The organism is Olivibacter jilunii (assembly GCF_900607235.1).
GTDB classification, from domain to species: Bacteria; Bacteroidota; Bacteroidia; order Sphingobacteriales; family Sphingobacteriaceae; genus Olivibacter; species Olivibacter oleidegradans.
Genome location: NZ_LR027849.1, coordinates 1 through 57671 on the forward strand (window position 1 = coordinate 1; position 57671 = coordinate 57671).

At 40.1% G+C, this 57671-nt stretch carries 64 protein-coding genes (1 of these 64 running past the window's edge); 36 read left to right on the forward strand and 28 right to left on the reverse strand.

Annotated elements, in window-relative coordinates; all coding sequences use genetic code 11:
• Positions 1-700 (forward strand): RpnC/YadD family protein (locus E0E36_RS27675; protein ID WP_165446928.1); only part of this gene is annotated, 700 nt, incomplete at its 5' end.
• A gap of 128 nt (positions 701-828) precedes the next feature.
• On the opposite strand, the gene E0E36_RS06020 is transcribed toward E0E36_RS27675, so the two are convergent.
• On the reverse strand, positions 829-1674 hold the full coding sequence (locus E0E36_RS06020) for a helix-turn-helix transcriptional regulator (RefSeq protein WP_130855162.1): 846 nt from the start codon (positions 1672-1674) through the stop codon (positions 829-831).
• A gap of 30 nt (positions 1675-1704) precedes the next feature.
• Between E0E36_RS06020 and E0E36_RS06025 the strand changes: the two genes are divergently transcribed.
• Complete coding sequence (locus E0E36_RS06025) at positions 1705-1995, forward strand: hypothetical protein (protein ID WP_207303729.1); 291 nt, start codon at positions 1705-1707, stop codon at positions 1993-1995.
• Between the two features lie 77 nt (positions 1996-2072).
• On the opposite strand, the gene E0E36_RS06030 is transcribed toward E0E36_RS06025, so the two are convergent.
• From E0E36_RS06030 to E0E36_RS06040, 4 genes are all read right to left on the reverse strand, one after another.
• Positions 2073-2639 carry a Crp/Fnr family transcriptional regulator gene (locus tag E0E36_RS06030; RefSeq protein ID WP_013667662.1) on the reverse strand — a complete coding sequence of 189 codons (567 nt, stop codon included), beginning with the start codon at positions 2637-2639 and terminating at the stop codon, positions 2073-2075.
• Between the two features lie 254 nt (positions 2640-2893).
• A complete protein-coding gene (locus tag E0E36_RS06035) occupies positions 2894-3580 on the reverse strand; it encodes an ATPase (protein ID WP_207303730.1) in 687 nt (228 codons plus the stop codon).
• Between the two features lie 38 nt (positions 3581-3618).
• Entirely contained in the window at positions 3619-3837 is a 219-nt protein-coding gene (locus E0E36_RS27905; protein WP_207303731.1) for a hypothetical protein, read from the reverse strand.
• Positions 3838-4064: 227 nt separating this feature from the next.
• Positions 4065-4451, reverse strand: a complete 387-nt coding sequence (locus E0E36_RS06040) for a winged helix-turn-helix transcriptional regulator (RefSeq protein WP_013667659.1) — start codon at positions 4449-4451, stop codon at positions 4065-4067.
• Positions 4452-4525: 74 nt separating this feature from the next.
• On the opposite strand from E0E36_RS06040, the gene E0E36_RS06045 reads away from it, so the two are divergent.
• Positions 4526-5422, forward strand: a complete 897-nt coding sequence (locus E0E36_RS06045; RefSeq protein WP_130855163.1) for an NmrA/HSCARG family protein — start codon at positions 4526-4528, stop codon at positions 5420-5422.
• 438 nt (positions 5423-5860) lie between these two features.
• On the opposite strand, the gene E0E36_RS06050 is transcribed toward E0E36_RS06045, so the two are convergent.
• Positions 5861-6217, reverse strand: coding sequence for a winged helix-turn-helix transcriptional regulator (locus E0E36_RS06050; protein ID WP_130855164.1), 357 nt, complete (start codon positions 6215-6217; stop codon positions 5861-5863).
• A 100-nt stretch (positions 6218-6317) separates the two neighbouring features.
• Here E0E36_RS06050 and E0E36_RS06055 point away from each other — a divergent pair, with 100 nt between their 5' ends.
• The 14 genes from E0E36_RS06055 (at position 6318) to E0E36_RS06115 (ending at position 18132) form a co-directional block, all read left to right on the forward strand.
• Positions 6318-7280, forward strand: coding sequence for an aldo/keto reductase (locus E0E36_RS06055; RefSeq protein ID WP_130855165.1), 963 nt, complete (start codon positions 6318-6320; stop codon positions 7278-7280).
• 343 nt (positions 7281-7623) lie between these two features.
• Positions 7624-8412, forward strand: a complete 789-nt coding sequence (locus tag E0E36_RS06060; protein ID WP_130855166.1) for a nucleotidyltransferase domain-containing protein — start codon at positions 7624-7626, stop codon at positions 8410-8412.
• Entirely contained in the window at positions 8384-9118 is a 735-nt protein-coding gene (locus tag E0E36_RS06065; protein WP_130855167.1) for a helix-turn-helix domain-containing protein, read from the forward strand. The genes E0E36_RS06060 and E0E36_RS06065 overlap by 29 nt, the downstream gene beginning before the upstream one ends.
• A gap of 211 nt (positions 9119-9329) precedes the next feature.
• Positions 9330-10259 (forward strand): helix-turn-helix domain-containing protein, encoded by a 930-nt coding sequence (locus tag E0E36_RS06070; protein ID WP_130855168.1) that lies wholly within the window; start codon positions 9330-9332, stop codon positions 10257-10259.
• Positions 10260-10350: 91 nt separating this feature from the next.
• A complete protein-coding gene (locus E0E36_RS06075) occupies positions 10351-11127 on the forward strand; it encodes an SDR family oxidoreductase (RefSeq protein ID WP_130855169.1) in 777 nt (258 codons plus the stop codon).
• Between the two features lie 41 nt (positions 11128-11168).
• Positions 11169-12491 carry an MFS transporter gene (locus tag E0E36_RS06080; protein ID WP_130855170.1) on the forward strand — a complete coding sequence of 441 codons (1323 nt, stop codon included), beginning with the start codon at positions 11169-11171 and terminating at the stop codon, positions 12489-12491.
• 114 nt (positions 12492-12605) lie between these two features.
• Positions 12606-13124 carry a hypothetical protein gene (locus tag E0E36_RS06085; RefSeq protein WP_130855171.1) on the forward strand — a complete coding sequence of 173 codons (519 nt, stop codon included), beginning with the start codon at positions 12606-12608 and terminating at the stop codon, positions 13122-13124.
• A 28-nt stretch (positions 13125-13152) separates the two neighbouring features.
• Positions 13153-14196, forward strand: a complete 1044-nt coding sequence (locus E0E36_RS06090; RefSeq protein ID WP_130855172.1) for a DUF6268 family outer membrane beta-barrel protein — start codon at positions 13153-13155, stop codon at positions 14194-14196.
• Positions 14197-14328: 132 nt separating this feature from the next.
• Positions 14329-15111 (forward strand): SDR family oxidoreductase, encoded by a 783-nt coding sequence (locus tag E0E36_RS06095; protein WP_130855173.1) that lies wholly within the window; start codon positions 14329-14331, stop codon positions 15109-15111.
• A 10-nt stretch (positions 15112-15121) separates the two neighbouring features.
• Positions 15122-15556: a DUF2147 domain-containing protein gene (locus E0E36_RS06100; RefSeq protein ID WP_130855174.1), complete on the forward strand. Its 435-nt coding sequence runs from the start codon at positions 15122-15124 to the stop codon at positions 15554-15556.
• Between the two features lie 18 nt (positions 15557-15574).
• The gene (locus tag E0E36_RS27680) at positions 15575-15772 is read left to right on the forward strand and encodes a hypothetical protein (protein ID WP_149105923.1); all 198 of its coding nucleotides are present in this window, start codon (positions 15575-15577) and stop codon (positions 15770-15772) included.
• Positions 15773-15775: 3 nt separating this feature from the next.
• Positions 15776-16132 carry a hypothetical protein gene (locus E0E36_RS06105; RefSeq protein ID WP_130855175.1) on the forward strand — a complete coding sequence of 119 codons (357 nt, stop codon included), beginning with the start codon at positions 15776-15778 and terminating at the stop codon, positions 16130-16132.
• 7 nt (positions 16133-16139) lie between these two features.
• A complete protein-coding gene (locus tag E0E36_RS06110) occupies positions 16140-17048 on the forward strand; it encodes a helix-turn-helix domain-containing protein (RefSeq protein WP_130855176.1) in 909 nt (302 codons plus the stop codon).
• A 337-nt stretch (positions 17049-17385) separates the two neighbouring features.
• Entirely contained in the window at positions 17386-18132 is a 747-nt protein-coding gene (locus E0E36_RS06115; RefSeq protein WP_130855177.1) for an SDR family oxidoreductase, read from the forward strand.
• Between the two features lie 153 nt (positions 18133-18285).
• Here E0E36_RS06115 and E0E36_RS06120 read toward each other — a convergent pair whose 3' ends face one another.
• Positions 18286-19761: an aminotransferase-like domain-containing protein gene (locus tag E0E36_RS06120; protein ID WP_130855178.1), complete on the reverse strand. Its 1476-nt coding sequence runs from the start codon at positions 19759-19761 to the stop codon at positions 18286-18288.
• A gap of 463 nt (positions 19762-20224) precedes the next feature.
• On the opposite strand from E0E36_RS06120, the gene E0E36_RS06125 reads away from it, so the two are divergent.
• Positions 20225-20440, forward strand: a complete 216-nt coding sequence (locus tag E0E36_RS06125; protein WP_130855179.1) for a hypothetical protein — start codon at positions 20225-20227, stop codon at positions 20438-20440.
• Positions 20434-20805 (forward strand): type II toxin-antitoxin system VapC family toxin, encoded by a 372-nt coding sequence (locus E0E36_RS06130; RefSeq protein ID WP_130855180.1) that lies wholly within the window; start codon positions 20434-20436, stop codon positions 20803-20805. Before E0E36_RS06125 ends, E0E36_RS06130 begins: the two co-directional genes overlap by 7 nt.
• A gap of 121 nt (positions 20806-20926) precedes the next feature.
• Here E0E36_RS06130 and E0E36_RS06135 read toward each other — a convergent pair whose 3' ends face one another.
• Positions 20927-22333: a TlpA family protein disulfide reductase gene (locus E0E36_RS06135; RefSeq protein WP_130855181.1), complete on the reverse strand. Its 1407-nt coding sequence runs from the start codon at positions 22331-22333 to the stop codon at positions 20927-20929.
• Positions 22334-23037: 704 nt separating this feature from the next.
• On the opposite strand from E0E36_RS06135, the gene E0E36_RS06145 reads away from it, so the two are divergent.
• From E0E36_RS06145 to E0E36_RS06160, 4 genes are all read left to right on the forward strand, one after another.
• A complete protein-coding gene (locus E0E36_RS06145) occupies positions 23038-23247 on the forward strand; it encodes a helix-turn-helix domain-containing protein (RefSeq protein WP_130855182.1) in 210 nt (69 codons plus the stop codon).
• 135 nt (positions 23248-23382) lie between these two features.
• A complete protein-coding gene (locus E0E36_RS06150; RefSeq protein WP_130855183.1) occupies positions 23383-23607 on the forward strand; it encodes a hypothetical protein in 225 nt (74 codons plus the stop codon).
• Positions 23608-23752: 145 nt separating this feature from the next.
• Positions 23753-24337, forward strand: a complete 585-nt coding sequence (locus E0E36_RS06155) for a hypothetical protein (protein ID WP_130855184.1) — start codon at positions 23753-23755, stop codon at positions 24335-24337.
• Between the two features lie 148 nt (positions 24338-24485).
• Complete coding sequence (locus E0E36_RS06160) at positions 24486-25412, forward strand: RpnC/YadD family protein (protein ID WP_130855185.1); 927 nt, start codon at positions 24486-24488, stop codon at positions 25410-25412.
• 282 nt (positions 25413-25694) lie between these two features.
• On the opposite strand, the gene E0E36_RS06165 is transcribed toward E0E36_RS06160, so the two are convergent.
• The 9 genes from E0E36_RS06165 to E0E36_RS06200 all read right to left on the reverse strand — a co-directional run bounded on the left by E0E36_RS06165 (position 25695) and on the right by E0E36_RS06200 (position 31465).
• Positions 25695-26606 (reverse strand): helix-turn-helix domain-containing protein, encoded by a 912-nt coding sequence (locus tag E0E36_RS06165; RefSeq protein WP_130855186.1) that lies wholly within the window; start codon positions 26604-26606, stop codon positions 25695-25697.
• A gap of 17 nt (positions 26607-26623) precedes the next feature.
• Positions 26624-27418 (reverse strand): SDR family NAD(P)-dependent oxidoreductase, encoded by a 795-nt coding sequence (locus E0E36_RS06170; protein WP_130855187.1) that lies wholly within the window; start codon positions 27416-27418, stop codon positions 26624-26626.
• Between the two features lie 827 nt (positions 27419-28245).
• Entirely contained in the window at positions 28246-28674 is a 429-nt protein-coding gene (locus E0E36_RS06175) for a hypothetical protein (protein ID WP_130855188.1), read from the reverse strand.
• Positions 28675-28682: 8 nt separating this feature from the next.
• Positions 28683-29099: a helix-turn-helix domain-containing protein gene (locus tag E0E36_RS06180; protein WP_130855189.1), complete on the reverse strand. Its 417-nt coding sequence runs from the start codon at positions 29097-29099 to the stop codon at positions 28683-28685.
• Position 29100: 1 nt separating this feature from the next.
• A complete protein-coding gene (locus tag E0E36_RS06185) occupies positions 29101-29373 on the reverse strand; it encodes a hypothetical protein (RefSeq protein ID WP_130855190.1) in 273 nt (90 codons plus the stop codon).
• A 47-nt stretch (positions 29374-29420) separates the two neighbouring features.
• Positions 29421-30053: a hypothetical protein gene (locus E0E36_RS06190; protein ID WP_130855191.1), complete on the reverse strand. Its 633-nt coding sequence runs from the start codon at positions 30051-30053 to the stop codon at positions 29421-29423.
• Between the two features lie 3 nt (positions 30054-30056).
• Positions 30057-30227 (reverse strand): hypothetical protein, encoded by a 171-nt coding sequence (locus tag E0E36_RS27685; protein ID WP_165446930.1) that lies wholly within the window; start codon positions 30225-30227, stop codon positions 30057-30059.
• Between the two features lie 319 nt (positions 30228-30546).
• Positions 30547-30906: a hypothetical protein gene (locus E0E36_RS06195; protein WP_130855192.1), complete on the reverse strand. Its 360-nt coding sequence runs from the start codon at positions 30904-30906 to the stop codon at positions 30547-30549.
• A 1-nt stretch (position 30907) separates the two neighbouring features.
• The gene (locus tag E0E36_RS06200) at positions 30908-31465 is read right to left on the reverse strand and encodes an ADP-ribosyltransferase (protein WP_130855193.1); all 558 of its coding nucleotides are present in this window, start codon (positions 31463-31465) and stop codon (positions 30908-30910) included.
• 1094 nt (positions 31466-32559) lie between these two features.
• On the opposite strand from E0E36_RS06200, the gene E0E36_RS06205 reads away from it, so the two are divergent.
• From E0E36_RS06205 to E0E36_RS06250, 10 genes are all read left to right on the forward strand, one after another.
• The gene (locus E0E36_RS06205) at positions 32560-32937 is read left to right on the forward strand and encodes a DUF805 domain-containing protein (protein ID WP_130855194.1); all 378 of its coding nucleotides are present in this window, start codon (positions 32560-32562) and stop codon (positions 32935-32937) included.
• Between the two features lie 183 nt (positions 32938-33120).
• Positions 33121-34185: a type I restriction endonuclease gene (locus E0E36_RS06210; RefSeq protein ID WP_130855195.1), complete on the forward strand. Its 1065-nt coding sequence runs from the start codon at positions 33121-33123 to the stop codon at positions 34183-34185.
• A 200-nt stretch (positions 34186-34385) separates the two neighbouring features.
• On the forward strand, positions 34386-36218 hold the full coding sequence (locus E0E36_RS06215; protein WP_130855196.1) for a KAP family P-loop NTPase fold protein: 1833 nt from the start codon (positions 34386-34388) through the stop codon (positions 36216-36218).
• A 51-nt stretch (positions 36219-36269) separates the two neighbouring features.
• A complete protein-coding gene (qatB, locus tag E0E36_RS06220) occupies positions 36270-37127 on the forward strand; it encodes a Qat anti-phage system associated protein QatB (protein ID WP_130855197.1) in 858 nt (285 codons plus the stop codon).
• On the forward strand, positions 37124-38464 hold the full coding sequence (qatC, locus tag E0E36_RS06225; protein WP_130855198.1) for a Qat anti-phage system QueC-like protein QatC: 1341 nt from the start codon (positions 37124-37126) through the stop codon (positions 38462-38464). Before qatB ends, qatC begins: the two co-directional genes overlap by 4 nt.
• Positions 38465-38467: 3 nt before the next feature.
• Positions 38468-39205 carry a Qat anti-phage system TatD family nuclease QatD gene (gene qatD, locus E0E36_RS06230; protein WP_130855199.1) on the forward strand — a complete coding sequence of 246 codons (738 nt, stop codon included), beginning with the start codon at positions 38468-38470 and terminating at the stop codon, positions 39203-39205.
• Positions 39206-39395: 190 nt separating this feature from the next.
• A complete protein-coding gene (locus E0E36_RS06235; RefSeq protein ID WP_130855200.1) occupies positions 39396-39842 on the forward strand; it encodes a hypothetical protein in 447 nt (148 codons plus the stop codon).
• Between the two features lie 149 nt (positions 39843-39991).
• Positions 39992-40468 (forward strand): hypothetical protein, encoded by a 477-nt coding sequence (locus E0E36_RS06240; protein WP_130855201.1) that lies wholly within the window; start codon positions 39992-39994, stop codon positions 40466-40468.
• Positions 40465-41166: a hypothetical protein gene (locus tag E0E36_RS06245; protein ID WP_130855202.1), complete on the forward strand. Its 702-nt coding sequence runs from the start codon at positions 40465-40467 to the stop codon at positions 41164-41166. The genes E0E36_RS06240 and E0E36_RS06245 overlap by 4 nt, the downstream gene beginning before the upstream one ends.
• A 58-nt stretch (positions 41167-41224) precedes the next feature.
• Positions 41225-42688, forward strand: a complete 1464-nt coding sequence (locus E0E36_RS06250) for a hypothetical protein (protein ID WP_130855203.1) — start codon at positions 41225-41227, stop codon at positions 42686-42688.
• A gap of 81 nt (positions 42689-42769) precedes the next feature.
• Here E0E36_RS06250 and E0E36_RS06255 read toward each other — a convergent pair whose 3' ends face one another.
• On the reverse strand, positions 42770-43054 hold the full coding sequence (locus tag E0E36_RS06255; protein WP_130855204.1) for a helix-turn-helix domain-containing protein: 285 nt from the start codon (positions 43052-43054) through the stop codon (positions 42770-42772).
• 56 nt (positions 43055-43110) lie between these two features.
• Positions 43111-43521: a helix-turn-helix domain-containing protein gene (locus tag E0E36_RS06260; protein ID WP_130855205.1), complete on the reverse strand. Its 411-nt coding sequence runs from the start codon at positions 43519-43521 to the stop codon at positions 43111-43113.
• Positions 43522-44020: 499 nt separating this feature from the next.
• On the opposite strand from E0E36_RS06260, the gene E0E36_RS06265 reads away from it, so the two are divergent.
• Genes E0E36_RS06265 through E0E36_RS06275 form a run of 3 tightly spaced genes read left to right on the forward strand, consistent with a single transcriptional unit; the run spans position 44021 to position 50348 of the window.
• Positions 44021-47488 carry a SusC/RagA family TonB-linked outer membrane protein gene (locus tag E0E36_RS06265; RefSeq protein WP_130855206.1) on the forward strand — a complete coding sequence of 1156 codons (3468 nt, stop codon included), beginning with the start codon at positions 44021-44023 and terminating at the stop codon, positions 47486-47488.
• An 11-nt stretch (positions 47489-47499) separates the two neighbouring features.
• Positions 47500-48882: a RagB/SusD family nutrient uptake outer membrane protein gene (locus E0E36_RS06270; RefSeq protein ID WP_130855207.1), complete on the forward strand. Its 1383-nt coding sequence runs from the start codon at positions 47500-47502 to the stop codon at positions 48880-48882.
• A 14-nt stretch (positions 48883-48896) separates the two neighbouring features.
• The gene (locus tag E0E36_RS06275) at positions 48897-50348 is read left to right on the forward strand and encodes a TlpA family protein disulfide reductase (protein WP_130855208.1); all 1452 of its coding nucleotides are present in this window, start codon (positions 48897-48899) and stop codon (positions 50346-50348) included.
• A 16-nt stretch (positions 50349-50364) separates the two neighbouring features.
• On the opposite strand, the gene E0E36_RS06280 is transcribed toward E0E36_RS06275, so the two are convergent.
• The 9 genes from E0E36_RS06280 to E0E36_RS06320 form a co-directional block, all read right to left on the reverse strand.
• Entirely contained in the window at positions 50365-50676 is a 312-nt protein-coding gene (locus tag E0E36_RS06280; protein ID WP_130855209.1) for a hypothetical protein, read from the reverse strand.
• On the reverse strand, positions 50673-51128 hold the full coding sequence (locus E0E36_RS06285) for a MauE/DoxX family redox-associated membrane protein (protein ID WP_165446931.1): 456 nt from the start codon (positions 51126-51128) through the stop codon (positions 50673-50675). The genes E0E36_RS06280 and E0E36_RS06285 overlap by 4 nt, the downstream gene beginning before the upstream one ends.
• A 95-nt stretch (positions 51129-51223) precedes the next feature.
• A complete protein-coding gene (locus tag E0E36_RS06290; RefSeq protein ID WP_130855211.1) occupies positions 51224-51466 on the reverse strand; it encodes a hypothetical protein in 243 nt (80 codons plus the stop codon).
• Positions 51467-51870: 404 nt separating this feature from the next.
• On the reverse strand, positions 51871-52464 hold the full coding sequence (locus E0E36_RS06295; RefSeq protein WP_130855212.1) for a Crp/Fnr family transcriptional regulator: 594 nt from the start codon (positions 52462-52464) through the stop codon (positions 51871-51873).
• 238 nt (positions 52465-52702) lie between these two features.
• Complete coding sequence (locus tag E0E36_RS06300) at positions 52703-53614, reverse strand: helix-turn-helix transcriptional regulator (protein ID WP_130855213.1); 912 nt, start codon at positions 53612-53614, stop codon at positions 52703-52705.
• 500 nt (positions 53615-54114) lie between these two features.
• Complete coding sequence (locus E0E36_RS06305; protein ID WP_130855214.1) at positions 54115-54567, reverse strand: hypothetical protein; 453 nt, start codon at positions 54565-54567, stop codon at positions 54115-54117.
• Positions 54568-54717: 150 nt separating this feature from the next.
• Positions 54718-55485, reverse strand: coding sequence for a TonB family protein (locus E0E36_RS06310; RefSeq protein ID WP_130855215.1), 768 nt, complete (start codon positions 55483-55485; stop codon positions 54718-54720).
• Positions 55486-55885: 400 nt separating this feature from the next.
• The gene (locus tag E0E36_RS06315) at positions 55886-57118 is read right to left on the reverse strand and encodes a glycoside hydrolase family 88 protein (RefSeq protein WP_130855216.1); all 1233 of its coding nucleotides are present in this window, start codon (positions 57116-57118) and stop codon (positions 55886-55888) included.
• A 36-nt stretch (positions 57119-57154) separates the two neighbouring features.
• Positions 57155-57671 carry the 3' end of an L-lactate permease gene (locus tag E0E36_RS06320; protein ID WP_130855217.1) on the reverse strand. It continues 1037 nt past the right edge of the window, so 517 of the gene's 1554 nt are visible here — the last part of the coding sequence; the start codon falls outside the window, past its right edge; the stop codon is at positions 57155-57157.

Consider the following 57671-nt stretch of genomic DNA (forward strand, 5'->3'; position numbering starts at 1 on the left):
GAAGGAGGAATGGATACTGATTCATGTAGAAGTACAAGGAAGGTATCAAAAGGATTTCCCCAGGCGTATGTTCACTTACTATTACAGGATATTGGACAAATACAACCGACGTATCAGTGCCTATGCCGTCTTTACGGACGGATACAAGATGAAGCGACCTGATAGATACGAAACCAGCTATCAAGGAACCAGTTTAACTTATCGCTTTAATACATACCAGCTGGCGCTGCAGAATGAAGAAGAATTATTGGAAAGTGGTAATCCGTTTGCAATCGCAGTATTGGTAGGAAGGGCAGCATTTATAGGAAGCAAGTACGGAGATAGTCAAGAAAGCGAGGCAGAGCTGATGAGCTTTAAGCTACAATTGCTACGCAAGCTGACTGAAAGAAGGATTAAAAGAAAGAAAATCAGGGCACTGATGAACTTTTTAAGGTATTATGTACGTTTTGAAAATGATGATAATAATGTTAAATTTGAACAAGAAATACAAACGGTTACAGGAAGGAGCGAAGCTATGGGCATAGAAGAATTACTGTTGGATAGAGCTACTAGGCAAGGTGAACAAAAAAAGAGCAAAGAGTTTGTAGAGAATCTATTGCTCGAATTCGGTTTTACCGATGAGCAAGCGGCCAAAGCCGCAAAAGTTTCTATTGAATTCGTTCAAAAAATCCGCGCCAAACTAGATAAGAAAAAGAAATAGACTAAGACATCTATTTATCATACATATTTAAGCCATGCATTAAACAACGTGCATGGCTTTTCTGTTTAAAATACTGTTGGCAGTTCAAACGAGGCTCCCGTGCTAAGAACAGTCTCATGGAATGAAATCTAACTATTTTTCAGTTCGCTTGGCAATACACCGAATTTACGCTTAAACGCCACGGTAAAATGCTGAGGGTGATTATATCCTACCTGATCGGCCACCTCGCTAACATAAAGGCCTTCTTCCAGCAGTAGCTGCTTAGCCCTTTCCATTTGCAAATCTCTCACATAACCGAATACCGTGGTGCCGAACAACTCTTTAAAACCGCGTTTCAGTTTGGTTTGATTAATACCGACAATTTTGGCTAAATCAATAATGGAGCAAGGCCTTCGGTAGTTCCGCTCGATGTAATGCTTTGCTTCATGCAGGCAGTCAATATCCGCAGGTTTTAACGTTGATACTGCACTTTCTGTTTTCATTAGCGTCTGAATCTGTAGCAACAAAAGCTCACGGGCTTTCGTCTCTAGGTACAATTGTTGCAGCGGCCCGGTAAAAACCTTACTGTCCATAGCGCCAAGACAACTGTACATATCAGGGATTATAGGAGAAGCAGGAGCGTTTCTATATTCTTCCTTACCAAAGCGGCTAAATAACTTGTCTGCAAGCAGCTCATCTTCTTCAACGAGCCCGTCTAAAAAGCTCTTCCGAAAAGCCATTTCAAAGAAGTTATATTGCTGGTTTTTACCTATATATCCGGATTCCGATTGATCCCTGTCTTGATAGTATAGCCGATAGGTGTTTAGAGAAGGTGCCCAGGGATTCTGCTTTGAGGTATTTAAGGTATCTCCTAGCACAAAATGGGTGACATAAAATGAAGTGTCGAAGTGGATGACAAAGCTGATATCCTCGTTGGCTGCCTGCCTGCCACGTATTAAATGAAAATCATTTAAAGAGATGTCAGATAATTCCATCGATAGCGAATTATCTTCATACGAAAGCCTATGTTCCAATATGCGCGTATTGTGTTAATAGATGAGGCCGCATCAGCCCTTGACCCGGAAAACGAACAGGCTATCAGCGACGCCATTGCTAATATTTCCAGCGACCAAAACCGGACCATCATCATCATTGCCCATCGCCCTGCCACTATTCAGGCGGCCAACCATATCGTTGTACTGGAAAACGGCAGTGTCATAGAGCAGGGAAGCCCTCATGATCTGCTGCTGCAAAACGGCTATTATGCCAAATTCAGGCAGCAGCACAAGCAGCGTAGGGAATGGAAAGTGGAGTAATTATATGACGGCATCATGTTAATCACAAAACCTGAGCATTAAACAGTCATGCTATTTACCAATAGTAAAAAGTTATATTACCGGATATTTTTCCGTATTCGGCTAAGAGATTGTTGAGTTACTCCTAAATAGGAGGCAATATAAGCCAGTGGAATACGATTGATGAGCGATGGGTAATTTTCCATAAATTCTAAATATCTTGTGGTAGCATCTTGCGATATTACGGGGCCTTTTCTGGATTTTTGGTACATACATAGTTGCACCATTTTATTCTTAATGTTATCCCAACCAACGATAATATGGGAGAGTTCTTCCCAATCTTTTTTTGAAAATACAATTAGGTTACAATCTGTAATGGCTTGTAGATACTCAGAAGATGAAGTGTTTGCCTCCAAGTTAACATAATCACATACCAAGCTGTTTTCACTAATAAAACAACGTGTAATTTCATCACCCTTATTATTGTAATAACAGCCACGAATAACACCTTCAACTACAAAGCCGACCTCCTTTGGCACTTTTCCCGCTTCAGAGAAATAATCCTCTTTTTTTAATTCGCGTGGTTGCGCTTTACTTACGACCAGATCGATTTGCTGTTTATTAAGGTTGCCAAATCGCAGCATATATTCAATCATTTCTTCCATTAAGGCAAGTTAAACATAATATCACTTTACTTATTTACCATTTGATAAAAACTGTAATATGCCAATATGCTGGTTGAAATTAAACAAGAAGAAGAAATAGGCTAAATACATCTATTTATCGTACATATTTGAGCTATGCATTAAACAACGCTCATGGCTTTCTGTTTAATAATACTATTTGCCGTCCGAACGACGACTTCCCGGCAATAGCAAGCTGGCTTTAAGCTCCAGCCATACATAGATTTTGCCCCGCGCTATTTAACTTTATTTACGATATACTCTATAAACCAGTTTGGAAGTTTCTCTTCTTCCACAAGAATAGTTAGTTGTCCATCTTTTACTTCAGCGACTAGAAGCATGGTTTGCCCGGAATTGTCAAATAGATACGCCTTTTGTACTAATAGAACTGCTGGTAGAAGATTTTCTAAAGTTCGCGTATATCGTGTGATAATTTTATCTTTCGGAACAGCATGCCCTCCTTTTTCTACCCTGTTTTGTACGCGAGAAATATTAAGCTGACTATCATCAAGACATATAAAGTAAAGATAAGTTTTATACCCCAAATCTTTGGCATTTTGAATTTCATCCAATTTTGAAATATGACTCATCACCGTTTCAAAAGAATAGGAAATCCCTTTTTCCAGTAAGTGTTTACGAATGAAAGAGGTTATAAGTGAAGCTTCATAACTATGTGTATCCCGTGACCTATCAACGATTACGTTTTCTTTAATCCGAATATCAATTTTATGTCCCTCAGCCGCAGATTTTTCCAGAAGCGATTGCGTATTGGGCTTCCGAAAAAAAGAATGCAAATCCTTTTCCGTAAGGCTTAATCCAAAATTTTCTAAATTAACAAAGCCTGTCGAACTGATTTCTTTTTCGATAGCGTCTGAATTTACGAAATAGCCTGTATCAAATTGCTGGTTGATATCTTCGAACAAGGTAGATTTGCCAGATCCATTCGGGCCCGCAAAAACCCTTAGCCTTTTGGCTTTAGGCATAACGTCGCTCCTTTTTTGAGTTTTATATTACTAGGTGATTTTTTGATTTTTTTAATTGTCCTAACAGATCCGTCAGCGGACTTTTCGATCAAAGTGCCCTTCATGATTACTTGAACTGGGATCTCTAATGCTTTGGAAATCCTCGCAGCGCGTGACGATGCTTTCTTTGCCGCTTTGCTGACTGCGTTTCTTTCCATTATACTGGACAACCTATTTGACGATTTTGCTACATTACCCATTCTATTACCGCTTTGCTCAAATTTAATAAAAAAGAACTATATTTTAAACACAGCCGTTATATCACTGGGTTGACCTTATGGAATGAGCGCAAAGATGATTTAGGTTTGTCACAGCCGAAAAATTATGTGAAGAAGCGAAGTAGAGGGTATTGATCTTACATCACCCCGTTCAACAAAAAATACCATCAAGATTTACTTTTTAAGATGGCCTCAATTACCTCTTTTCTGTTTGAGAGTCCAAACTCGATCAAACTATTCAGAACCGGCCAAATCATCTGCGCATGGGAAGTGAGTTGATAATACGCAATATCTTGCGTAGGCGTGTATTCGACAACTTTCTGAACAAGTTGGTGTTCCTCCAGAATTGTCAATTCCTTACTTAGGACTTTTGGGGAAATACCCTTTGAAACTTCAAAAAAATCCTTAAACCGTAATCGCTCATGATAATAAATATTAAGAAGTAAACAGAACCTCCATTTACCTCCAAATAATTCTAACGTGTCTCGCAATGCCAAAAATCTTTTATTCAACATTTCTTCATCGTCGATACAGGGCTTTATCTTTTTTTCCATAGCGCTTTCCTTGAGGAAACTAAACGCAAATATAACGATATCGCGAACTACCTTTGTCCGATATAATACAGAAAATGAAAAAGATTTTTGTTACAGGTGCTACCGGAAATCAAGGAAGCGCCACCGTTTTAGAGTTATTAGATCATGGTTTCGACGTGACTGCTTTAACCCGAAATCCAAATAGTCCGGAAGCACAGCATTTAAAAAACAAAGGTGCTCATTTATTACAAGGAGATCTGGAAAACATTGATGCTTTACGCCCAACGTTGCAAACCATAGACGGACTATATCTTGTGCTGCCACCGGTTTGGATATCCAGCAAAGAGACTGATGAACAGGAAGCAGCGATGGGAATTCAGATCTTAGAGGTAGCCAAAGAATGCGGAGTCAATTTCGTTGTATATTCTTCGGTCATGGCATCAGATAAACAAGCAACCTTCCGTCCAAAATTCAAATTCAGTATTGAACAATACTTATGGGCCAGCGGGTTAAAGGGTGTGGTTCTCAGGCCAGCATCGTTTATGGAAAATCTTTTGCTGCCAAGTTTCGGTTTAGGAGAGGGGAAATTTATAAATCCCTTACCTGAAGATCGTGCGATCCCTTATGTTGCCACTAAGGATATAGGAACCTTTGCCAGAATTGTATTTCAAAACCCAAAACAATTCGAAGGGAAAACGATTGATTTAGGGAGCGACCTGTACATGCCGAAGCAAATTTTACAGCTGCTGGAAAGTAAATTAAACCAATCCATCGAGTTTATACAAGTCCCTCAAGAGCTATTATATCAACAAAGCAAAACATTCGCGCAACTGGTTGAAATGATCGAAAAGGAAGGCTACGATCCAATAGATTATTCGCTTATTAATCAATGGATGCCAAGCTTGACGACTTTTGATCAATGGATGGATGAGGTTGGCACAAAAAACATCAGGGCGTTACAACATAAAACATCCAACATCTCAAAACAGTGATATGCCTTCTGCTCCCCCATAAGACCTTTCGCTAGACAGCTTGATACATAAAAGTCTTTATTTTTTGATATTGATTGTATAATAAAAGATCATCCATTTTCTAATAACTCGCTAATGAATTGTAGTTGATCCAAATATAGAATCTTTGATAAAGGTACTGGTTGCCAATTTTAGCTTCGGAGGTGTTTAGTTGTAAGGAATCCCGTCCGTCGGCTACCTAATAAGCTATTTTGGCAACTCTTTTAAGGTGGTGCACCATCAACTATGCTGATCTAATCTTTGGTAAGCATTTCTGTACCTGTTTTATTAAGGGAAATAAAATCAGGAATATACTGTCCGAATTCATAGCATCATGTTAACCGGGAACCATTTTTGGAATAATGAACTTACCTTACTTTAGGTTGTTTTTTGCGGAGAGAAAAAAAACGTAACCCTTCATTACACTCCTTCGGATAAAATCCGCTCTTCTAAAATTTCTCTGTTTTCTTCTCCCCATCGGGCAGTTGATTCAATAACAGGAATAAGTGATTTGCCTAGTTCCGTCAATTCGTATTCCACTTTAAAGGGTTTGGTGTTATAATCTTTCTTTAAAATTAAACCATGTGCTACCAATTGATTCAGCTGTACATCCAACACTCTTCTGGAAGCTTTGGATAGGGTTCTGTGAATTTCTCCCGGTCGTTTGATGCCGTGGTAAATGCTCCAAAGAAGACTTATTTTCCATTTTCCGCTCATCACTTCCATAAAAAGATGCAGGCCACAATCCAGCATCACCGGTATTTTCTTTTGATACATAAGGCCAATTGCTAAACGATTCGGATACGGACAAATTTATCCGTTATTGCACACAAAATTACCTTCAGATACTTTTGTATAATAAAAGTAAACAAAAAAAATGAAGTACAAATTATTCGGCACACGCACCGGTCTGTATGCAAGTGAAATTATTCTAGGCGGAGCCGGTTTGGGCATCCGCAGCGGTTATGGATCAACTCCGGAGGAAGCACACGGTATCCTAACAAGCTATGCTAAGGCAGGCGGTAACTTTATCGACACTTCCGATAGATACCAGTTGGGCGAATCGGAAGAAATCATCGGGAGATTTCTGAAAGGCCAACGCCAGAATTTTATTATTTCCACAAAATATACGCAAAGTAGCAGTCCGAATCCTGGTATCAGCAATTTCGGAAATCATCGTAAAGCGATGCGTCAGGCTGTGGATGCAAGCCTCAAAAGATTGCAAACCGATTATATCGACATTTATATGCCGCATTATGACGATGGTTGTACCCCTTGGGAGGAAATTGCCCGCGGATTGGAAGATTTAGTACAATGCGGCAAGGTGCTTTATATGGGGCTAACCAATTTCCCTGCCTGGAAAACTGCTGCGATTGCCTCCTCGATTCCATTGAACGCCATCCAGATTGAATACAATTTGGTACAACGAACAGCAGATCGGGAATTTCTGGCAATGGCCAAAGAGTTTGGATTAGGAACCATGCTTTATTCTCCGCTTGCCGGCGGTTTATTAACCGGTAAATACAGGAACGGTGCAACCGGGCGCTTAGCCAAAATAGCTGATGAAGCGCAACGGGAGGATGATATTACGAAGGAGATCCTTAACTACCTGGAGTTAGTGGCCAAAGAACATGATGCAAAGCCGGGGCAGGTCGCTTTTGCCTGGGCGTTATCCACTGGTCATTTTCCATTGGCGGGTGCCCGTAATATTAATCATTTGGAAGACAACTTAAAAGCAGCAGAGATAGAATTAAACCCTGAAGAACTTTCCCGATTGGATGAATTAAGCAAAATCGTGTTAGGCTATCCGCACGACTTGCTAGTAAAAGTAAGAGGGTAGGCTTATTCAGTAAGGGAACCTGTTGTGTACTCGACGCAGAAGATAATAGAGCATAATTTACGGAAAAATTCCAATTATGGCTATTACTTTGGAAGATTAGCTTAGCCTCGGGAAAAGCAAAAAAGAGAGCAGCCTCATTTGCTGTGGAAGTCGAATTTATAAAGGTATTTTGAAGGGATGGGAAAGGTGGTGTTGATTGACGTTGAAAGACACACTTGGCATTCAAACAATAATTACGGAAGAATTTATTTTGTAAATTTGAAACTAATGCTAACAACTATTTTAAATTCGCATTACGTGTATTTATCAGTTACAGGTAACCTGAAGAAATGACAGTGATACAATGATACAACGAGAATTTGCTGACAAAGCTAAAGAGATTTTAGAGCCGGACGACAACGTGATTGGTTTGGCTGTTGCCGGTTCGTGGCTGACCAATGAAATAGATGAATTTTCTGACCTCGACCTAATTCTGGTAACGAAACAAAAAATTTCCAACGACAGCAATCGTATGCTCGACTATGCAAAAAGATTAGGGGATTTTTTGTCGGGATTTACGGGTGAGCACGTTGGAGAACCGAGATTATTGATTTGTCTTTATGACAATCCTCTTTTGCACGTAGATATAAAATTTTTAACACTTGACGAATTTCAAGTCCGTATTGAAACTCCAACTTTGCTAATCGACAAAGATAGACAACTTGAAAGAGCAATTCACTGTACCGAAGCGAAGTTTCCTTACCCGGACTATCAATGGATTGAAGATCGTTTTTGGACTTGGATCCATTACGCATTGCTAAAAATAGGGCGGGGAGAATATTTTGAAGCATATGACTTTATGGGATTTTTACGCATGGTTGTTTTTGGACCATTGCTCCATATCAAAAATGACAATTTACCCCGTGGTGTTAGAAAAGTAGAAACAGAACTGGAATCCGCAGATTTAGAAAAGTTAAAACGCACGATTCCAACCTATGATCGGCAATCCTTATTAGCTAGTTTGAGAAACGGAGTATCCTTATACAGACAATTAAGGACGGAACTTTTTGACAGCAAAGTGAGATTACAAAACGACACAGACAAAAAAGTGATGAATTATTTTGATGAAATACAAAAAAATAAAACCCTATAAAGAATTAGCGCGCTTCATTCATTTTTATTGGGAACTGAAGGGAGCTGAAAATGAAAAGCAATGGGAACGGGTTTTTCCCGATGGCTGTGCGGGCATTATACTGAATTTAGGAAATAAATGCCTGACAGATAACGGGGCGCTTTCGATGGAATTTGGAAAGACGTACGTAGTGGGTGCCATGAATTCTTTTAAAGATAGCTTTATTGATAACGATACGCATTTAATTGGTGTGTGCCTAAAACCGGCAACTTTTGCGAATTTCTATCGTCATGCTTCGCAAGACGAATTGACAAATAACACGGTCGAATTAGAAAAATCCAATTCATTTCGTGTTGATAAAGCATTTGAAAATCCATTCAATTATTTTGACCATTTTTATTCCGAAAGAATAAAAACCAAAACCAATCCATTACATGCTGTTATTGACCATATACATTCATCAAACGGAACAGCTAACATTTACGATCTGGCGAAAAGAAATTTTACAACCGTAAGACAACTGGAGCGAAATTTTAAAAAGCTCATCGGACTATCACCAAAAGAATATTCGAACATTATTCGTTTTCAGCATGCTTTGTCTTTAATCAAAGATTCGAAGCAAAACCGCAGCTTGTTCGATATTGCATTTGAATGCGGTTATTATGATCATTCACATCTTAGCAATGACATCAAACGAAATACGGGACTTTCACCATCATTACTTTAATTTGTCGCATTTTTACAAAGTGCCAGTCGTAGTGTAAAAGTAATTTGCGGAAATTATTTTTATCTGAATTTTATGCTGTCCTAAATTTCGTAAACCTACACCGTTATCCGCTTTTGATGGCACCACAATTTTGAATTTCAAGCGCAGTTTTAAAGAATGTTTGTTAAGGTGGAATAGAATGGTTATGTTTGATTATTGCAAATCGATCAATATGGAAATCACTACGCTTGAAGGTTTTTATAAGACAGCTTCAGATAATTTAAACAAAGACATCAGCCAGTTATTACCCCAGGGGCTTACAAAGGAAGTTGGCCATTTCAATGTATTTGATGTCAGTGAATTGGCAAAACTGATCAAAGTAAAGCCTAATATGACTTACAACAGGCGCGCCTACTATAAGATCAACCTAATTGATGGACGCAACCGGGCGGAATATGCTGATAAAGTAATTGATATCGAAACGCAGGCACTGATGTTTACCACGCCGAAGGTCCCTTATAACTGGATCGCCAAAGACATGGATCAGCGTGGCTACTTTTGCCTTTTCAGCGCGGATTTTCTTGCACAGTCCAAAAGTGGTGTTGTACTTGATGAACTGCCTATATTTAAGCCGGGGGGGTATCCCTGCTTCCATATCAATGAACAGGAAAAGGAAGAGATCAAAGCGATTTTCAGAAAGATGCATAAGGAGATCAATTCCGATTATGCGTATAAATATGACCTGATACGCAACTATTTAATGGAGCTGATCCATTACGGTCAAAAGTTGCAGCCTGCTACTGATCTTTACCAGGAGCATAACGCCTCGTCCCGTGTATCCTCATTGTTCGCCGAACTTTTGGAGCGGCAGTTTCCCATCGCCTCGCCATTTCAGGGACTTAAACTGCGTACGCCTAAAGACTATGCCGATCAGCTGTCTATCCATGTTAACTATCTGAACCGTGTACTGAAACAGCAGACCGGCCAGACAACAAAAAGCCTGATCAGTAACCGGATCATTCAGGAAGCTAAGATATTGCTCAGGCAAACGGAATGGAATGTGTCCGAGATCGCGTTTAGTTTAGGATTTGAAGAGGTCGCACATTTTTCTAACTTTTTCAAAAAGCAGACGGACTGCTCTCCTCTGACTTTCAGAAACTAGAGAAAGGTTTCGTTTTTGCAAACATTGTTTTGATTCTTGCAAAGTCCTCCTGATCCGTTCTTGCCAACTTTGTTCTATTAAATTAAAGAACATGGAATTAAGCAAGAACACAATTCTGATCACGGGAGGAACAAGTGGCTTTGGTTTTGAGTTTGCCTCCAGACTCCTTCAACTCGGCAATAGGGTGATCATCACCGGCAGGAACGAACAAAAACTGGAAGAGACAAAAAAGATTCTTCCTGGCATCCACACTATAAAAAGTGATGTTAGCAAGGTCGAGGATATCAGCTGTCTGTACAAAGAGGTAACAGAAAAGTTTCCCGAGCTGAACATGCTGATCAATAATGCCGGGGAGATGCGAAAGATTGCCCTGTATGAAGATCACGACCTGTATGATATTACCCGCGAAATAGAGATCAACCTGATGGGCCCCATTCGTATGGCCCAGGAGTTTCTGCCCCACCTTAAAAAACAACAGACCGCTGCCATCCTGAATGTCACCTCCGGTATCGCACTTGGTGCATTCCCGATTGCCCCTGTCTATAGCGCCAGTAAATCAGGATTACGATCCTTCACGCAATGTCTGCGGGTACAGGTTAAATCTACCAGCATCAAGGTATTCGAACTCATCGCCCCCGGCTCTACAACACCCCTGAATGAAAAGTTCAGGAATGGCGGCGAAGTTGATACCAAAATGTTAGTCTCACCCGAAAAAATTGTAGACGAAGCTATTAAAGGGATGATCAACAATACCTACGAGATCTTTCCCGGCAGTGCCAAGATCATGCGTATCCTGAGCAGGCTTGCCCCCAAATTCATGCTTTCGCAAGCCACTAAGATGGGCGAGAAAGCCATGTCCGGCAAATAATTTCCCTCAAAAAAATTCTACTCACAATCAAAATCATGGTTATGAACGATCAATTGACTTCAACACCTCCGCTGAGCCGCTGGCGCAGAACGGCTTTCATTGTTACCTTATTTTTGGTCAGCGCATTCAGCCAGATCGACCGTATATTACCCTTTATCCTTGCAGAGTCCATTAAAAAAGAATTGCACCTCAGTGATACGCAGTTAGGGCTGATCAATGGGATAGCCTTTGCAGCGATCTATTCTGTGGCCTCCCTGCCGCTTGCACGGTTGGCTGATCGTGGGGCATCCAGGCAGGTTTTGCTCTGGTGTGTATTGATCTGGAGCATTATGACGGGATTGGGTGGTTTGTCGGCAGGTTTCCTGACAATGGCGCTTTCGCGCTTTGGCGTAGCCCTTGGAGAAGCCGGAGGAACGCCCGCCAGTCATGCACTGATTGCGGGTAACATCCCAGAGCATCGGCGTGGTCGCGCGCTCGGCATTTTTTCGATGGGCATCCCTTTGGGTACAATGATAGGGTTTGGTGTCGGCGGCTGGGCAAGTGATCATATAGGCTGGCGTTTTGCTCTTTTTGTTGCGGGAGGTGTCGGATTACTATTGGTTATCCTGGTGTTGACGTTTACAGGGAAGACGGTCATTACTTCGAAGCAGCCCGGCAGTGCTACCGGCAATATCTGGTCCGCCGGCCGCGAGCTGCTGTCGAAACCTGCGTTCCTGTGGATGTTCATTGGCGCGAACTTTTTAGGTTTTGCCGCTGCACCATTTTATGCCTTCACTGCACCGTTCCTGATACGGACACACGGCATGACAGCCAGCGAGGTGGGGCTATCCTTCGGCTTGTTACAAGGGCTGATGGGCATCATCGGCACCGTAGGTGGTGGACGGTTATTTGATAGCGCTTTAAACCGCGAGGCAAGCCGTTTATTGCATCCGCCAGCTATTGTTTTCAGCATCGCCGCAATTGCAACGATTGCAGGGCTCCTGGCGCCTGAAGGCTGGATGTCCATTGCGCTTTTTGTACCTGCTATGCTAGCCTTTGCGTTTCTGCTTCCATTTGCTTTTGGCGCAGGTCATCTTATAGCAGGGGCAGGGAAGCAGGCACTGTCTTCCAGTCTGCTTATGATCGCTTCCGGGTTATTAGGTCCGGCACTATCGCCGCTGCTCGTGGGCATGATCAGTGATGCGGTCGGTGCGGCTTATGAGGTAAACGGTTTGCGCTGGGGAATGATGATCGTTCCTGTTGCCAGTTTACTAAGCAGCATTGCCCTATTCATCGCCAGCAGAAAGATCAGAGAACACTTCGCCGTACCACCCAGACAAAATGTCCCTGCAGACATGGGCAACCAACTTTCACTTATTAAATAACATATTCACTGACTATCATGCAAACCTGTGCGTTTGCCATAACGGCTGGTAAAGCTGTGTAAATAGGTATTGTCTGGACCTAGGGCTGGCATACTTGGTAATATTTTCGAAAAAATGAAAAGTGATCAGTTTTATGCCGAATGGTGGCCATCGGGTCGAAGCGGGAGGGACAGGCTGCTTCCAAACGAAAACACGTTTTACATCTATCTAAAAATAAGTGCCACCTTAACGGGGCGTCCGGCCCTTGTCTTCTGCAGGTCAAGCGATCTTGAATGGGAAGATCAGGATATGGGTTGTATCACATCGTTTGAAAAGGCATTTTTTGATAAAGGTGTTTGGTGCAATTTCGAGGCCATCGATCTTTTTAAAGAGCGCAATCCCATAAGCATCGAATTGGATGAGGAAGAAGTGCTGACACTTGCGCCGATCTTTGATAAGATATGCGGTAGCATGGAATCCAACTATCTCTACAAGTCCGACCTGGTGCGGACTTACGTTTTCCAGATCATCCATATTGCGATCAAAATTCACCTTCAAAGGACAAATATCGTCAGATCGCCTGTACGCTACGTACGCCTGACTACCTGCGGCATAGACATGTTCGTCAGGATCAGGCTCCGCCATAAAAAATAATAGTTCCATACAATTAATCTTAGCAATTATGTTTAATCACAATTTTTTAATTTCTAGCGCGCGTCATTCAATAGGAGCAGCTTTCGGCTATATCCAGGCGCTAACAGTAATCACGTGTATTGCAATGCTGCCCCTCGCCGGTAAGGCGCAGAGCCAGGATAGTCTTGCCAAAAAAGTCGCTGAATATGAAGCGGATAAGTTTGCCGAACGCAGGCCGTTTAGCATAGACTACAAACAATACGGCAATTACAACTCCTCGTCTACCCTAAGAGGACAGGATCTTCCGGATGGCGAGTTTACCAAATGGTCACAACTGAGTGCTAGTGCCAATATTAATCTTTTGCAAAACCGCCGATGGTTGGTACAGGCCAATGGTTTTTACCGATATGTCTCTGCTGAGTACAACTTCCCGACATCCACAACGGCTACATCACAAACGGTCAGCAGAGATCTTCATTATCATACAGAGGGGCTGAACGTTGTCTATTTCTCGAAACTCTTTGGAAAGACCGTCATCTATAGCGGCAGTGTCAATGTTGATTGGAGTGAACGTTCGCTGGAAAGGGTTCGCGGGCTGTTTACCGGCGCTATTGTTCTGAAAGCGAACAATAGAACGAAGATCAATGTCGGAATTTTATACACTACCGATCCTGGTACATTTATCCGTGTGATTCCAACATTCCTTTTAGAGCATAAGTTCAATGAGCGCCTGATGGCAGATGTTTTTCTGCCACGGTATGCCTACCTGCGAAAAAAAGTGTTTAGCAATGGCAGGCTTTCCGCAGGTTGGGAACTCGACCCGCAAACCACTTTCTTTCTGAACGATCTTGACGAAAACGGCACAACCTATCAGTATCGCCAGGTTGACGTGAACACGGGACTGCTTTATGAGCACATTTTACCGGGAAGCATCACTCTTTCGTTGCGGGCCGGTGTCCGTATAAATCCATACGCACGCACGTTTGAAAAAGACCGTTCGTTCACCGATTACACTTGGGAAGGCAGAGCTGACGCGGCGCCTTACGCCAACATCGGATTTTCTTTTAACCCCTTTTCGAAGCGAAAGAAGTAAGTTTTTAGACAATTTCGTTCCCGCTGAAATTACGCTATCAAGCAAATGGTGTTTTTACTACAACCTCGCGACTTTTGGATACATCTGCTCATCGATATTGGCTGAACTTTGCATCAACAACAGTGAGAAAATATGGACTTAAAGAATAGCACCATCCTGATCACAGGAGGAACCAGCGGTATAGGTTTGGAACTTGTCAGGCAACTTACCCGGCAGGGATCAACCATCATCGTTACAGGTCGTAAACAAGAAGCTTTAAATGATACCAAAAGGCGTTTCCCAAAAATACACGTCTTTCAGAGCGATGTAAGCGATCCGCTGGATATTGAGCGCCTTTACGAGGAGGTGACGCAACAATATCCTGATCTGAATATCATAATCAACAATGCAGGTGAAATGCGGTTGCTTGACGTTCAGGATGCCGGCAAAGACTTGGAAAACGTCACCCGTGAGATCGATATTAATCTCACGGGACCGATACGGATGGTTCATCAGTTCTTACCGCACCTGATCAAAAAGCCTGCTGCGGCAATTGTGAACGTCTCTTCTGCCATTGCTTTTATGCCTTATTCTACCGCTCCGGTTTATAGCGCTTCAAAAGCCGGAATTCATGCGTACACGCAAGCCCTACGCCTTCAATTGAACAAAACCAGTGTCAAGGTATTCGAACTGGTTCCTCCGGGGGTGAATACTAATCTTCAGCATGATTGGGTGCTGCCACCGAACCCAAGCCAAATGATGGATGTGGATAAACTGGTCAGTGTAGCCATCAAAGGACTTCTGAACGATACACCTGAGATCAAGCCATTTCTGGTGAATGTGATAAAATTTCTAAGCAGACTGGTGCCTAACCAACTGATGCAGTTAGGACACAGGGAATTTAAAAAATTTAAAAAACTGAATAATCAACAATAAATAATCAGCTATGAGAAAATCAATTTTAGCCGTGTTCGCACTGCTGTTATCAATAACCTCTTTCGCACAGAAATTACCTGCTGACCGGATCACAGGGGTGTGGCAATGTGATGATTACAAGATCGAGGTATTCAAAGCGGGCAACACCTATTCCGCCAAACTTTTATGGTCGAAAGAGATGTTCGAAGCAGATGGCAAAACATCAAAGAAGGACGTTAAAAATCCGAATGAAAAACTCCGGAGCAGGTCTGTGCAAGGTTTGACGCATATCACCGGCCTTGTCTATAAGGACGGCGAATACGTGGATGGTACCTTGTATAGCGTACAGGATGGCAACACGTATGGTCTCAAAGGTAAACTGAAAGGCCCTAATGACCTGGAAACCCGGGGTTACAAAGGTGTCCCATTGATGGGCAAATCATTTAAATGGAAAAGAGTTCAGTAAACTATAAAAACAACGCTCATGAAAGATAATAAAGACAGGCTGTCGAGGTTTTGGTTTGTCGCTTCCAATGCCCTTCCCCCTATAGGATTTTTCCTTTATTTCAGACACAGAAAGGCACATCCAAATAAGGCTAGAAAAGCTTTAACAAGTGCAATGATCGGTGTGCCGATAGCGATAATCGGAGGTTACATCATGAACACTTTTGTCCTCAACTAAACTATGATAAGAATCATTATTTCCGCAGCACTGCTGTTCATTTCGGTAACGCTTAGTTTTAAACATGCCTGGGATACCGTATACTACAAAAGCAATCCGGAATCCGTTAAGATGATGGAAAGCTTAGGAATTAGCGAAACGTTCATTCCATATCTTGCTTGTGCAGCCATAGCGGTTGGCGTACTTTTACTCATCCCACGCACTTTTTTTCTGGGCAATATGCTAAATGCGGCCCTGATTGTTATGATTATGGGGTTGGCGCTACGAGCAGGAAATTACCGCATCGCGTTGATAGAAATCCCGTTTTTAGTTATGCCATTAATTATGATATGGCTGAAGTATCCGTTCAAATTTAAGTAAATGTAGTATGACAAACAGGAAACCCTACCGAATCAGTTCCATAACGGAGATACACCGTTTAATGGGACTACCGAAACCCCATCATCCGCTGATCAGCATCGTGGATCTGAAAGGCCTGAAAAATGACACAGGAATAGAGGCGGTCGTTTTCGACTTGTATGTGATATCTATGAAAAGAGGTTGCGACGGTTTACATTACGGGCAACAGAAATACGATTTCGACGAAGGCCTTATGGCCTTTATGGCGCCCGGCCAGATCCTGCGTGGTGAAGCGAGCGGTGTGCCGCCTGATCTGGAAGGTTGGATGCTTTTCGTACACCCCGACTTTCTTTGGAACACATCACTTGCTGTCAAGATCAAGCGTTTTGATTACTTTGGCTATGCTACCAGTGAAGCGCTTTTCCTTTCTGATAAGGAGGAAATAGTGATCAATGACCTGGTCAAAAATATTAAAACTGAATATCATTCCAATATGGATAGATTCAGCCAAGATATTATTATCTCCAACCTGGAGACGTTGCTGCAGTACGCCGAGCGTTTTTACCAACGTCAGTTCATCACCCGAAAGATCACTAACCATCACGTCTTAAATCGGGTGGAAGAGATCTTAACAAGCTATTTTAAGAACGAAGTGCTGCTTTCTAAAGGGCTGCCAAGCGTGCAATACTTTGCTGAAGCTTTGAACCTATCGGCTAAGTATTTAAGTAGCCTGTTGAAACAACTGACCGGTCAGACGATGCAACAGATCATCCATGAGAAGCTGATCGAAAAGGCCAAAGAGAAATTATCTACGACGCAGATGTCTGTAAGTGAGATCGCCTACCAACTCGGGTTTGAGCATCCTCAGTCTTTCAATAAATTATTTAAAAGCAAGACTAAGCAAAGCCCATTGGATTTCAGGCAATCCTTCAACTGAAATGCACAGGTAATTCGGGCCAGTATGCAACAGTAAAATTCTGCCTGGACTTGTAACCAAATGACTGTAGCCGGTTCGTCGGAAGCATTAGGTCGGGTCTTTTTCTATACATTAATCACTTCGATAACACTACTTTTCCTAACTGGCCGTAGTATCCAGTGATATTTTCGTTATTCTATTTAGTTGAATGCAAAAGCTGGACTGTCGCAAATCCGAATATTGGATGGTCATCTCTATCTGTTTTATATCGTATTTTGTAAATAAACAAGGCAGTAGCTTCGCATTTATAATCGGCGTCTGTTTTTGTTTGATTAAGTTTTATTTAAATAAATGAATCATGAAAATCTTAGTAATCGGAGGAACCGGCCTTGTGGGCAAAGGAGTAAGTAAAAAATTGGAAAGTATGGGGAATGAGGTAATTGTTGGAGCGCCCTCATCCGGCATCAATATCCTGACGGGGGAAGGACTGGCAAAAGCCTTGATGGGAACTGAAATCGTAATCGATCTTTCTAATTCTCAATCGCCAGATGATCAAATCGCTTTGGATTTTTTTCGTACCGCCGCTGAACATCTAATTAAAGCTGAAAAGCTTGCAGCTATTAAGCACCACCTAGTACTTTCTATTGTCGGAACAGATCGCGCACAACATATAGGGTATCTGCAAGCAAAAAAGTATCAGGAAGATGCCGTAATCGAATCAGGCATACCCTATACTATCATCCGTTCAACACAATTTCATGAGCATGTAAGCACCATCATCGCTGTTCAGGGCGAAGGCCGGAACGTCCATGTTTCAACAATTGACTATCAACCGATCGCATTGCAGGATGTTGTAGATTATGTGGTAATGTTCGCTTTGGAACAGCCTAAAAATAAGATCGTTGAAATAGCAGGGCCTGACCGCGGATTGATGAACAACTTCGTGGAAAACTATTTGAAGGTGAAAGGTGAAGATAAAGTTGTGGTAGCTAACGAGGATGACAAATACATGTTCCATAGCATGCCAAAGTCAGGATTAGTTCCTGCCGGCGATTTCTATCCAGGTAAGATAAGGTTCGATGATTGGACAAGAAAGTCATCATAATACATTGAGGACCTTTACAAAATCTATCGGATTATATTATTGAAATCTTTCTGTTATTGTTGTGACATTCCGGCTTTCAGCGGAAATGAGGCTCCACTTTAAGCATAGAGCTAAGCCTTCCATTAGATTGCCTTAATATAATTGCAGGGATGTTTATCGGGATCGTTTTAGTGCATTTGCGAAAGATTGCATTTCACTCATATTCAGCGAGGCAAAGCCAAACCTTATTCCATTGACGTCATGCTTATATTTATAGATGCTGCCATCGTTCATGTATATACCTTGGGTAGCAAGCCTTTCTGAGAGTTGGGGTATGGAGTATTCAGGATCAAATAAAGTCCAAACTGCCATACCCCCATTAGGAGTACTGAAATTGGCAATATCTCCCAAAGAAGAATTTAATAGTTCGCAGAACTCATCCCGCCTTCTTTTGTATAGTTTTACAGATCTTCTCAAATGTCTTTGCATTTCGCCGATGTTGAAAAGATGAGCAACAGATTCTTCGAATAATACATCACCACGAATATCTAGAACTTGTTTTAGCTTCGATGCTTGCCATATAAAATCTTCACTGCCAACTAAATATCCCAGCCTGATAGTTGGAGCCAATGTTTTAGAAATTGAGCCAATGTAAAGAACGTAGCCATCGTGTTCAGCACTGGCTAAAGGTAATATAGGGGCGCTTGCGTAGTGAAAATCATAGTCATAATCATCTTCGATTACAGGAAGACGATAGCGGCGAATAATGTCTAAAAGTTTGACTCGCCTTTCGGCACTGAGCGTAACCGTTGTGGGGTGGTGGTGGTGCGGAATGATGTAAAGCAGACTCGGTGTTGATTGCTTGCAGATATTTTCAATTGCATCGACATCAATACCATCCTGATCAACCTTAACTTTTATAAGCTTAGCGCCTAGCTGTTCAAAAAGCCTATCTGCCAAGACGTAATTAAGGTCGCCTACAACAACGGTACTACCAGGCTGGAGTATCATACTGGCCGCGACAGCTATTGCCAATTGTGCACCATGAGTAATCAGCACTTGCTCAGGGATAATATCGAGGGCTCTGGTCTTCGACAAAAAAAGAGCAAGCTCAGTTCTTAACGATATACTACCCTTTGAACCGTCAGCTAATAACCTATCATGAACATTCGTTTTTCTTGATAAAAATTTGTACCGATCAACGATCAGGTCTACCGGTGCAATTCTGGCATCAGGATAACCATCATTAATCATTAGCTGGTAAGGTTTTAGCTGCCTGATTATTGGTTTTCGAATAGCCACCTGTCGATAAAAGATCTCTTGGTCCTTTGATTGAAATTTCGCTGAGGTGCCCATGTCGAACGACTTGGGGCTCATTACCGGTAACTGCTGCGCAATGAAGTTGCCTTTCCGCCCTATCGCTTCAAGCCAACCCTGAGCCTGCAGTTCTTCATAGGCAGCAACTACCGTTGTACGGTTTAATGTTAGCATTGACGCCATATCCCGACTTGCCGGTAATTGATACCCCGGTTTTAGTTTTCCATTCTTTATCAGTTCCACCAAACTATTTGCAACCTGTCTGAAAATAGGTATTGCGGACTGTCTGTCAACAGCGATGAGGGTACTAAAAGGTAATGTTTGAACTGCCATATTTAAAGGTGTGTGCTCGACGCACAAAATAATGGAACATAATTTACGGAAAAATTTTGTTTCTATCTAAAAGTATCATGATTTAAGGCATAATCAACTACATTAGGGGTAATCAAAACCAATAGGTCTGCAGCATGTCTAAATCCAAACAAGTTCGTATAGTCACTAACAGATGTAATCTTTACGTCAATAGATAAAACGTGCGTAATTTTTTTGTGTTTCTACCTTCGAACAATTGAAGCGTAGTAATTACTCATTATATGGCAGTATTTAGTATTGAAGTTCCTTAATGATCTTCTGTGCTATTATTTGCAGGACTCTCTTTTTATTAATTGTTTTCTCTATAGTATTGATATGTAGCGCATGGGCAAGATACCTGGTTTTGTCAGCTTATCATTTTGATATAGGAAAGCATGCGTATTAACGATTTCTTCAAATCTCATGTTTTTAGTAAATTTGTAATATGGAGAAGTTGACTATCAATATACCGGAAAATAAAACTGCTTTAGTAAAGCAGATTCTGAAAGAACTAGGAGTAGTTATTCAGCAGGAAAAAAGAACAGATGTGGCAGAGGCGAAATCGAAGCTGGCAGAGGTGTCCGTATGGTCTGATGACGATTTGAAAATTTTTGAGGAGAGCAAAAAGGCTTTTGATAGTTTAAAACCACAGCAATGGTAGTTGATACAGGAGTTTTTATCGAACACTTGCGGGCAAAAGATAAACTATCAACCACACTGTATAAGATCTCTGCGGATAATGGTCTTTATACCTCGGCTGTTACGCTGTATGAACTCTATATGGGAGCTACTACGAGCGATAAAATAAGAGATGTGGAAGCTATCACGGCATACTTTACTGTACTTCCCTTTACAGATTCGGTAGCACAAAAGGCGGCTCAGTTATATCATGAGTTAAGACTAAAGAATAAGATGATTGAATTTAGAGACATTTTTATCGCTGCTACCTGTTTGGTTCATGAAATGCCGATTGTTACACTGAACAAAAAACATTTCAAGCGCATTGAGAACTTAGAAATCCTCTAATATCTTAGTTCTGCAAAAACTTCTAGAAGAGCATTATTTATCAAGAAACATCGAAATTAAATCTGCATGCTGGTAGGCAGGGAGGAACGTATGGCGTACGAAGTACGCCTCTAAAATCCAATTATTGCAACAGTTGCAAATCCTGCAATACATTATTTAATTCCTCCCCGCGTATATCCTTTCGTACAATTTTACCCTTTGGATCAATCAGTACAGTGGTAGGGTAAGAATAAATGTCATAGCCTTCCATGGTTGTGCCGGTTCCCATCTTAAGTGTAGGCCAGGGAAGTTCATGTTTCCTCATCAATTCCTGAAGGCTAGCTCCACGACGCTCATCAACCACAGCAATGAACTCAACCCTGCTTTTATCCACCGTTCCGTACAGCTTTTTCAGATTTGGAAACTCCTCTATGCATGGGCCGCAGGTAGTGCTCCAGAAGTCGATAAAAACCCAGCGGTCCCTGAGGCTATCGGTATTGATCTTTTTGTTATCGATTATATTTGTACCTGCTACCGTTGGGGCGATAAAACCTACTTGATTTCTCACAGATTTCGTATCGATATCTGCGCGGGTTACATCTGCGTATCCGGGCTGCTGTTGACCGATCTGAATGGCGCCTAGGCCTTTCCCTTCCAAACGTATTATCCTGCCGTGACTCAAACTATTTTTGAAAATAAATGAATTACCATTTAATTGGATCAGATCGCCCAATCTGTAACCTTTGTCCCTCTGCATTGGACTGAAATTCGGTTGTTCCGGCACGACATACAATCTAAGCGGATCACCGATTGAACGCCCACAGCATAAGTAATAAGGGATCCCGTTACTGTATATTTTTCGGTAATAAAACTCAGGATACGTTATAGTAAGCATGGGTTTACCCTCACTGTCCTTTTCGTGGCTTGCTAAAATTATATGCACTGTATCTTTAAGAATTTGACCGCTTTCACTGTAATCCACCGGAACGGGAATCGGCGACGCCCCATACGTTAAATGAGCTAAACTCGATAAGCGTTTTATCGCATCATCAGAGAAATCATTATTCCCATTAATATCTGCAATAAAAATGGCTTCACCTTTGTCGTTTAAACCCGTAACAAATTGCAGTACACACCGCAGGGGTTCGCGAGAAAGGAACAGGGTATCCTTTAAATCCCATCCGGCTTTTTTTGCTTCCTGCAGGAAATAAGTTTTAGGCATTTTTCCTGCAATATAATTTTGAAAATAGAATTGAAAATTATCCAATATTAAAAAGGAAGCAGTTGCCTGGCGAATGCTTTCCGGAATACCGGTGACATTACGGTTACAGACCTTTATTTCTTCAGGATAATCCATTTGTACCCCTATTGAAAAGGATATGTTGCCATCAGGGCCGCTACCGAGCATTTTCTGCATTCTTATAGAAATGACACTATCCTCAATAGCCGTAAATTTTACAGAATCGTCTTCCTGCGCTGAGACAAGCAGACAGTTTAACAGCAGATGAGAAATAAGTACGGTACTTAACAGACTTATTCGTTGTATCATAAAATAGGAAGTTATAATTGGTATGAAGTTAAGTTATTTTTTAAAAGTTTCAAACGTAATAGCGTAGATACACTTGCCAAATCGTCGATAGGAGGAAATTTATACTTTCCTAAATCTTCTCATTTTTTTAAAATCAAAAATCTTTTTCTAACTCTTCATAGCTCAATAGAATTATGACGGCTAATGAACTTGCTGTTTTCGTCAGTTTTAACGGATCAATAATGTATCTTTAATGGTATATAGAAAAATTTGTATTAATTAAATCATATCCTAAATCTATGAATTTATTCGGTTAATAGCGGAACCTATGTTTTCAATTCGGATAATATTATTGACAGAATACTGTATCAACACGTTAAAGGTTATCACGATTTCCCCTCTTCGCTGTTTACATTCACGATCTGTGTACTTTTATTGTCCACCGTTAGCAAACTTAATCTGGCCAATCCTTTTACAATAGGAATAACAAAGCGAATTACGTTGATTGGATGTTTATATCTCGTTTATGGAATACTAAAAATCGGTATCGCCCTATACAGTTGGCAAAGATTAAATCATTTTGCAAATGACGTTGTAACCTCTTTCCCTAGCTTTCGCTATGATTTGGCAGATATCAAGATTGGTATATTTGTACTGATATTGGCATTTATCTATAAAGTAGGCACTATGATTCAGGAGGAGCAACGATTAACTATTTAACAGAGATGGCTATAGTAGTAAACTTGGATGTGATGATGGCCAAACGTAAAATGTCCCTCAACGAACTGCAATCAAAAGTAGGTATTACCTTGGCCAACTTGTCAATATTGAAGACAGGCAAAGCGAAAGCAATAAGGTTCGAAACTTTGGAAGCCATATGCAAGGCCTTGGAATGTCAGCCAGGGGATATACTGGCATATGTTAACGACGATTAATCGCTAATGATCGGATATTCTTTACCATACTGCCTTTCGTACAAGACTACTGAGCAACAAGCGAATTGCCGACAATTTTAAAAAATACCTTATATTTGCCTAAGTGACTGCTATTTAGACGTCTGATTTTAGATTATGAAAAGTATAACCGATTTCTACGAAAAGAGTGGTGACTGGCTATTCAATCTAGGTGATCCCACTTCAAATGCAAGTGATTCAGCTTGCGAAATTAAATCGACTTCAGAGGAAGCCGGAGGGAGTAAGCTCCGCAAGCTGATTCGAAGATTATTTAGGTCCATAAAAAAACAGGAAGAGAAAATGAAGAGGCTTCATGCAATCCAAAGTTATCCTCCAATATGATGGGCTTAAAAAAGTAGTATATAAATGATTAACTTTGGAAAATAATTGCTGACTAGCAATGTAAACTAAGGATACAATTCCAGAGGATTGCGGGAAAGCAGATTTTAATATTCCGTTTAGCTTTCGATTAAAGAAATAAATGTGTGTGTTATTAAAATTAGATAGGGTTTTTCGCAGATTACAGTGTTGCTGCCTATTGGCAACTATTATTGTCTCCTCGTGTTCCGATACTAAAACGCTCAACTTTGAATCTTTCAGTATTGAAGTCCCGAAAACATGGGAACCTGTACAGGCGGAAGGGATCGATTCTTATGTAGGACAGATTGCTATTGATAAGCAAGATACCTTGTCTTTTGATTTAGGATTCTACTCCAATTCATTAGAAGAATCAATTGTACTAATACCTAAATCTTCCACCCGGTATTTTGATAAAAGGCTGCTGAAAGAGCCTTATATACATATTGTCGCGGAGGTTGATACAAGTAAGAATCCAGATGAGTTTTATGTAAACAACTATTCTCAATTTGAAGTTAATGGACGAACCGCTAAAATCGTAGAACCAAAGCAAGCTGGCAATGGCATAACGGGGGTCTATTTCGATAGCTTATGGGCTGTAGGTAACAACAACGTCCGATTCCAGTTAAGTGGACATGATTTAAAGCCAGAGAATCAGAAAGCAGTTTTAGAAGCCGTTAAGACGCTGAAATTTGTTAAAAAGCAAAATGACTAATTCTCTTTTTGAGTAACACAATTAAATAAAACAGATTTGCGAAGGGATTGAATATTGTTAATACCTTGTAAATGTTTTGTGCTAAAAATATTAGTAATATTCAGTTGTTTTCAGTATCTTTGCCATAGAACCAAAGCCGAACCTGTCGATGGCAAAAAAAGACGATCTGTTATGGAAGGGGATATTGGAAGAGATCTTCGATGACTTCCTTCGTTTCATGCATCCCGAGGCTGATGATATATACGACCTGAAAAAGGGCATCGCCTTTCTCGATAAAGAACTCGAGCAGTTATTCCCGCCCGAAGAAGATGAATTTTCGCCGAAGGTTGTGGACAAGCTGGCAAGAGTAAACACCTGGGAAGGGAAGGAGGAATGGATACTGATTCATGTAGAAGTACAAGGAAGGTATCAAAAGGATTTCCCCAGGCGTATGTTCACTTACTATTACAGGATATTGGACAAATACAACCGACGTATCAGTGCCTATGCCATCTTTACGGACGGATACAAGATGAAGCGACCTGATAGATACGAAACCAGCTATCAAGGAACCAGTTTAACTTATCGCTTTAATACATACCAGCTGGCTCATTCTAATGAGCAAGAGTTACTACAGAGTGATAATCCCTTTGCTCTTGCGGTACTGGTTGGTAGGAGCGCTTTTGTTGGCAATAGGGCAGAGGACAGCGAGAAAAGAGATAGCGAGCTGCTGGAATTCAAAGGAACGCTATTGCGAAAGTTGGCGAAGGCACAGCTTAGCAGTAAGAAGATCAGAGCATTAATGAATTTTTTGAAGTATTATGTGCATTTTGATAATCAGTATAATAATGTTATTTTTGATAAACAAATACAAACGGTTAAAGGAAGGAGCGAAGCTATGGGCATAGAAGAACTGATGCTTGATAGAGCAACAAAAGAAGGAATACAAAAGGGCGAACAAAAAAAGAGTAAAGAGTTTGTAGAAAATCTATTGCTTGAGTTCGGCTTTACCGATGAGCAAGCCGCCAGAGCCGCAAAGGTATCAATTGAATTCGTTCAAAAAATTCGCGCCAAACTAGATAATAAGAATAAATAGACTAATCTATTTATCATACATATTTAAGCCATGCACCGAAAAAAAATGTGCATGGCTTTTGTGTTCAATTACAACAGATAAGTCAAACGAGGCTCTCGTGCGATCGCAGAACAGCCTTATGGAATGAGCGTAAAATAATAAGAACTTCCAGCACTCCCACAGAAAGTTGATCTTCTGTTCACTTTCCTATAACCCCGAACACAATTCGCGCTGAGTCAATAACTATAGGTTTTCGAATCCGAGGAATGCGTATTCAGGAGCGCGTGATATTTGAAGTAGTTATCAGTTAAAGTTTTGCCGGAACGCTAAAGGCGACATTTCGGTTTTTTGTTTAAATAATTTACTGAATGATTGCGGATAATCAAAACCCAATTGATACGCTATTTCACTTACTGAAAGTCCGGTGCTTGTCAGTTTTTCTTTAGCATTTTCAATCAATTTGTCGTGAATATGCTGTTGTGCGGTTTGACCTGTGAGTTGTTTTAAACAATCGCTCAAATACTTTGGTGATAAATTAAGTTTAGAAGCGAAATAGTTTACAGTCGGTAAACCGTTTTCCGTTTCCGTAAAATAAGCATTTAGCAAGCTTTCAAATTTGCTTAAAAGTTCACTACTATTTTGTTTTCGTGTAATGAACTGTCTATGATAGTAACGATTGCAGTACGTAAGCAATAAATCAATGTTTGAAATAATTACATCCTGACTAAATTTGTCTATCGGTAAGCTTGTTTCTTTTTCTATCTGTAAAAAAATGGCTTCAATGGACTTTTGTTCTTCATCTGACAATATCAATGCTTCGTTAACAGCATAATGAAAAAAGTCATACGTTTTTGTCTTTTGCGATAAGGGATAACCTCTCAAAAAATCGGGATGTACGGACAGCAACCAACCCGTTTGCGGAATAAAATTGCCTACTTCTAAAATGTTCACTTGCTTCGGAGAAAAGAAAGACATGACCCCCTCGTCAAAATCGTATTGCGTTTGCCCGTATTGCGTTTTGCAAGGGCAATCTTTTTTAAGCGTGATCTGATATAAATCCGAAACTAATTTTGTGCGTTGTTCCACTTCATTTTTTGGGAAATCTTCAAATCGCAGTAAACTAAACAAAGGATGTTTCGGTTTCGCTAAACCCAATAGCTGATGTTGTTGTGCCAATGACCGAATATTTACCGTTGCAACTTCCTGCTTGTTCATAAGTTCAAATTTATAAATTACAATCCCATTTCTTTTCTTTTTCGTTGAGCAAAAACGCTCGTAATAGTAGAGTATGGAATTAAAGACCCTATTTTTGCTAACATTGCATTTTGAAATCCTGAAACATGAAATGTTTTTTTCTTTTCCAATGCTTTTATCATTTCTGCGGCAACTTGTTCAGGTGTCTGTGTATACGCACCTTTTACAAGTATTTTTCCCCATTCATTATTGTTGGCAGCAGTATTCATAAAATTGGAACTCGTAAATCCCGGACAAAACAGCATTACATTTACTCCATAAGGTTTGCATTCTTCGGTCAATGCCTGGGTAAATGAACGTACAAACATTTTGGAAGCCGCATAAACACTCATATATGGACTTGGAAAAAAGGAAGCCATAGAACCGACATTTATAATAGTTCCATTTTTGTTGTTTTTCATTTCGGGCAGGAAAAGATGACAAAGTGCTACCAATGAAGAATTATTTAATTGCAACATTTCTAACTCGGACTGCAAATTGTTGTTTACAAACTCTCCACTTGAACCAATTCCTGCATTATTCACCAGAACGTTTACCGACAAGTTTCTCTTTTTAGCCTCTTCAAAAACATAATATGCGGTTTCGGGTTTGCTCAAATCTGCAACAATGTAACTTGCGGTAATTCCGTTTTGGTTTGATAGTTGTTCGCATTGCTGTTTCAGTTTTTGTTCATTTCGTGCAACCAGAAGCAGGTTGCGTTTTTTCTTTGCTAGTCGGTATGCTAATGCTTCACCAATTCCGCTTGTTGCACCTGTAATCAATATTACTTCCATCTTCTTCAAATTTTATGTGGCAAAATTGCGACTGTTTGAAAAATTAAAAGTGTTCAAATGTCGGCATGTTGTATTTAAATGTCGGGGCGGCTATTGTTTTTACACGATGAAAGCAAGAAAAAGTTTAAAAAGAACTGGAAAGCCGTCGAAGGAATACTTCGGTTTCTAGACTAGTTTTTCGATAATATGTTAGACTAAAGAATCAAAACTACAGGCGCTCCCGCAGAAAGTTGTCTTCTATTCACTTTCATATAACCCGAGATCTAATTCGTGAAACAGTTTCATGCTCTATTTAACAATCGTGAAATTTAGAGAAAAATCGAATCAATGTCCAGGCTAAGGAATATGATTGTTTCACTTTTTCGTTTTATTATTTGAAACAAAAGAATATTTTTTGCTAAAATATTAGCAAATCGGCTACAGAAAAAGAACGTGCAAAGGCAGATCAAGAGAAGCTGGATTCAGCTAAATCTTTAAAAGAAACAGAACTTTTAAGCAACGAGCAAATTGCTAAAAGTCTGAAACTATCTTTGGAAGTAGTTGAAAAGCTATAGAGTATACAGCATAAGTTAAGAAGCCATGCACAAAAAAAACGTGCATGGCTTTTTTGTTTAGGATATCGTCAGACCCGAACGGGGCTCTCGTGCAATGGCAATGACGGCCTTATGAAATGAGCGTTAAAATGATTTAGTCTTGTTGGGGCCTAAAAATCATGTTAAGAAGCGAAGTAGGGGTTAGCGGGTAGAGCGGCTCAACAGGATTGCGTATACGAGCTGAATCATTTAGCGAAGTTCATACAGCCTTATATCATAGCGAAATAACTAAAACTAAGTGTTTATTTTCGACTTTAACAATTCATTCGGACTGATAACCGGCAGTATAAAATCTTTAAGTGCGGTGTCAGCTAATTTCGTATGCAATATGCCTCTTAGTGTGGAATAAGCGATAGTAAGTAATGTGCTTATAAGAAGGCCTGAGAATAGAGGCTTCTCATCTTTTTGAAGAACATATTCTTCTAAATTTTCTACCTGAAAAATAAAGTCATAAAGATAATCTGCAATTTTCTGGCCCTCATATTCTAGGAAAAGGGAAAGCGAAATTTTAAAGGATTTTTTTTCCGAATTATGTTTTGTTGATTGCGCAACATTAAGTTTTAACTCTTTATCTGCAATCGCGTATTGATAGTCAAAGTATTCTCTGGAAGGAAGTATCCGTACTAAGTGAATTTTTTCTGCGATGATTGTCCGTTTTTCCATGGTATTCGTTAAGCAGAAACCTCTTCATATAATGAATCCTCAAAAATATCTTCTTGGATGGCAGGTTGAATATCTTCAACACGTACATAGGCAGTAAAGTAAACATTTCTTACGCTCGGCTCGATATGAATAATGTCTTGAGCTAACACCTCTTCTATTTTTGTAATCGTTTTGGTGGTAAAAGTATGCTGACCCGATAGCCATTTTGATACCTCCGAACGCTGTTTTCCCATGGCGGCGGCTAAATCAGCAGGTTTCATACCCTTTGATTCTAAAAGCGAAGCGATCTTGTTCGCGATAGCTAGGTTTTTCTTAACGAGGCGTTCAATAGCAGGGTCACCATTATCCTTTAGCCAATTGTCTATAACATTGATTTCCAGCTGTCCGTTTTGCTCCTTATTAATTTTTTTTCTTGATATTTTCATGTCAAAATACAATTTTCAAATTCTGTTCGTAAATGATATCCAAATAGTCATCATCCCATTCAATATCTCCGTCTCTAAGCGCATTGTCAATCGCCAATGCTAACGTATTTGCAAGATTAAAATGCGGTGCTACTTGAGGACAATTTTGCGCTTGGTCTGTTGTTTTTATATCCGCATCAAATGACGATTTGAAAATTTTTGAGGAGAGCAAAAAGGCTTTTGATAGTTTAAAACCACAGCAATGGTAGTTGATACGGGCGTTTTCATCGAACATTTACTTCAGCTCCAATGTTCGTCTCTATCCGGGTTTTTTTAGATTTTTTAAGGAAACTTCGATTCCTTACGAGGAATGAAAAAGCCCTTTATGCAATTCAGATTTCTTATGCAAATCTGAATATGATTCTTTTTTTGAATACCAGCGCCGTCAAAAGCAGGGCCACCTTCGGTAAATACACCCCTCACTGTATCGAAGTGTTTATAGTTAGTGAATTTCTTTGTTTTCAGATCTAGCTGTATCTGTTCATCAACTTTCTGATGGAGATATTCAATAACCGCACAATCCAATTCTCTTAATATTAAATCGTGATATTTGTCTTTAGGCAAGTCTTTATTCTGAGGTAATTTCTTTCCTGCAAACTCCAAATCCCCTTTCATTAGGTCGTAGTAAGTGGCAAGAATATCAATAAATTCGGAATCAGTGAAGTCTAAACAATAATCTAGTTGGTAAACAACACCCACAACAGATGGTGTTGAGAGAGTCCCCCTAGCTTTTTTATCCTCAGCCCACTTTAAAGCTCTTGCATAGTTGTTTTCCCAGATATAAAAGCCATTTCTCAACCAATCAAAAGATTCATTGCTTTTTTTTACAAGGTCCAGTTTTCTTACTAGCTCGTCCCTCACAGACTGGTCACATCCATGAAAGCCAAGCATTAGGTTAGGTCTTTTTCTATACATTTATTATTTCGGTAGCACTACTCTTCCCAAATGGCTGTAGTGTCCAGTAAAATTTTCGTTTTTGGTCAAAATTTTTGCAGACTGAAAAGAGGCAACAACTTTATCACGTTCTTTCTTTTCAGACTTTATCTTTTTTGCTAAAGATACCAAAAGCTTAACTTGATTGGTCTCCATGGCTCAACTCTTTTTGATGGTGTTGTGCAAATATAAAAAAATAGTGTTTTTCACCAATTGTGAAATGCTATGCATTAAGGTTATAGACTAGCATTTCACTTTTAACTCGCAATCTCTTTATCACAATGTTAAAAATTTATTACTGCCTCAGTAACGATGTTCGATTTCAATTAAGTGGACTAATCTTCAGTCTAAAAATCAACAGGCAGTTTTGGAAGCCGTCAAGACCTTGAAGTTTTATAAAAGGGAAAGGCATTAATTTATGAAACGATATGTCCTATCATTCAATAGGCCGATGGAGACTTTGAGTTATGCGTATTCAAAGGTTATTTTTTTCAAATGACGATTGGGCTTTTTTTCCCAAACGATTAGCCGCTGTTTGAATATCATCCATTTTGGTTTCACCCTTTTCCAACTCCAATAGTTCCCTTTGCATATTCAACTTGTCAATAAAATTAATTAGTTCAAGCTTATTCTGCTTTGAAGAAGCGAGGCGTAACTCTACCAATTGTTCTATAAAAGAAGAGAACGCATCAATCAGCTTTTCCTTTTTTTCTAACTGAATGGCGGTTTTATAGCTACCCTTAATTAAAATCGAATCAAACACAATATTTGAAAGAGTATCAAAGTCCTGTTTTTCAATTTTATTCTTATCCCGTATCTCCTGTATAGCTGTCATATTAAACTTCCTCCATTGTTATAGTAATCCGTGACACTTCCTCCTTGATTTCTAATACTCTAAATGCTCTATTTGGCCTGAATAGTACTTCCTTTTCATCCGGGGGATTGTGTATCCCAAATTTAGCGATTTTTTCAATAGCTTTTCCTGTTTTGGAGAATATTCTGAATAGTGTATTTCCATTGAAAGCCATCGCTATCAACCGAGATTTACTTGTTGACAAAAAAGTTGGTTCTGTAATTAGATGGCTTGAAACCAACGCCCGTGCGTATTTCTCAAGCTCGGATTTGCTTAAATTAATGCTTCTGTAAACCACCCCCTCATAATTGGCTAACTTTGATAAACATTTTATTAACAGTTCACCAAATTCTGTGTTTATCCTGCCTTGGCTTTTACGTAAAATTTCGTTAACACCTTCATAACCGTCTTCCGAATACTTATAGATAAATGCTTTCTCATACAACGTTAATTCCAGATGTTCTTCAATACGTCTACTTTTCCGTATTTCGGTTACCTCTTTCGCTAAGTGCTGACGGGCATATTGTTCGGCTCTTCTCAAAACGTTCTGATTTAGTTAAAGGTTTGAATTCTTTTACTTCGCTAATGAGATATGTTCTGCATTTCTGTGTGTTAAGGGGATATTTTTATTTGGGAAAATTATATATCGTTTTAAGGATTACATTATACCTTCTTTTTATAGTAAGGGAGGGCGGATGACAAAAGCTGATTTTAATATTTTGATTACCATCCACGGCAGATGATGTGTTTTTAAATTTTGATCTTTCCAATAAAGTATAACGCATAAAAATGGTGCTTAGGTTTAGTGTCAATAATATTAGCTAAGGTAAGAAATACTGTCTAAATATGTGCTATCAATCTCGTATTTTCACAAATTCATAGTGCTCCTACAGAAAGTTGATCTTCTATTCACTTTCATATAATCCAAAACACAATTCGTGAAAATAGTTTCCTGTTCTATAGGGTAGTCGTAAAATTTGGAGAAAATCGAATCAATGTACAAGTTAAGTGATATGATTGTTCTCACTTTTTTATTTTTATTTGTGAAATCAAAAAATATTTTTCTAACTTTCCATAATCAGAATAATACATTAAACAAACTAAGCCAAAGTCAGGAAACTAAAAATTAGCTATCGATAGTCGAAGGAAATAACCCTTCAATAAGGAAAAAAGCGACCTCGAAATGTTCGGGTAGTAGAGGCTAAGTAACAGCAGAGCCGATCAAAGAAGATTTTTTATTGTCTTATTTGTTTTTGAAGGCAATAAAGCTTGCTAAAGCAGGTCAAGTCGCGAGGTTATTCACAAGAGATCGAAATTAAAGGAGTTCATGAGCGCGTCGCAATGCTCCTTGGTTTTGTTTCTTTTGGCGGTCCAAAAGAAAAAAGAAAAGGTCAAACTAAAACATTAAACAAAATCAACCAACGGAATAGGAATGCAGCATTTCTATAACCTATAGAATCAGAACAAAAAACAATAAATGAAAAATGTAATGGGTTCGTGTGAGACGCGGACAACTAACAACCTAAAAACAGGCTCAGTAGCTATGTACATCGGAACCAACAACCAATAACGAGTAACCAATAACGAATAACCAATAACGAATAACCAATAACTAACAATCAACCAATAACCAAAATGTTCAGAGCACCCTTTTCATTTGAAGGCCGTATTAGAAGGTTAGAATACGGTATCAGCTTTTTGATCTATCTTATCTTCATAATCTTCATCAACATCGTAATAGGTGATGACGAAGATTCTATTTATAACCTTTTGGGATTAGGAGCTGTACCACTTTTGTGGTTTTTGTGGGCACAGGGTGCAAAAAGATGCCATGATCTTGGCAGTAATGGTTGGTATCAAATAGTTCCCTTCTATTTTTTGGTATTGATATTCCGGCAGGGCGAAGAAGGTGAGAACTATTACGGAGACGATCCGCGTGTACCAAAAGGAGAGCCGACTTATATCCGGCCAGAAGTTATAGTCAATCAAGACGAATCGAATAATGAAATATAAATTAAAGTAAACTGAAGGAGACGTACATTGGAACAACCAATAACCAATAACGAATAACTAATAACGAGTAACCAACAACCAAAACAGAAATACGGGAAACCGTAAAAAAGCGAAAATATTAATATTTAACTATGCCTAAAGTTTAACGAATAAAACAACAAGTCAAACACTAAAATAAACAGCATGGACTTCAAAGACGAAATTCAGCAATTTGCCAAGCGGGTAGATCGCTTGCTGCCACAGATCAAAACCGAAGAGGCTACCAAAACCTCCCTAATTATGCCTTTCTTACGGATACTCGGTTACGATGTATTCGATCCCTTCGAAGTACACCCCGAATTTGTAGCCGATATCGGCATAAAAAAAGGGGAGAAGGTAGATTACGCCATTCTCAAAGACGAAAAACCCGTCATCCTGATCGAATGTAAACACTATGCCGATGGGCTCGATCCGCACAATTCACAGTTGTTCCGTTATTTCCATACCACGGAGGCAAAGTTCAGTTTACTCACCAATGGCTTGGAGTATCGCTTTTATACCGATCTGGTATCAGCCAATAAGATGGACGAGAAACCATTCTTTGAGTTTAAGATTACCGAGATGCGCGATAATGAAATTGCCGAACTCCGTAAATTCCATAAATCCGTTTTTGATCTGGAGAGCATATCCAATACCGCAAGCGATCTGAAGTATTTCAATGAAGTCAAGATCCTTATTAATGCGGAGATGTATAATCCGAAGGAAGAATTCGTTCGGTATTTTGCGAAGCAGGTTCATCAAGGTTTGGTAACAGCAAAAGTGCTCGATCAGTTTACCGCATTAACCAAAAGAGTATTCAGCCAGATCGTGAACGATCAGATCAGCGAAAGGCTCAAAAGCGCTTTAAAGAAAGAAACAGAATCGGTGGAAGAAACTACGCCAGCTCCCGTAGAAGCAGAATCTTTAGTGGTTACCTCTCAGGATGAAATCGATGCCTACCTCATGATCAAATCCATTTTGCGTAAAGATGTTGAAGTAGGGCGGATCTACATGCGCGATACCCAATCTTACTGTGGCGTACTGTTGGATGATAATAACCGGAAACCGATATGCCGTTTTTACTTTACCGCTAATAGATTAAGAATCGGATTGTTTGATAAGGATAAGAAGGAAATCAAGCATGATATCGTGCGTTTGGATGATATCTATAATTTCTCGGAAGATATTGCACTGAGTATCGGATATTATGAGAAGGAGAAGGCTGCTTAAGAAATCTGACTATAAAAAAATGTAAATCTAAATGGACTTCGATTCATTATTAAAACAATTCCAGGATTGGATAAATGAAATTTCCTTAATTATATTGAGAGGTGGAGTATCTGCGCCTTTTGGTTCACCATGTCAGCTTTCTCTGCCGCATAGGTGGTGAAAAATATTTTTACCGCTTACAAACTAAATAAAAAAATCAAATGTGGAGTGACAACGAATCTTTATCAGACTATATTGATTATAGTCATTTATTGCATGCAGTAACAGGTTTAATCGATAATCCTAATCTTCTACCTTGTAGTATTGGTATTTACGGTGACTGGGGAAGTGGGAAATCAAGTTTAATGAAGATGATCGAGCATCACTATCGAAGTGACAAAGATGTTCTAATAATCAGATTTAATGGATGGCTTTTCGAAGGTTATGAAGATGCAAAAACGGTATTGATGGCTAGTATTATTGACGAGATTATCGCAAAGCGAAAGTTTACCGAGAAGGCAATAAAATGTGCCTCGAAGCTATTGAAGCGAATCGATTGGATAAAGGCAGCAGGATCCGCCTCAAAACATGCAATCGCATATGCCACGTTGGGCCCATTAGGCTCTTTAGGAGTTGCTGCAACAGAAGCCATAGCTAATCTCAAAGATGTCGATTATGAAAATTATATTAAGACGAAGCAGGAGAAAAAAGAGGACGATCCAGACGATACACTAAGGAGCAATATTCAAGAATTTCATAAAAACTTTGAAGATCTTATCAGCGAAACCAAGATTGCTAAGATAATCGTACTCATTGACGATCTTGACCGCTGTTCGCCAGATACCGTGATTGGGACCCTAGAAGCCATAAAATTGTTTCTGTTTACAAAAAATACAGCGTTTGTTATAGGAGCAGATGAGCGATTGATTAAATATTCAGTGAAAAGGAGGTTCCCTGAGGTTCCAGGTGAGAATATGGAAGTTGGGCGAGATTATTTGGAGAAACTCATTCAGTTTCCGATCCGGATACCAGAGATGAACACTGTTGAGATGACCACTTATATTAATCTTTTATTTTCGAAGTTGTATGTCAATGATGAGATGTTTGAAGAAAAACGTAACGAGGTAATTCTTGCCAAAAGGGCTAAGGGCTTCGGTTTTATGTTTGATCAAAATAGTTTAAATGATTTTTTTAGCTCACCTGATACTGAATTTGTAGATGCGATTGCATTATCTTCACAGATAGTGCCTGTTCTGAGTAGAGGTCTAAATGGAAATCCCAGGCAAACAAAACGTTTTCTTAATACACTATTGATTCGCATGCAAATGGGTGCCTCCAAAGGAATGAATCTGAAAAGAAGGGTATTAGCCAAATTGATGTTATTAGAGTATTTTAAACCGGAAACATTTACCAGTTTTCATGATTTTCAGGCCAACAATGATGGGATGCTCACTTTGTTAGCACCGCTGGAAATTTCTGCTCCAACAGATCAAGAGCGGACAGAATTAAGCGAGGAACAAAAACTTATCCTTGAAGATCAATGGCTTGCAGAGTGGGTGAGAACTGAGCCTAGGCTCTCGGGAGAAAATCTCCAACCCTACTTTTACTTTTCACGAGAAAAGCTCGGGATTACCTCGGTTAATCTACAGCGAATGACACCGAAAGCTCAGGAAGTACTTCAAGGTCTTTTGAGTGAATCGCAAACTATTCAAAACAAAACAGTAAAGGTAATCTCAGCGGTTTCTGGCAGCGAAGCTGCATCGGTTTTTGAGGCTCTAACACAGAAAATTAGACAGCGAGAAACTGCAAAAGACAATACAGCTACCCTTAAAATGTTATTTGAATTGTGCAGATTGAAACCTGAACTTACCTCGCAGCTTATCACTTTTCTCGGTAAGGTAAGTGAAAAAACATTACCACTAACAGTGATAACATTATCTGAGGGATTTTTAAAAATGTCACATCCTCAGCCGTTCAAAACACTCCTAAAAAAATGGTCTGAGTCAACAGTTACGAATCTGTCTAGGCTAGCCAAAACAAAATTAGAAAAATAAATTATGGGAACTTCCGCTTCAAATGGCGGGCCTAAGGGCACGCCGCCACTTTTGCCGCCATGGTATAATGATAGTGATTCGCCGGCGCCCGGGCCGAATCCTGACGCACCTGCACCGGAAGGTCCACCATCTGGTCCTCCTGATGATGTATCTCTACAACCATCCCGGGACCAAAATCAAGTTATTAATAACAATGCTACGCCTCTGGCGGCACCCGAAGTTCCCGTAGTGGATGGTTCCTCCAAAAATTGGGGCGGTGCAAAAGGTGCGATGACTAGAGTTTCTAACAACACTACTGGAGCTTCATTCGGAAAAGCTGGCAAAAAATATGTTAGTAGCCTGGGTGGATCAAAGTCGGCAACAAGAGCAGCATCCCAGGGTATTAGGGTAGGCAGTAGATATGCTTCTTTTCTAGGATCGTTGTCTTCCCTTGGCTTTGCTGAGACATTGCATAGCTTCGGGTTATCTGATTTTATAGGGAAATCGATAGAAGAGACTTGCTTGGCCATTGCAAATGTGCTTGCACCAGTTGGTTCTACAAATGACGAAGCAATTGCACGCGAGGCCATGATTTCTACGCTTGATACTCTGTACACAAAAATGGAGGACAACAATATCAATGCGTTAGAAAATATGACTTCCGAGCTTGTGAAAGAAACACTAATCGAATATGTGAGCAATTATGTGTTCAGCAAATGGATGTACGAATTGGGAAGTACTATTGAGAAAGGAAATGTTAGTGAGCAAGCGGCGGTCGAACTTGAGGGTGCCGTGAAAGATCTAATCTACGCTGAGACAACTGAGCAATATAGGACTGTTACTATAGAGACAAATACGTTACAAGATGTGTCAACATCGAGAATTATAGAAAATATTTTTTTAACTGCTTATTCATTATTGGAAATATGAGTATCAAACACATTATTGTAAAGATCAATCAGGCAGAGACGCCAGAATTGCTATTGCCTGAAGGAGAAACGTCGATGACTGTTTCTTTGGACCAAGGGGATGACAACAGAATGTTGCGTTCGTCGATTCTAACTGAGATGGATAGAGCACGACTCATATTGAACAATTCGATGTACGACCTTTTGAACTTTGCACTTGGCCTTTACACTATTGACCAGACTGTTTCTAGAAGTTTAAACGGTTTTCAAGGTTGGAGTAGGTATCTGATTGTACATTTTGCGGTACACGATGTGGACTTATGGAATAACGTAAAGGAATCTCTCGAAAATTATATAGGATTTTTAAGCGGGGACAAATGGATCTTTAATTTTAGAAAACATATTGATGATCGTGAGGTTGTGATCGATGTCCACAGAAATGCTGACGGATTTACGAAGGTTAGCCTTTTATCAGGTGGTTTAGATTCTTTTATTGGAGCCATCGACCTTTTAGGAAGTGATAATGAAAAGCCCTTTTTTGTGAGCCATTATAAAACAGGTACCGAAAGCAGCGCTCAAGAAAAAGTGCTGCAGGGATTAATAACCAAATTTGGATCCGATAAATTTGCATCAAGTCGGTTTTACGTTCAGCCGAACCAGAAAAATGTTGCTGCTCAAAAAGAAAACTCATCAAGAGCGAGATCTTTGCTATTCATTTGCCTCGGTTTAGCCGTTGCCAATTCGTTAGGGGATGATATTCCGTTGATTCTTCCTGAAAATGGTCTTATATCATTAAACATCCCACTAACGAAGACACGATTGAGTAGTCATAGCACCAGAACTACCCATCCTTATTTTGTAGGTGGCCTCAATCACATTTTTGGATCACTTGGAGTAGCCAATAAAATCATTAACCCTTATAAATTTAAAACTAAAGGAGAAATGATGCTGAATTGTAAAGATAGAGAATTTTTACATCTCTATGCCAGAGAAACGATATCCTGTTCGCATCCAGAAAATAGTCGTTATGCCAGAAAAGCACCAGGTCTAAATTGTGGATACTGTGTACCATGTATTATCCGGCAGTCCGCCGAAAAGAAATTTGGTGAGATATCTACAGCCTACGCTCTGGACGATGTTAGGAAAGAACCTCCTTCGCAGAAAACAAAAAAAGGTGCCGACTATCGCGCATTCAAAATGGCCATTGAAAAACTAGATGGTATGTCTGCTCGACATTCACTAGCTTTGCAGATTAGCAGATCTGGTCCGATACCTTATGAAAACAGCGAATCATTGGATGAATACATCTCTGTTTATGTACGTGGAATGAACGAGGTTAAAGACTTTTTAAATAGTTAATTAATGCTTTTTGATACTCATTTTCATTTGGATTTAGTTGAGGATAATTTTAGTTTAGTACAAAGATTGGAGAAGATGAAGATATACACAATTGCCGTAACAAATCTTCCAAAACTTTTTGATCACACCGAAAAATTGTGTAAAGGCCTTAAATACATTAGGCCTGCTTTGGGATACCATCCTGAACTAGCCTCACGGTACAAAAATCAGCTTCCTTTATTCAGGAATTTGATTGGCCGTACTCGCTATATAGGTGAAGTTGGTTTAGATAATCTCAGCAAAACACCTCAGGATTTCAATGATCAAAAGGAAGTTTTTAGCTCAATTATGAATCTTTGCGCAGAAGATGGTAATAAGATTTTGACAATACATTCCCGTAGAGCGGAAAAACAAGTAATTTCAATGATTGGAAATAATTTTCCAGGAAAAATAGTTCTTCACTGGTATTCAGGTTCGCTTAAAGACCTTGAGATGGCGTTATTCTATGGCTTCTACTTTTCGATAAATTACAGCATGACCCAATCGGTCAATGGAGCAAAGATTATTGAAGCTTTACCCTTCGAACGAATTCTTTTGGAGACCGATGGTCCCTTCACAATGTTGGACAATGTGCCATTTACACCATTGAAGGTAGAAATTATTATTAATGAGATCATTCGAATCAAAAAAAATAAGGCGCCAGCACCAAAAATAGACGCTTGGACGTTTTATAACAATTTTAAAACCTTCCTGTCGAACTAGCAGAAATATATTTTTCTTCACAAGAAAGTTTAAACAAACCAATCCCTAATAAACCAAGATACATGAAACGAAAACGTTTTATTAACAAGAGTATATTTAGACGCATTTCTTACTTCCAAGCAGGATGGTATCCTTAACAGAGTGTTGATCACGACACGGTTTATATATAGCATTAGCAAAAAAAATGTATATGAAATTCAAAGATTTTAAGTTGTTTACTTTGATTGACGAGCAAAACAGGTTTGTCGTAAGTTATTGTGTAGAAGGTGTAGAAAAAATTCAGTTAGAAGCATATATGAATAATGGCGAATTAGTGTTTGTGTTGAAGATATTAGATGAGGCCCTTCGCTGTAAAGGTATCGGCCGAGAAGTTTTTCTTACTATAGTGGAAAAGTTTGGGTCAGATAATATTAGATCTATCAGAGGGAGTTGGCATGCAGATGCTGAGTTTAGTGAATTTGAAGATGGCATGTCAACAAATCTCTTGATTTTTAAGAGTAAACTTGGAATTTTTACTCCAGAGGAAGCGGCATTTTGTACTCCGACCGGTAAGTGGGCGGGGTCGATTGGGTTTCAAAAAGTAAAAGTTCTTGTGAACACTGTTAAATCTGTAGAAGTTCAGTTTTTGAAAGGTTAAATTTCTTTCCAAAAATAAGTGTGTGATGAAGACACCGCCAGCGGTATCGTCCATAAAAAGGGGAACTTCAAGTAACGTTAAACAATATAATAGAATTAAGAGGAATTAGGTGTATTCAAGAGATATCATAAAAAGTCAGATTTTGTCATATGAGCCACGAAATAGAAAACATAAAAATAGCGGATAAGTTAGAAAAGTTGAAAATACAGCTTCCAAACGGTTTGATTTTTTTACCGGAAAATTTTGAAACAGCCGAAAACAAAGACCAGTTTATTTTCACTGAGAGTATGGTTAACCTAGCTAAGATATTTCGGCAACGCAATATCGAAACCTTCGCATTGGGCGGCGACACAGAACAATACCGGAGTCGTAAAAATGCAGATATTTATTTTCCTTTGATCTTATTTAGCGCCTCTCAGATTTCACAGAACCCTGATTTCATTTCTGTTTGTTTAAATATTCTGTCGGATTATATCTCCGATCACTTCAAAGGTGTTTTTGGTCAAAAAAAAGTCTACGCCGACTTTTATGTTGAAACAAAGGAAAAGGGAAAGATAAAAAGGCTGAGTTACAAAGGTGATGTTCAAGGTCTAAAAGAACTACCCAAAATTTTAAAAAATTTATGATGAAAGTATTTATTGAGAATCCTAATCTCCTCATTGCTGAATTCAATGAAATAGCTGGAATAGTACAAAAGAAGGCCTTTATAACCGTCGGGACAGAAATACAAAAAGAGGAAGTGGAAACCTTGAAAAAATATCGTGAGGACTTGAAAAATCTGAAAAAAGACTTCGTGAGTCGGAAATTGGAAAACGAAGCGAATCTCGTCTATTGTCTGGACAACTCATTGCTTGCTCTACAGTGTGAATTGGAGATGCTAATATGTCTTAAGGAAGACAAAATGGATGAGGCTTGGGCAAAATTAGTCAAAGCCCAAGTAGTATATGGTACCGTCATAAGGAATTGTCCGGCTGATTTTCAAACTCCAAATGGGTACATTGAAAGGCTGAATCAGTATGAAAAGCTGTTGTTTCCTAATCTTTTTTTTCATAGTACCGGAGGAATAATAAAGAAGAGTCATTGTTCAATTTGCGGGCAAAGCCTCAGTAAATGCCACCATATTAAAGGAAAACTCTATATGGGCGAAATGTGTACCCGCGTCATCACAGAAATGGAACTAGAGGAGATTTCTTTGGTGGAAGATCCAGCAAATAAGCTTTGTAGGGTATTAACGATTGAAACGGACGGCAGAATGATAGACATTTTAACCCTACGAGAAATAAAAGTGGAACCGATAAGCAAAGATCTTGCGGATAGTATCTAGAAAAAAACACGCATTTGGTATTATATAAATTAAAATTATACTTGTCAACAGAAAAAGTATGACAATTGAGCATAAATATCCGATTCAAATAGTTCAATGGAAGCATGAGACATTTGAAAAATTTTTCGGTAAGAACGAGGAAAAACTTGAATATGGATTAAATTTATCTCAGATCGATATTTTTAATCGCTGTCTATATTTCCATGTGAAAATTCTTCATAAACATTATAATGATTGTAATGGAATTGTTTTTTCTACCGAAACAGTATCAAGTTTTCGGTTAAAGTACGAACCGACGCTTATAAAAGCTGAACCACTTTTTGAACTTATTCATCAAGCTGGTTATGAATATGCAAAAATCTTCCATCATAAAACTCAAAACACAAATTTATATCACCATAAAATTAGCAGACCAAGTTTCAAAGAATTTTCGCCAGAATTAAATAGCATAGTAGACGATTGGAATAGCAAGCATCATTTTCCATTTGTTCATAAAAGAAAGATAATAATTGATTTCCCGGGCCTGCCAAATATACCGCTACATAAGCGTTATGATGAAACCAAAATGACACTCGAACAGCGTATTTCTTACAAGTTGTTCAAAGGCCAACGGATTTCGGAGGAAGAAGAACAGATATTCAGTAACTTACCATCTTTCTATAATGAATTGAATAATTCACTTTTAAATTTAGATTATTCTTCATTTAAGCAGGTTGATATAGATGATTTCAAAGCGTATTTGTCGTATGCGTTTAACTATACGCCTTTAATAACCAATCAAATAGAAGTTAATCGACTATACCGTCTTGTCATCAATGAATCTGTTTCTGGCAAAAATGTACGTATTGTGGATACAAAATATATGAAGTATCCGAATCTACAGATCGTCACTGAAAAAAACGTATTTAATAGATGTAGTACCTCAAAAAGTACCCTGTTTTATTTGACAGAAGATATAGATACCGCAATCAGGGAAACAAAACCACCTATAAACAGATTGGTGACTGTAGGTGCCTGGAAGCCGAAAAAGGGTAAGAAATTTACAAGCTATCCGATAATCTATGATGAGAAAGCAATCGCAGCGAATCCTAATATTCAAGAGGCTTACGCATCTGTTAAGGAAATTGAGGACAGCTATAATCCATTGCTGTCAGGATATCTCCGCAGCTATTTGAAATTGCTTTGCCGTGAGTATTCAAAGCCAATAAAATCTAAACTTGAATATTTAATATCAGCGCTTTTTAGTGAATCTATTTTGGAACTGGAGTCGGATAATACAGACTTTAATTTTGACTGCATATTATACCCTAGTGTTGGAAATAAGTTTAAAACAATAAATATTGCTTTCAAACCCAATGTTGCAGATCAAGATTTTTTCCTAGAAAAAGTTATCGAATTCGAAATCGAAAGCTATAGTGATCACTATGTGTCAAAAACTGATCCCGAAGAAATTTCCGTTGCTCGAGTCTGTAATTTGGCAGTTACCAATAGAATTCAAACAACAGGTGAAATTCTATGGTAGTTTGGATTTACACACAGTATTATCGTTTCTGCTAGTCGGTGACAATGGGATATATTTGGATCCCTTTTATCTTTAAAAGAGTTAATCCTTATTTGGTTTGTCTTCACTGCCTTCGTAATACGAAATTGTATATATAGTGCGGCTATAAGTCCCGATATTGTAGTTTGTACTGTCAGATACACCTAAAATATGTTTGGGATCAATTCCATAATATGCCCCTAGTTTACCTGCTTGATCGAACGAAGGTTTGACAACTCCACTCTCAATGAGCTCATATTCGGAGATAGACACATCTATTAAAGCCGCAATTTGGTCTTTTTCACATTCGTTTTCGATTCTCAGATTTTCCAATAAAGTTTTGGTCATGATATTTTATGTTTTCGAGTGTTAAAGTTAAAAAACTATTTCAATAACGTTATCCATTAAGGCGTCTTATCATTAATAAGATGGGATAATAACCTTTCGTTCTCCTTGGATAATTTCTCATTTTGCTTTTTCAAAGCTTCGATTTGCTCGTCTTTCTCTTTTATAAACCGCTCGTATAGTTTAATGACGGTTTTGTGTTCGGATTCATTGTATTCCTGCGTGCTAATGATCGTTCGGCTGTGTGATCCCGTATTATAATTCACTACGGGTAAATCCTCTGAAAGAAAGATGTCCGCGGGGACATTATATAGTTCTGCTAGTTTCTTCATCCTGTCAATTGTTAAACGGATTTGACCATTTTCGATTTTTGAGTAGGTATTCTGACTTATTTTCAAATAGGATGCTGTGTATTCTTGACTGTACCCATTTGCCTCTCTCAGGATTTTCATAATTTTTAATTCGGTCATACTTTAGAGGTTTAAGTGATAAGATAATACTCTGGATGATTATTTAGTAGCGCGAAAAATAGCACTTTTTCAAATTGAATATTAACTTTGTTGCTATACCAAAGATAACAAAAATATGTTTAAAAACGATATATAAATTATTTTATATACTTAAAAGAAGGTGTTAACTAAAGAGTCTTGCCGTCACATTTCTCACGCCACGACGCAAGGCAGCAGATTAAACATCCATGTCTATACTATTATGCTATATTTGCGTAACAGATAGATGTGGGTCTGCTGTAATTCCGTGTCGTGTAAGGCGTGAGAACTTTATTGTGACGACGGTTTGCAGGCCCACATGTATTAAATAGGCCACTCTCCAACAGGGCTCGTTAAATAAAAACGAGTTATGAAAATTGAACCTAAACACACCAATCAGTTAATTATTACAGCTCCCGAGTAGTTTGTTGAAGCATTTCAATCAGCAATTAGAAAAATCTTTAACAACCTATTCAAAAAAATGAACAACAAAATTGTAATGGAAGAGGTATGCCCCGCCAGTACCTCTCTTCTAGTCGGCTTCGGAGATTCCTGCGACCTTGGTCGGGACTCAATAGGCACTCGTGGCGAGCTCCATGGGGAAATTTCCCATCGAGTGCACCTTCAGTGCCGCTCAAGTTGGCTAGCAGGGGAGAGGACAGGGAGGAGAGAGGTAGGCCGTGCAAAGGTTATCCAGCGCGCCCTTAAACCCTACACCATATACCTTACAGCCTTAAACGTCTTGTTCTGTGTTTGTTTGGCACACGCCCGGCAGTTCTCCTCCCCGGAGGCTGCCCACGGCGTGGCTTTCCAGTCGCGCTATCCCATTACAGGTATGGTGCTGAATGCCGCCGATGACACCCCTTTGGATGGCGCAACGATTAGCATCAAAGGTCGGCAGAATACGGTATTGACCAATGCGGAAGGCAAATTCCGTATCCTTGCAACAGATAGCACAGGTGTTCTGATGATCAGTTATGTAGGCTACCAAACAGCGGAGATACCATTTACTAATAGCAACAACAATCCGTTAACCATCCGTCTCGAAAGCAACGGTACCCAACTGGAGGAAGTGCAGGTAAGCACCGGGTACCAAACCCTGCCAAAAGAACGGGCAACAGGTAGTTTTGTACAGATTGATAGTACATTATTGCATCGAAGCGTATCCACGAATATCCTTGATCGGCTGGAAGGAGTTACAAACGGATTAATCTTTAATAAAAGTCTTACCAATCAAGGTAACAATGCCGGTATTTCCATAAGGGGCAGAAGCACCTTGTTTGCCAATCCTGAACCGTTGATCGTGGTCGATAATTTTCCTTATGACGGAGATATAAGTAATATTAATCCCGCAGATATTGAGTCGATAACCGTGCTTAAGGATGCCGCCGCGGCAAGTATCTGGGGAGTGAGGGCCGGCAATGGTGTAATTGTAATCACGACACGAAAGGGTAAATATGATGTAAAACCCGTAATCGCTTTTACATCCAATTTTACGTTCAAAAGAAGGCCGGATCAGTATTATTTACCGCGTTTGAGCTCTGCTGAATATATAGATGTCGAGCAATATTTATTTGAGAGAGGAGCCTACAACACTATAATCGGTAATGGTTATGGTGCAATTTCGGAAGTTGTTGACATTCTAAACCGGAAGACCAACGGAGACATAACGGAAATGGAAGCGGTTTCCGCAATTAATGTGCTTAGAAACCAAGATAACAGAGGTGATATAAGTAAATATCTATTTAGGGAAAGCTTTTTTCAACAGTATCAGGCGAACATGAGCGGAGGTGGGCGGAACAACCGATATTTTATCTCAGCCGCCTATGACAATAATAAAGGTGCTGCTGTAAGCGATCAGTTTGAGCGGGTTACCATCATGGCAAACAATACATTCCGAGTGAAGGATAGACTGGAGTTATTTACGGGCCTTACATTTACGAACAGTTTATCTAACAGCAATTCGAATCCATATTCAGCCTTTACACCCTACGAAAGATTTATGGATGAAGAGGGGAACTCACTACCTGTTTTCGGTGGTAGGCAGTTGCTCCGTAAAGCTTATGTCGATACGGTTGGCGGCGGGGATTTATTGGATTGGAATTATAGACCGCTGGATGAACGTTATGCAAACGTCAAAGACGCACTTACCGATTATCGGGTAAATGTGAATATAAAATATCGTTTACTGGACGGGCTTGATATTTCGACGAATTATCAATATGAAAAGGCAGATGGAGTGAGAGACAATCTGAATACCGCCAATTCATTTTTCACACGCGATATAATCAATACGTTTAGTCAGGGAAATGAACAGACCGGTGAGATCCGAAGAATCATTCCATTGGGAGATATACTGGAACGCAGGAACAATGCTTTCGCTTCACACTATGGGCGTTTTCAATTGAATTTCAATAAAAAAATCCATCAAAATCACGATGTAACCGCACTTGCGGGATTTGAGATAAAAAATTATAAATCTTCTTACGATTCCAATACGCTGTATGGTTATGACAGACCAACGGCTTCCAATCAAAATGCTTCCATCAACTTCACAGCGCTGTACCCCTTGTACTATAATCCGGTACGGTCGGGCAGAATTCCTTTCGAACAGTTCGGACAATGGACGTTAGATAGGTACGTGTCCTACTATTTTAATGCTTCTTACGGTTTTAAAAACCGTTATATATTTTCTCTCAGTGCGAGAAAAGATCAGTCAAATTTATTCGGTGTCGATTCAAACCAAAAAGGTGTGCCACTTTGGTCGACAGGCTTTCTCTACAAGCTGAGCGATGAGCCTTTTTACCCCATTCCCTGGCTTGCCAAACTGGCACTTCGGGCAACCTTCGGTTACAATGGAAATGTGGATAAAAGTGTTTCTGCCCTTTTTACCTCGACGCTGTTTACGTACAATATGTACAATGCGCTATACGCGAGGGTAGTAAATCCACCTAATCCTTCGTTGCGGTGGGAAAAAGTAGCCAATGTTAATATCGGACTTGATTTCGCTCTAAAGAGCAACAAGTTATCGGGAAGTATTGAATATTATCAAAAAAAAGGGCTCGATCTCATTGGCAGCGCCATGATCGCCCCACAAACGGGGATTTCGAGTTTTAGAGGAAATACAGCTAATATTATCACCAGAGGTGTCGATCTGATGTTGCACGCAAATGTGATCGACCGAATTATCCGTTGGGATACTGATTTCCTGTTAACTCATGTTAAGGATAAGGTTACCAAATATGATTTCAGGCAGTCGACCAATTTATCAGTCGTCCGAAGCAATCCCCAAAATCCCATGGTCGGGTATCCATACTACGGCCTGTTCGGTTTTGTTTGGGGCGGTCTGAACGGCGAAGGCAATCCGGTCGGTCTTATTGAAAATACTGAAAGTACCAATTATGCTGCAATATTGAATTCAACAAATACCGATGAATTGGTTTACGTTGGTAACGCCACACCCACTTTCTTCGGCTCGCTTCGGAACAGTTTTTCCTTCAAAAGGGCAACGCTGTCTGTAAATATAACCTATAAGCTCGGTTACTTCTTCAGGCGTAGCTCCATTAATTACTCGGCGCTCTTGAATGGCGGTATAAACGCGTATCAGCAGGCAGATTTTGCTTCGAGATGGCTGCAGCCCGGTGATGAACAGCATACAACCGTTCCCGCCTTTGTTTATCCCGCAAACACCAATAGGGACAATTTTTATCAATACTCCACCGCCTTGATCGAAAAGGCCGATCATATCCGGCTTCAGGATGTTCAATTAAGCTATCTTCTTAAGATCGGTGAACGTATTCCCATGAAAAATGTCCGATTGGTCTGTTACGCCAGAAACCTCGGTATCATATGGAAATCCACAAGGTATAGCATAGACCCGGATTACAGCTACGGTACGGGTATGCCTGATCCATTCAGTGTATCGATAGGTATAAATTTTAATATATAATCCAGTGTACTATGAAAAAGCAGTTTTCCAATATAGCATCTATTTTCGTAACATTATCGGTTTTGGGATGCAGTGGATATTTAGATGAAAAGCCTTCTTCGGGTCTCACAATACCTGCCAAGGTGCAGGAGTTCCGGAATCTATTGGACAATATGGGGGTAATGAATATAACAAACCCCTTACCCCAGCTTTCGGCTGACGAATATTTCATAAAAGATGAAAAAATCTACGATGCGCTGAATACGCTTACGGAAAAAAACGCCTATCTGTGGAACAGGGATGTATACGGGGGAGAGCTGAATTTTCAGGGATGGAATGTCCCGTATTCAGCTATTTTTTATGTAAACAATGTACTGTCAGGTCTGGATAAAATCAAAGATGATGTTGCCGACAGACAAGAATGGAACGCTGTTTATGGCAGTGCCTTCTTTTATCGCGCTTACGCCTATTTCGATCTTGTGCGCAACTTCTGTGAGGTCTATAACGAATCGACCGCTGATAGCAGCCCGGGGCTTCCACTGAAGTTGGATCCGGGTATCGATAAGCTGGAGCAACGATCAAGCCTAAAAGACACCTATGGCCGGATAATAAGTGATTTACATTCGGCATCTACTTTTCTTTCGGAGACCGGTAGACCGGTAACGCACCTGAACAGGCCATCCAAACCCGCTGTTTTTGCGCTCTTTGCACGGCTTTATCTTGATATGCGGCATTATGAACTGGCTGAAGCGTATGCTGACAGTACGCTGGCGATATACAATGCGCTTATCGATTATAAAGCAGTTGACACCGAAAGTGCAAACCCCTTTATGAATCTGACATCGGAAACGCTGTTTTACACCACGCAGGCAAATGTATACGGCTTTACTACTTTTCCCGGGCTGAATAATCTGCAGGCAACAATTGATACCAATCTCATCAAGCTGTATGAGCCCGATGATCTTCGCTTTTCCATTTTTTATACAGAGCGATCTCCCGGTGAATTCTATATTAAAAAGGGATATTCTACAGGATATCCGTTTACGGGACTTGCTACAGATGAAATGTTTCTGATCAAGGCCGAATGTGCCGTCAGAAACGGCAAAGTAGCAGAAGGAATTGCGGTTCTGAATTATTTACTGGAGAATCGATACGATACTTCCTTTGAGCCCATTGTCGTAACAGATCGAGAGGATGCACTGCATACTGTATTGTTGGAAAGAAGAAAAGAACTCGTATGGCGTGCGCTGAGATGGCAAGACCTGAAGAGGTTGAACCGGGAAGGACATAACTTGAGCATAGAAAGGAGACTGAACGGGAAGCGTTACATACTTCCTCCCAACGATCCCAAATATGTTTTTCCCATTCCGGATGACGAGATTGCATTGAGCGGTATCAGACAAAATGAACGATAATAAATAATCCCCAAATGAAAATTTTACCATTATTATTGACTTGCCTGATATGGTCGATCAATTGTGGCATTATGCCGTTGCAGGCAAGCGGATTGCCTAACGATAGCATTGTCATATGTGGAAGAACCGCTATGATTTCAGGTGCTCCATCCATTTTCCTGGTTGAGGATTATCAAGCTGCCGTGCCATTAACACAAAAAGAACGTTCGTTACCTATTCGATTGATAGCAGACTCATTCTATGTTTCTGTTCCGGTAAAAAACCGTATAAACTATATCCGGTTTCGAAATCTGAAACCGTTTCGCAGCATTAATAATTATCTGTTATCCGCAGGTGACAGTGTTCATATTGACGGTGTGACCAATGCGGTTTTAACAACTTCGATCGAGCCCGTGAAATTGCTTGAATGTCAGTTGAAACTGGATAGCATAAACGCATTGGATCCGATAGCGGGACGTGATACGGTTACCTACTCAAAAAGATTGCTGCGCAGGGCCGAGCTTAATTTTGAGAGAGGAAAGCATCTTATACGGGAATACAGGGGCGATATCGGAGATAACCTGCTAGATGTGCTGGAGATCAATTTTTTTCTCCGAACTCATAGTATATTTTACGCAGTTTGGAAAAGCGATGGCTTGGCTGATAGTAATAAGTTCGATCCGGTACGCGTGTTGGCCAAGCTTGCTCATGATGTAAATCTGGAAGTTGACGAAACGGTATGGCTGTTAAGCGATAAATATATCGAATATAGGGCTTTTGTGCTGATGGGTTATTTTGAGTTGTTGTCGAAAAGAGGGAAGCTAACGAACAGTCCCTATAAAGAAGCATATGAATATGTACAAAAAAACTTTGATGGTCTTTTGAAAGATCGGATCACTTCCTATCTGTTGATAAAATCCATTCAGCGTGATCCGCATATCGTTCCGCAGTTGCCGAAGGTTATCAATTCGCTTTCGGATAGCCTGGCCAAGCATACCTTGCTTAACGCTTATGAAAGTGTTAAACCGGGAGAAAAGGCTTTCAGCTTCAATCTGTCAGATGATAAAGGTAGAAGGCACTGTCTGTCCGATTATAAGGGGAAAGTTGTAATTATGAAGTTCTGGTTTACCGGGTGTTTGGGCTGTGCTGAGATAAAGGAGAATATGGGGATTGTCAAGCAAGCATACAAAGAGGATAAAGAGGTACTTTTTCTAAATGTCAATATGAGTAAAAAACGGGATGTCTGGCTGTCCGGTTTGGCCAGTGGCAAGTACACAGATAAAGATGAGATCAACCTGTTCACGGACGGGGAGGGTATTGAACATCCTTTGGTGAAACACTATCAATTTGCCAGTGCACCCCAACTGTTGATTATCGACAAAAGAGGAAATGTGTTCTCGGCGAATCCCCCGCTTCCCTATACAGAAGAACAAACTGAAGAATTGATAAAATTTATCAATGATGCACGAAAAAAAGAGCGGAATTAATCCGCTCTTTTTTGCATTACTGCCATGCACCGTTTTCGGTACTTTCAATTCCTCCGGGAGGTAAATCCTCGAAGGAGTTGTATTGATCAGCCGATTGAGCTGAGCTGTAACTGACCGTGCACGGGTTCTCCTGTGGAGTACAATTGGAGCCGGGCGGCTGATTGCGAGTGTAAGAACCATCAGGTAGTTGATGATAAACAAAAGCTTGCCTTTTTGCTTCCACTGATTTATTTGTAAAGGCGCTGGCACCAGCGCCGAATCCGATAACCGCCAAGCCTAGGGCGATTTGGGATATTATTTTTTTTGTTTCCATTTCTTTAAGTTTCATTGTTTACGCTTTTTGAGACGGAGTGTCCAAAGGCCCAATCCGGTAAGCGCCAGATTGAACAGCAAATGTTCAACCCATCCCATGGATTCAATGACACCGCCACAGTGGCACATGCGCTTTTCGGCAAAGGCAAGCATAAGGGCCAGGTAAAGCGTGAATAGGCTCATTAAGCCGGTGGCTAACTGTAAGCCCTGCTTATTGCTTTTCGGAATGATAAGCAACGCGCTGATCAGCAGTTCGGCAAGGGGCACACCCCAAGCGATCCACCCATGCATATTGGCCACGACGGGGATTTTACCAATGCCCCTGCTGAACTGCTCTAAATGCCTCAGCTTATCGATGGCCGTATAACTGAACAGGAAAACAAAGAGCATGCTGATAATAAAAATAATCCGCTCTTTCGCAGGTCGAGCTAGTTTCCATTGTTTTCTTTGTTTCAGTAAGCGTTCCATATACTTAGTGTTATGTGATTGAATCCCTTGATTATATTGCCTTGTAGCTGGCAGGGCTGATGCTGCGGGCTGCTCCCAGCCTTTGCACCCTTTTATCAGGCCATCCACGGCCATCGGGGGAATACGGCAAATTTACGTCGGTACAACCATCGGTGAATAAAACGCGTAAAGGGGAGGTGAAAGGCCAATACAGGATAACCTGGAATAAGCATCAGGCGAACTAACAAAGAGAGGTAATACCTGAAAAAGGTAAGGAGCAGGGATGCTACGATAGCTGCCACCCACTGCGTGTTGATGTTTTCCTGTCTTTGAGTCCACCTGTTTAATAGCTTTTCCATGTTGCCTACATTTTGTTTTTCCTACACAGTGCCGCCTCGCAGCTACTGCCCTTGTTTAATTGATCTCCGGCGCTTATCGCCGCGCCCGGCGTCCCTTGCTGCCGTACCGCTATAGCGTTCGCCTATAGAGGCTCTCCAGCACCTTCGGTATTCCCTTTAGCTAAGGCTTGCATGCCGGGGCGCCTTAGCTGGGTTCGGCACGCTGTTCTCGACAGCTGGCTTTCTACTGCGGGGGAACCGCAGGCTATGATCGAGGTACTCCCCGGTGCGATATCTTATTTTAATTGTCTTTGGTAAAGGTAGTAGATCAGCAAGGAGGCTTATGCTGCCTAGGTAGCATTTGAAGCGGATCTAGGTAGCATTTTACTGTGATCTAAATCACAGCTTTGGGTTTCGCTCGTGCATCAGCGAAGCTCTTTTAAACAGGTATTAAAAGTGCGCCGATCGATATGGAGGTAGTGTGCCAATAGTTCTTGCTTTACTTTACTATGTACGCCCGGGTAGCTACGTAAAAGGTAGGCGACGCGGTCGACCGCCGGATAACGTAAGGCAATGTTATGCATGGCCATTCGCCTGAGCCGCAAACTGTAAACACGGAGGAGAAGGGAGTTGAAGTTTGGGTAATCTTTCAACAAATGATGTAGTTTTGAATACGAAATGCCAATAAGTACGCCATCATCCCAGAGGTGAATACTTTCCTGTAGCTCCTTTCTTTCGAAAAAGCTTTCCGGTTGAAAAATGATATCGCCTTTTTTCCAAAGAAGTAGGGCCTGTTCTTGATCGGTATATTGATCGTATTTTACACTAACAGCAACACCTTGAACGAGATACCATAGATAACCATCGCTATCATCGCCTTCAAACTCGATAACGCTCATCTTCGGTTGCCTAACTAGTTTCGATATCTGCAACAAACGACTGTGCAGCTCACCCGGAATGTACATTATGGAAGCGAGCCTATCCATAGCAACTTGAATGTATTTTCGTTTCTCTTGCATAGCATCACTCTATGTTTATTATATTTTGAACAGGGACTCCGTGTGAAATTTACGACCTTTATATCTGCTAAATACTCCAAAGCTATTGGAGATTTTATAAACCGATCTTTACCACAAATGCTATATTCATTTTTACTTTGCTATACCGCATATAGCGAACAATTCATATACCTCACGATTGATACTTGATATATTTTACGCTCTTTTCAGAAAAGATCTGAGATCTTCCAATAAGTTACTATACGGCCGAAGGTGAAAAACCGTGATATTTTTTAAACTGTACGGAAAAACTATGCTGATCAATATAGCCCACTTGTGGCAAAACCTCGTTTACGGGAACTCTTTCTTTTAACAGCTGTAAAGCTTTTTCCATCCGTTTGGCGGTAATATAGCTTTTGATCGTTGACCCATATGCTTCTTGAAATTTTCGTTGCAGGGTGCGCGCACTTCCTATAAACTGATCGGTGAGTTGTCGTACTTGCAAGTTTGGATTATGCAGGTTCTCGTCGATATAAATTTTCATCAATATAGGCGCTGATAGGGCAGGGCTACTTAATAAATTGGAAAGATCTTCATGATGTTGGCTCACCAACTGGAGAATGAGATGATTGATCTTATTGTTCAACTTGTTCTTGTCGTCGAGATTTAAATGAAATAAGGTCTCGATTGTCTTTCTTGTACGTGCGCGTATTTTTACGGCAGGTAATGATTTAATGCCTTGGAGATTTTTAATCATGGCTTCAACTACCGGATAAATAGAGGGAAATAATAATTGATTATCTTCTTTATGTATTAAAATCTGCGGTTGAAACACGAGGGTAACTGCTTCCACTTCTCCCGGATAAACACGTAGCTTATAGTCGCCCTGATTGTGATACGTACAAAGACTTTCTCCGGCCTTTATGTCGTATTGTTCTTCTGCTTCCGTTTGCATGGCAATACGGCCGTCTAACATAAATAGCATAAAAAAGTGAGGGTACTTTACACGATATGAGCCGTTGCGCTCGATGTCATTGTGTGTTCGGTAGCGATGGCATCGCGCATCCTGAAATACTCTGGATTGGTGTTCTACAGTCGGTCCGTTGGTACCTTTGGCTTGGTCATTCTTTTTTGGATTTTTGTTTTTTAATTGTGGTAAATCTTCTTCCATGTCATGATGAATTTAAATTCATAATTGTTGATTAATTGTATTCGTAAAAATGCGGCATTCTATGCATGGTTAAAAGCAAAAAAGCGTCATTTTTTGAAAGTAAAAATAGGCCTTAAGAATTTTAAAAAATGGGTCACTGGCTGACCATTTTTTCTTAATTATTTTTCGTATGGAAGATGGAATTTTTTAAATCCCCTTTTTTGACACTAAAAGCTACTACGAACCTACTAAAAATACACTGAAACTTACTGGCTTCACACTGGTTTGACACTCATTTGGTACTGCCGTGACACTGGTTTAGCACTATTTTTACACTTGTTTCTTACTAGCTTGATTATACCTTGGTACTTGTTAAGCACTACAGAAGTGTGAATAGATATAGACTTTCCTTACATCATGATTACCCTTTGTTTACCTTTCCTTTAGGTATGCTTTACCTTTTCTATACCCTTTCTTTACCTCTTGTTTACCCGGGAAGTATAGGATGGGTAACAATAGTACTATATTTTATCAGAATAGACCGCTTTTGCGGGATGTCCGTTTTCGAACAACCTTCCACGCGGATCAATATGCGATTCGTTAAATAGGATAACCTGATGCTTGTGGGCAATCGAATCGATTTCATCTACAGCATTCAGGGCCGTATAGTTGGAATCTTCCACAATGTCGGTGTCCCAATGCCTGGAATTATTGTAGGCGGATTCATTTTCTTTTACATCGCCTGCAAATGAGCTGAAGGTGGTAAGCATGGTTCTATAACCGAAATATAGAGCTTGATCGGCTGAATCAACCTTGATATGCCTGCTAAGGTAATAGGGGACTAAATAATTATAGCTACTCGTTTCATAGCTTTTTAGTATATGAGTCATTGGATCTTGCTGCGCTTTTTGAAGATATAAGGCAATTGAATCCTGTGTGAAATGTTCTATGTTTGATGTGGAGGGTTGTGCCATACAGATGTTTAATCCACAAAACGCCAGGAGGGTAAACAAAAGAGAGGAGCTGCTGATCTGCATAATCGAGGTATTAATCTAATGCAAATGTATAACTAAATTTTTAGTTTAAAAAAAATATTCTAATTTGTAGGTTTAAGGATCAATCATCTACTCGATAGCAAAATATAGCGTTGCTTCCATTTTGAAATTAGTTATACTGCCCTCCGCGATTGCGGGTTTCCAGGGGAGACTTTTAACCGCGGCTATAACAGCTTCTTCACAGCCGTAACCGATGCCTCTTCTGATACGGAAGTTGACTGGCTTTCCTTCCTTGCTGATTTCGAATGTGACACTGACAAGCCCTTCAATACCCTGATCCAAAGCTTCTTGTGGATAGATAACATGTTCTTTGAGGTGCTTTTGAAAACCTGGAATGCCACCAGCAGGTGTTGGCGGGAAATAGAATGAACAGTTAAATGCATTCATCACTTTTGTCTGATAAAGAACAGGTGATTTCGTTTTTTTGGCTTTAGCCTTACCATTGACTTGTATGGTGTCTATCGTTTGGTTGCTATTGTCATTTATGGTTAGATTGATGATGCGGCTGCCCATCACAGGCACGGTTTGCCGAAAATATAGTCCCGTTATTTGGAGGGTATCGCCAGGCTCAATATATTCAATATGGTAATTTCCTAAACTGTCTGTAACGCTTTTAGGTGTCTCATCATAAAAATACTTTGTCGATCTAAGCCAAACCGTAATTCCTATTGCCGGCTCCCCATCGGGTGTGGTGAGTTTACCGCGTACATGGATCGTATCGGGTATTGAATATGTTTTGATAGTGTAATGTGCACTGTCTTTTCTGGAAATAAGCTGCGCTAGTGATGGCAAAGCTAAGGTCTGTAAGAAAGTAAAAAGTATAAATAGGATTTTCATGGTGTGCTATTTATGGCTTTGATGCATAAATGAACCAATTTCCATAAGAACCGGATAGCAAAAGGAGCATTACACATTTTTACAATGACGGTTGGATACCAGAGTCTCTACCGGGAAGTTTTATTGCCAATGAAGGTTGTTGTAATCCCCTTTTTTGACACTAAAAGCTACTACAAACCTACTGAAACCACTCTGAAACCTACTGGCTTCACACAGGTTTGACACTCATTTGGTACTGCCGTGACACTGGTTTAGTACTATTTTCGCACTAGTTTCGTACTAGCTTGGTTATACCTTAGTACTTGTTAAGTACTACAGAAGTGCGGGTTATAGACGAGCTGGTAATTGGTGATAGCTAGCCGTGACCTGTACGGCTAGCTTTTTGGGAAGGTTGTTTGACTTATTTGCCGTTTTTTTTCGATAAATTCCTGTAGCGCATAAGGGCTTCTACATAATAATAGTCAGCATATGATAAAGGCACATCCACTTCGCTATTGCCAGGTAAATTGCCCACGGAATGCTTCAAAAGAAAACCCCCATTAGTACCAATGGCTGCGCGGTATGTGGGTGAAGCAAGCTGTTGGATGATTTGCTCTGCAAAGTTGACATATTTGGCGGCCGTATCCTTCGGAGCGTAAGTGCTTAATTCCAGTAAAGCCGAAGCGCTTATTGCAGCCGCAGATGCATCCCGAGGGCTGTTGGGAATATCTTTTGCATTATAGTCCCAGTACGGAATCTTATCCGATGGCAAGTTGGGGTGGTTCATTAAATAGGAAGCGATATGCATGGCTTGCTGTAGGTAAGCTTCGTGGCGGGTATCTCGGTACATCATGGTATAACCATATAAACCCCATGCTTGTCCACGGGCCCATGCAGATTCATCGAAAGCGCCCTGTGCGGTTTGTTTGTGCCGTATTGCGCCCGTAGCGGGGGCGTAATCGACCACGTGATACGAACTGTTATCTTGACGGAAATGGTTTTTCAATGTGGTGTTTGCGTGTGTTCGGGCAATCTCAGCATAGCGTTCATTATTTGATACCCTATTTGCCCAGTTCAATAGTTCCAGGTTCATCATATTATCGATGATGACAGGAAATTCCCATTTATCTTGATGATGATCCCAAGATCGGATGCAGCCTACCTGCGGGTTGAATCGGCTGATCAACGAAGTAGCTCCTTGGAGCAATACTTCTTGATAATGTGAATTTCCGGTGAGCCGCAAACCATTTCCAAAACTACAATAAAGCATAAAGCCCAGATCATGGGTACCCTTGTTATATTGTTCTTTTTCCAGGTCTTTCATCCGGCTCTCGGCTTCTTTCCTTAAGCTTTCATCTCCGCTGAACTCGTACAAATACCACAATGTGCCGGGATAGAATCCGGATATCCATGAGTTACTTTTACTAACCAACAGACTATCGTGTTCGTAAGTGCGAGGAAATACGCCTTTTGGTAGGTGCTGCCGAAGCGTTTTGTACTGGGTTACGGCTTGGCTTAGTTGCTCGTTAATGAACGCCTGATTGAGCTTGTATCCGTACGACTTGTTTGTTTGTCCATTAAGGGGTGCAAATCCTGCCAACAGAATAAAGAGCAAATAAATACTGCTTTGGAGCGTGTTTTTTGATGTTAACATATGCTTGATTTTTGTTAAAGGGATTCATGATGAATTTTAAGGTGTTGCATAACTGTCTAATACGGGGATCATATTTTTAAAAACGTATGCCTGTAACAACACGATAAGGCAGATAATCCCTAATAGTATAAAACTGTGTTTGAGTGTATAGCGCAATAAATGTGATTCGCTACCGGTTAAACCACTGCCTGCCGCTGCTACGGCGATAGATTGTGGGGAAATCATTTTACCTAAGACACCTCCGGAAGCATTGGCGGCTACCATGGTGAGTGGATTAAGCCCGATACGCTGGGCTGTTTCAAACTGTAATTTGCCGAACAGTGCATTGGAGGAAGTGTCAGAGCCGGTTATAAAGACCCCGAGCCAACCGAGTATTGGTGCGAAAAGTGGATAAAGCGCACCGGTATTAGCCATGGCAGCTGCTAAGGTTAGGGTAATACCTGCATCATTCAGCAGGTAGGCAAAGCCCATGATCGTAGCAATGGTGAGTATGGCATAGCGGAGCTGTTTAAGGGTCTTGCCGTAAATGCCGGCTGCTTTTAGGAAGGAGAGT

Bases quoted from the DNA above. Each gene is read 5' to 3' on its own strand.
- E0E36_RS06020 (WP_130855162.1), bottom strand. From the start codon at position 1,674: ATGGAATTATCTGACATCTCTTTAAATGATTTTCATTTAATACGTGGC.
- E0E36_RS06025 (WP_207303729.1), top strand. From the start codon at position 1,705: ATGTTCCAATATGCGCGTATTGTGTTAATAGATGAGGCCGCATCAGCC.
- E0E36_RS06030 (WP_013667662.1), bottom strand. From the start codon at position 2,639: ATGGAAGAAATGATTGAATATATGCTGCGATTTGGCAACCTTAATAAA.
- E0E36_RS27905 (WP_207303731.1), bottom strand. From the start codon at position 3,837: ATGGAAAGAAACGCAGTCAGCAAAGCGGCAAAGAAAGCATCGTCACGC.
- E0E36_RS06040 (WP_013667659.1), bottom strand. From the start codon at position 4,451: ATGGAAAAAAAGATAAAGCCCTGTATCGACGATGAAGAAATGTTGAAT.
- E0E36_RS06045 (WP_130855163.1), top strand. From the start codon at position 4,526: ATGAAAAAGATTTTTGTTACAGGTGCTACCGGAAATCAAGGAAGCGCC.
- E0E36_RS06050 (WP_130855164.1), bottom strand. From the start codon at position 6,217: ATGTATCAAAAGAAAATACCGGTGATGCTGGATTGTGGCCTGCATCTT.
- E0E36_RS06055 (WP_130855165.1), top strand. From the start codon at position 6,318: ATGAAGTACAAATTATTCGGCACACGCACCGGTCTGTATGCAAGTGAA.
- E0E36_RS06060 (WP_130855166.1), top strand. From the start codon at position 7,624: ATGATACAACGAGAATTTGCTGACAAAGCTAAAGAGATTTTAGAGCCG.
- E0E36_RS06065 (WP_130855167.1), top strand. From the start codon at position 8,384: ATGAAATACAAAAAAATAAAACCCTATAAAGAATTAGCGCGCTTCATT.
- E0E36_RS06070 (WP_130855168.1), top strand. From the start codon at position 9,330: ATGGAAATCACTACGCTTGAAGGTTTTTATAAGACAGCTTCAGATAAT.
- E0E36_RS06075 (WP_130855169.1), top strand. From the start codon at position 10,351: ATGGAATTAAGCAAGAACACAATTCTGATCACGGGAGGAACAAGTGGC.
- E0E36_RS06080 (WP_130855170.1), top strand. From the start codon at position 11,169: ATGAACGATCAATTGACTTCAACACCTCCGCTGAGCCGCTGGCGCAGA.
- E0E36_RS06085 (WP_130855171.1), top strand. From the start codon at position 12,606: ATGAAAAGTGATCAGTTTTATGCCGAATGGTGGCCATCGGGTCGAAGC.
- E0E36_RS06090 (WP_130855172.1), top strand. From the start codon at position 13,153: ATGTTTAATCACAATTTTTTAATTTCTAGCGCGCGTCATTCAATAGGA.
- E0E36_RS06095 (WP_130855173.1), top strand. From the start codon at position 14,329: ATGGACTTAAAGAATAGCACCATCCTGATCACAGGAGGAACCAGCGGT.
- E0E36_RS06100 (WP_130855174.1), top strand. From the start codon at position 15,122: ATGAGAAAATCAATTTTAGCCGTGTTCGCACTGCTGTTATCAATAACC.
- E0E36_RS27680 (WP_149105923.1), top strand. From the start codon at position 15,575: ATGAAAGATAATAAAGACAGGCTGTCGAGGTTTTGGTTTGTCGCTTCC.
- E0E36_RS06105 (WP_130855175.1), top strand. From the start codon at position 15,776: ATGATAAGAATCATTATTTCCGCAGCACTGCTGTTCATTTCGGTAACG.
- E0E36_RS06110 (WP_130855176.1), top strand. From the start codon at position 16,140: ATGACAAACAGGAAACCCTACCGAATCAGTTCCATAACGGAGATACAC.
- E0E36_RS06115 (WP_130855177.1), top strand. From the start codon at position 17,386: ATGAAAATCTTAGTAATCGGAGGAACCGGCCTTGTGGGCAAAGGAGTA.
- E0E36_RS06120 (WP_130855178.1), bottom strand. From the start codon at position 19,761: ATGGCAGTTCAAACATTACCTTTTAGTACCCTCATCGCTGTTGACAGA.
- E0E36_RS06125 (WP_130855179.1), top strand. From the start codon at position 20,225: ATGGAGAAGTTGACTATCAATATACCGGAAAATAAAACTGCTTTAGTA.
- E0E36_RS06130 (WP_130855180.1), top strand. From the start codon at position 20,434: ATGGTAGTTGATACAGGAGTTTTTATCGAACACTTGCGGGCAAAAGAT.
- E0E36_RS06135 (WP_130855181.1), bottom strand. From the start codon at position 22,333: ATGATACAACGAATAAGTCTGTTAAGTACCGTACTTATTTCTCATCTG.
- E0E36_RS06145 (WP_130855182.1), top strand. From the start codon at position 23,038: ATGGCTATAGTAGTAAACTTGGATGTGATGATGGCCAAACGTAAAATG.
- E0E36_RS06150 (WP_130855183.1), top strand. From the start codon at position 23,383: ATGAAAAGTATAACCGATTTCTACGAAAAGAGTGGTGACTGGCTATTC.
- E0E36_RS06160 (WP_130855185.1), top strand. From the start codon at position 24,486: ATGGCAAAAAAAGACGATCTGTTATGGAAGGGGATATTGGAAGAGATC.
- E0E36_RS06165 (WP_130855186.1), bottom strand. From the start codon at position 26,606: ATGAACAAGCAGGAAGTTGCAACGGTAAATATTCGGTCATTGGCACAA.
- E0E36_RS06170 (WP_130855187.1), bottom strand. From the start codon at position 27,418: ATGGAAGTAATATTGATTACAGGTGCAACAAGCGGAATTGGTGAAGCA.
- E0E36_RS06175 (WP_130855188.1), bottom strand. From the start codon at position 28,674: ATGGAAAAACGGACAATCATCGCAGAAAAAATTCACTTAGTACGGATA.
- E0E36_RS06180 (WP_130855189.1), bottom strand. From the start codon at position 29,099: ATGAAAATATCAAGAAAAAAAATTAATAAGGAGCAAAACGGACAGCTG.
- E0E36_RS06185 (WP_130855190.1), bottom strand. From the start codon at position 29,373: ATGTTCGATGAAAACGCCCGTATCAACTACCATTGCTGTGGTTTTAAA.
- E0E36_RS06190 (WP_130855191.1), bottom strand. From the start codon at position 30,053: ATGTATAGAAAAAGACCTAACCTAATGCTTGGCTTTCATGGATGTGAC.
- E0E36_RS27685 (WP_165446930.1), bottom strand. From the start codon at position 30,227: ATGGAGACCAATCAAGTTAAGCTTTTGGTATCTTTAGCAAAAAAGATA.
- E0E36_RS06195 (WP_130855192.1), bottom strand. From the start codon at position 30,906: ATGACAGCTATACAGGAGATACGGGATAAGAATAAAATTGAAAAACAG.
- E0E36_RS06205 (WP_130855194.1), top strand. From the start codon at position 32,560: ATGTTCAGAGCACCCTTTTCATTTGAAGGCCGTATTAGAAGGTTAGAA.
- E0E36_RS06210 (WP_130855195.1), top strand. From the start codon at position 33,121: ATGGACTTCAAAGACGAAATTCAGCAATTTGCCAAGCGGGTAGATCGC.
- E0E36_RS06215 (WP_130855196.1), top strand. From the start codon at position 34,386: ATGTGGAGTGACAACGAATCTTTATCAGACTATATTGATTATAGTCAT.
- qatC (WP_130855198.1), top strand. From the start codon at position 37,124: ATGAGTATCAAACACATTATTGTAAAGATCAATCAGGCAGAGACGCCA.
- qatD (WP_130855199.1), top strand. From the start codon at position 38,468: ATGCTTTTTGATACTCATTTTCATTTGGATTTAGTTGAGGATAATTTT.
- E0E36_RS06235 (WP_130855200.1), top strand. From the start codon at position 39,396: ATGAAATTCAAAGATTTTAAGTTGTTTACTTTGATTGACGAGCAAAAC.
- E0E36_RS06240 (WP_130855201.1), top strand. From the start codon at position 39,992: ATGAGCCACGAAATAGAAAACATAAAAATAGCGGATAAGTTAGAAAAG.
- E0E36_RS06245 (WP_130855202.1), top strand. From the start codon at position 40,465: ATGATGAAAGTATTTATTGAGAATCCTAATCTCCTCATTGCTGAATTC.
- E0E36_RS06250 (WP_130855203.1), top strand. From the start codon at position 41,225: ATGACAATTGAGCATAAATATCCGATTCAAATAGTTCAATGGAAGCAT.
- E0E36_RS06255 (WP_130855204.1), bottom strand. From the start codon at position 43,054: ATGACCAAAACTTTATTGGAAAATCTGAGAATCGAAAACGAATGTGAA.
- E0E36_RS06260 (WP_130855205.1), bottom strand. From the start codon at position 43,521: ATGACCGAATTAAAAATTATGAAAATCCTGAGAGAGGCAAATGGGTAC.
- E0E36_RS06265 (WP_130855206.1), top strand. From the start codon at position 44,021: ATGAACAACAAAATTGTAATGGAAGAGGTATGCCCCGCCAGTACCTCT.
- E0E36_RS06270 (WP_130855207.1), top strand. From the start codon at position 47,500: ATGAAAAAGCAGTTTTCCAATATAGCATCTATTTTCGTAACATTATCG.
- E0E36_RS06275 (WP_130855208.1), top strand. From the start codon at position 48,897: ATGAAAATTTTACCATTATTATTGACTTGCCTGATATGGTCGATCAAT.
- E0E36_RS06280 (WP_130855209.1), bottom strand. From the start codon at position 50,676: ATGAAACTTAAAGAAATGGAAACAAAAAAAATAATATCCCAAATCGCC.
- E0E36_RS06285 (WP_165446931.1), bottom strand. From the start codon at position 51,128: ATGGAACGCTTACTGAAACAAAGAAAACAATGGAAACTAGCTCGACCT.
- E0E36_RS06290 (WP_130855211.1), bottom strand. From the start codon at position 51,466: ATGGAAAAGCTATTAAACAGGTGGACTCAAAGACAGGAAAACATCAAC.
- E0E36_RS06295 (WP_130855212.1), bottom strand. From the start codon at position 52,464: ATGCAAGAGAAACGAAAATACATTCAAGTTGCTATGGATAGGCTCGCT.
- E0E36_RS06300 (WP_130855213.1), bottom strand. From the start codon at position 53,614: ATGGAAGAAGATTTACCACAATTAAAAAACAAAAATCCAAAAAAGAAT.
- E0E36_RS06305 (WP_130855214.1), bottom strand. From the start codon at position 54,567: ATGGCACAACCCTCCACATCAAACATAGAACATTTCACACAGGATTCA.
- E0E36_RS06310 (WP_130855215.1), bottom strand. From the start codon at position 55,485: ATGAAAATCCTATTTATACTTTTTACTTTCTTACAGACCTTAGCTTTG.
- E0E36_RS06315 (WP_130855216.1), bottom strand. From the start codon at position 57,118: ATGTTAACATCAAAAAACACGCTCCAAAGCAGTATTTATTTGCTCTTT.